Genomic DNA, 40459 nt, shown 5'->3' on the forward strand with positions numbered 1-40459 from the left:
GTGGCACCTCCCGCCTCCCCTGCCGGGTGGGCGGGGAGGCGGGAGGTGCCACCGGGCCGGAGAGCTCCGGGCAGCCTTGAAGGCTATACCCGGGCTATGTGCTCCGTCCAGCGGCCGCCGCGATCCGGCGGTTCCCCCCGCCTCCGCCGTCAGCGGACGCGGACCGAGAGGCAGGTGACGCAGCCCTCGAGCTTCTCGAACTCCGAGACGTCCACGGTGAGGACGCGGTAGCCCAGGCTCCGCAGCAGCTCGGCGCTCCGGGGAGCGGAGGCGGCCATCAGGAGGGTGTCGTCGTCGAGGACGACCACGTGGGCGCCCGCCTCCTCGGGCATCGGCAGGAAGGAGGGGAACAGGCGCGGCTCGTCGACGACCGGCTCCCAGCCGATGACCGTGCCGTCGGGCAGCGCGGTCACGGCGCTCTTGAGGTGCAGCACCTTCGTCAGCGGGACCGCGACGACGTCGTACCCGCGGGGGCGGAGGATCGCGCGCAGCTGGGCTACCCCCGCCGCGTCGGTCCGGCCTCCGCGGCCGACGTAGACCGTCGATCCCACCTTGAGGACGTCGCCGCCGTCGAGCGTGCCCGGCTCCTCGATGCGGTCGACCGTCAGGCCGAGGGCGCGGACGGCCTCCTCGGCGCCCGCCGTCTCTCCGTGGCGGGACTCCGCTCCGGACCGGGCGATCACGGCGTGGTCGCCGAAGACGACGACCGCGTCCTCGAGGAAGACGGAGTCGGCGAGTCCGGGCGCCGGTGCGGCCTCGACCGTCTCCCAGCCGGCCCGCTCGAGCAGGTCGACGTACGCCTCCCACTGCTGCTGGGCGCGCTGCTGGTCGACGGGGACGCGCTCGAGGTGGGTGAGCTCGCCCGCCGAGAGGTCGGCGGCCGGGGCCCGGACGATCGCGATGCGGCGGTCGGTGACGACGGCGGCCGGAGCGCCCGTGGTGCGGAGGCGGTACCAGAGTGCGCGGCCGACGCTCGCCGCCGAGACGGTGAACGCGAGCAGGAAGACGAGGTTGAGTCCGGCGAAGGTCTGGAAGATGGAGGCCCAGACGGCGCCCGTGACGGCCTCGCCGGTGGCGCTGGCCTGGACGAGCGTGCCGAACACGGCTCCGACCACACCCGCGACGAGTCCCGCGAGGGCGGCGCTCCAGGTGCGTCCGAGCATCCCCGCGACGGCGAGGACGAGGACGACCACGAAGCCGAGCACGCTCGAGAGCAGGAAGTAGGCGTTGACCTGCGGGATGGAGCCGGGCTGCAGCTGGTTGCCGATGAAGAAGGCCAGCAGGTTGGCGAGGTGCGCCACGAGCGCGGTCGCCGCGGCGGCGAGCAGCGCGACGAGGATCCGGCGGCCCGTCCCGGGCGCGCGGTCCCGGTTCGGGGCGGTCGTGGAGGCGGCGGTCGGGGTGTCGGGAGTGGACGCGGGCGTCGAGTCGGAAGGCACCCGGCGACCCTACGCGCCCCCGCCCGCGCCTCGCCTGTCGATCCCCTAGCAGCCCCCTAAGAGCCACTCACCGCACCGCAGAGCGGTTTCAGCGGGAATCGCGTGCCAAGCGATTCCCGTGACCGGCGACGCCCCCACTCCATGGAAAGCCTCACGTCGTGGCACCGACCACGCCCCGCCGCGCGAGGAGCGGCCGGGAAACCGCCCACCGCAAGGCAGAGCCGACTCAGCGGGAATCGCGTGCCAAGCGATTCCCGCGACCGGCGACGCACCCCGCTCTACGGAACGCACCCCGTCGCGAAGCCGACCGCGCCCCGCCGCGCAGGGAGCGGCGGGGAGATCGAACACCACTTCTTCCACCGAGTGACGGGCGCGGAGCGCCCGTCACTCAGTGGAAGAAGTGCCGCTCCCCCGTCGTGTACATCGTGACGCCGGCGCGGGCGGCCGCGTCGATGACCTCGGCGTCGCGGACGGACCCGCCGGGCTGGACGACGGCCTTCACGCCGGCGGCGAGGAGCACCTCGAGGCCGTCGGCGAAGGGGAAGAACGCGTCGGAGGCGGCGACGGAGCCGGGGGCGCGGTCGCCGGCGCGGGTGACGGCGAGGTGGCAGGAGTCGACGCGGTTGACCTGGCCCATGCCGACGCCGACGGAGGCGCCGCCCTTGGCGAGGAGGATCGCGTTCGACTTGACGGCGCGGCAGGCCTTCCACGCGAACTCGAGGTCGAGCATCGTGTCGGCGTCGGCGGGCTCGCCGGCGACGAGCTGCCAGCCGGAGCTGACCTCGCCGGGGCCGCCGGTGAAGCGGTCCGGCTCCTGCAGCAGCAGGCCGCCGGAGATCTGCTTGAACTCGCGCTCGACGGGGGCGTAGAAGTCGGGGAGCTGCAGCAGGCGCAGGTTCTTCTTGGTCTTCAGCACCTCGAGCGCCTCGGGCTCGTAGCCGGGGGCGACGAGCACCTCGGTGAAGATCTCCTTCACCGTCTCGGCCATGGCGAGGGTGACGGGCCGGTTCGCGGCGATGACGCCGCCGAAGGCCGACACCGGGTCGCACTCGTGGGCGCGGCGGTGGGCGGAGGCGATGGGGTCGATCGCCTTCGAGCTCGCGATCGCGATGCCGCACGGGTTCGCGTGCTTGATGATCGCGACGGCGGGCAGTACGAAGTCGTACGCCGCGCGGACGGCCGCGTCGGCGTCGACGTAGTTGTTGTAGGACATCTCCTTGCCGTGCAGCTGCGTCGCCTGCGCGATGCCGGTGCCGTCGGGCGAGACGTAGAGGGCCGCCTTCTGGTGCGAGTTCTCGCCGTAGCGGAGGACCTGCTGCAGGGTCCCGCGGATCTCGACCGAGCCCTCGACGCCCTCGGCCGCCTCCTGCCCGGCGAACCAGGCGGCGACGGCGGAGTCGTAGGAGGCGGTGTGCGCGAAGGCGCGGGCCGCCAGGGTGCGGCGCGCGGCGAGCGTCGTGCCGCCGTCGGCGAGGGCGGTCGCGATCCCGGAGTAGTCGGCCGGATCGACGACGATCGCGACGTTCGCGTGGTTCTTCGCGGAGGCGCGGACGAGGGCCGGGCCCCCGATGTCGATGTTCTCGACCACGGTCGCCGCGTCGGCGCCGCCGGCGACGGTCTCGCGGAACGGGTACAGGTTCACCACGACCAGCTCGAACGCGGCGATGTCGAGCTGCTCCAGCTGCTCGCGGTGCGAGGCGAGCCTCAGGTCGGCGAGGATGCCCGCGTGCACGGCCGGGTGCAGCGTCTTCACGCGGCCGTCGAGCGACTCCGGGAACCCGGTGACGGCCGAGACGTCGGTGACCTCGTGGCCGGCGCCGCGGAGGGTCGCTGCGGTCGAGCCGGTGGAGACGAGCTCGACGCCGGCCGCGGCGAGCGCCGCTCCGAGCTCGAGCAGGCCGGTCTTGTCGCTGACCGAGATCAGCGCCCGGCGGACGGGGACCCGGTCGCGGTCGTCGTAGCTGCTGGGGTCGTGGGCGGTGATGCTCATGCGCGGGCGAGCTCCTCGAGGTCGACGGTTCCGTGGGCGATGTCGAGCACCGTCTGCACCAGCAGGCGACGCTCGATGGTCTTGATGCGCTCGTGCAGCGCGTCCTCGCTCTCGCCGGGGAGCACGGCGAGGCTCTCCTGGGCGATGACGGGGCCCGTGTCGACGCCGGTGTCGATCACGTGCACGGTGACGCCGGTCTCGGTCGCGCCGGCGGCGAGGGCGTCGCGGACGGCGTGGGCGCCGGGGAAGAGGGGCAGCAGGGCGGGATGCGTGTTGATCATCCGCGGGCTGAGCGCGTCCACCACCACGGGCGGCAGGATGCGCATGAAGCCCGCGCAGACGACGAGGTCGGGCTCCCACTCCCGGATGCGCCCGAGCAGGGCGGCGCCCCACTCGTCGCGGGAGGAGAAGTCGCACGGCGCGACCGTGAAGGCGGGGACTCCGCGCTCCTCGGCGTGGCGGAAGCCCTCGGCGTCGGTGTCGCTGCCGACCGCGACGATGCGGGCGGGGAAGCCCTCGTCGCCGGCGGCGTCCAGCAGGGCGCGGAGGTTCGATCCGCCGCCGGAGAGGAGCACGACCAACTTCAGCACTGCGCAAGTCTAGGGGGACGCCTCCGCCGGCGTCAGCCGCGTCGGCTGCGGCCCGCGGCGAGGCCCAGGCCCGCGGCCAGCGCGAGCTCGAGGACGGCGACCGCCCCGACGACGAGCGGGTCCGGGCCCACCTGGGCGAGCCGCCCGGGCCCGGCGGCGCCCGCCGAGAACCAGGCGAGGAGCCCGAGCAGCAGGCCGCCGACCACGCCGATCCCGCCGGCCGCGGCCGCGCCCCAGTGCAGCAGCGAGCGTCCGTCGAGCGCCTCGATCACGCCGCGCCGCAGCCGCCATCCCGCGGTGAACCCGGCGAGCAGCGGCACGAGCAGTCCGAGGAATCCGAAGGCCGAGTCCCCTGCGGGCAGTGCGGCGAGGACCGGGATCGACGGGATCGGTCCGAGCAGCGTTCCGGCCGCGCTCACGGAGGAGCCGGTGCCGAGGGCGAAGCCCGGGCCGATCAGCCAGCTCGCCGCCCAGATCACCAGGTTCGGGAGGAACGCGAGCTGTCCGAGAGTGAGGGCCAGGCCGCCGAGCGCCTCGGCGCCGAGGCTCTCGTAGAGCGCGACGACCGAGGTGTAGTGCACGACCAGCAGCACGGCGACGAGCACCGCCGCGACTCCGACCACGCCGGCCGCGGCGAGCGCTCCCCCGCGCAGCGACGCGAGGACGAGCCCGGGCCCCGGCGCGGGGACGCGGTCGAGCGCGGAGGCGGCCAGCTCGCCGAGGGGGTCGGCCTCGTCGCTGCGGGCGGAGTGGAGTGCTGCTCCGACGAGCACCCCCAGCGCGAAGACGAGCGGCGGCAGCAGCGTCCCCTGCAGGGGATCGACGGTGGCGGCCGGGTCCGCGGATCCGAGCGAGACCAGGAGCGCGATCGCCAGGTAGGTCGCGATCGCGATGAGGACGCCGATGGCCCGGAACGGCGACTCCTGGGCGCGGCGGCCGGTGCGCGCGCCGAGCAGCACGGTGAGGAGCGCGAAGGCCAGCGGAGCGATCGTCACCGGGAAGGCGCCCGCGCCTCCGGGCAGCGCGACGGCGAGTGCGGAGTCGGGGGCCAGCGCCGCCTGCAGGTCGGCCCCGTGGCCGAGCAGCCAGGCGTCGGCGGCGACCCGCCAGAACACGCCGAAGTCGACCGTCGTGTCGTACTGCACGGCCCAGAGGACGGTCAGCGGGACGAGCGGGATCGCGATCCCGATCAGCGCCGACAGCGCGGCGTCGAAGGCGGCGAGGAGGGCGACGGTGATCCGGTTCATGGGCCTGACGAGCCTAGCGGCGGCGCGCTCGGAGGCGGGTCAGGGGCGCGCCGCCCGGCCCTCTAGTGTCGGAGCCATGACGGGGACCTCGGACGCACGGACGGAGCGCGGCCTGGACCGCCTCGTGAACTTCTCCGACGCCGTCGTCGCCATCGCCATCACGTTCCTCGTCCTCCCCCTGGTCGACGTGGTCGAGGAGGGCCGCGCGGCCGATCTGGGGTCCCTCCTCACCGGGCACTACGGCACCCTCTCCGCCTTCTTCATCACGTTTGCCGTGATCGGGCGGCTCTGGGCGGTCCACCACTCCGTCTTCGAGGGCGTGGCCCGGTACTCGCCCGCGCTCGTCGTCGCGAACTTCGTCTGGCTGGCCGCGGTCGTCCTGCTCCCCTTCGCGGCGAACCTGATCTCGAACGTGCTCGACACCGACGGCAGCGTCATCGCGCTCTACATCGGCACGATGATCGCGGCGAGCGCGGCGACCCTCGCGATGCAGCTCATCGTGCGCCGCGACCCGGATCTCCTGGCCCTGGGGGCGGAACCGCGGCGCTCCCTCTCGAGGTCGCTGATCGTGATCAGCGTCCTCCTCGCGGCCCTCGTGCTCGCCGTCGCCGTGCCGGCCGTCAACATGTTCGCGCTCCTGCTGCTCCTGCTCTCGGGTCCGATCGAGCGCCTGGTGCACCGCGGTCGCCCCGGAGGACGAGCGGCCCACCGCCGGACGGAGCGCGGGCTCGACCGGCTCGTCAACTTCTCGGACGCGACCGCCGCCATCGCCATCACCGTCCTCGTCCTGCCGCTGGTGCAGCTGGCTCCCGAGGTCGCCCGGGAGGGCGGCGGAGTCCCGGCGCTGCTCGCGGAGCACCTGGACTCGGTCCTCGCCTTCGCGCTCTCCTTCGCGGTCATCGCCGTCTTCTGGATCCCCCACCACCGCGTCTTCGAGATCGCCGGGGACTACGACGGCGCCCTGGTGTGGCTGGACCTGCTCTGGCTGGCCGCGCTGGCGTTCTTCCCGTTCTCGACGAGCGCGCTGGCGCTGTTCCCGGACTCCCGGGCGACGATCGGGCTCTACATCGGCACGATGGCCGCGATGAGCGGGGCGCTGGTCCTGATCGAGCTGCGCCTCTCCCGGCACCCGGAGCTCAGGCGGCCCGGCGCAGGGCCCCTGCCGCTCGCGCCCGCCCTGCTGCCCTTCGCGCTGCTCCTCGTCGCACTGGCGCTGGCGCTGCTGATCCCGTCGGTCGGGCTCTGGTGGCTGCTCCTGCTCCTGCTGCAGAGGCCCGTCCGGGCACTGCTCGCGCGGCGCTGATCCTCAAGCGCCGGGCGTCCAGCTGAGGGGCGATGCGCTCGGCGACGGCGCGCAGGATGCGCCGGTGCGACTCCACCCCGCCGACCGCCGGGAGCGTCACCGTGAGCGCGTCCGCCTCCGCGAGCGCCGGATCCGCGGCGAGCGACGCGACGATCCGCTCCGGGCTCCCGACGTGGAGGGGGCTGAAGCGCATCGGGGCGGCGATGATCGACCGGTCGGCCGTGCGGGGGCGGCCCTCGTCGTCCATCCGCGCGAGGTAGCCCTCGATGAAGGGGCGGTGCGCCTCCTCGTCGGCGGCGTCGAGCAGCGGCAGCACGATGCGGCCCGCCGTCACCCTCGACGTGCGCCCCGGGTGCGCGGCGGAGAAGGCCTTGCGGTAGGCGCGGATCTGCACCGCCTGCTGCTCGGCGAACGGCAGGCCCGTCTCCTCCGTGTTGAGCGTGGACACCTGCAGGTGCATGCCCTGCTCGCCTGCCCGGACCGCGGAGGACACCGTTCCCGCCCCGTACCAGAGCCGGTCGGCGAGGCCGGGCGCGTGCGGCTGCTGAACCAGCGGAGCGCCGACCGGGACCGACATCAGGGCCGACTCCGCGACGCCGAGCACGGCGCCCGAGAGCGCCTCGCGGAGTCGCGCGATGCGCTCCTGCGCCTCCTCGCGGAAGTCGCGCTCGGCCTGCCCGAACACCCCGTCGAAGACGGAGGCGAGATGCGCGAAGCCGCTGCTGACGCCGAGGTCGAGGCGTCCGCCCGAGAGCAGGTCCACGGTCGCGGCGTCCTCGGCGAGGCGCACGGGCGACTCGTAGCGGGCGCCGATGACCGCGGTCCCGAGGCGGAGGCGGCGGGTCCGCTGGGAGGCGGCCGCGAAGAAGGTCATCGGAGATGCGAGGTAGCGCTCGAAGTGCCGCACGCGGACCCAGCCGGTGCCGTAGCCGAGCTCCTCGGCGAGCTCGAGCAGAGCGAGCCCGTCCTCGAGGCTCCGCGCGGCGTCGCCGGGCTGCTCGGGGCCCTTCGGGTACGGCACGAAGGTCAGCAGGTCGAGTCCGAGGCGGCGGGTCACTCTGCGACGCTACTCCGGCCGGACCCGCCCCGACGACGGAACGGACGGCGCCGCCCGCCGGAGCAGGGGCACCGTCCGTTCCGACGGTGGTGCGGGGAGGACGGGCGCTAGAGCGCCGCGTAGACCTCGCGGAGCAGGGCGGCCGTCTCGGACGGCGTCTTGCCGACCTTCACGCCCGCGGCCTCGAGGGCCTCCTTCTTGGCCTGCGCGGTCCCGGCCGAGCCGGAGACGATGGCGCCGGCATGGCCCATCGTCTTGCCCTCGGGGGCGGTGAAGCCCGCGACGTAGCCGACGACGGGCTTCGTGACGTTCGCCTTGATGAAGTCCGCGGCGCGCTCCTCGGCGTCGCCGCCGATCTCGCCGATCATCACGATCGCCTTCGTCTCGGGGTCGGCCTCGAACGCGGCGAGCGCGTCGATGTGGGTCGTGCCGATGATCGGGTCGCCGCCGATGCCGATGGCGGTCGAGAAGCCCAGGTCGCGCAGCTCGTACATCATCTGGTAGGTCAGGGTGCCCGACTTCGAGACGAGGCCGATCGGGCCCTTGCCGGTGATCGTCGCGGGGGTGATGCCCACGAGCGACTCGCCCGGCGTGATGATGCCGGGGCAGTTGGGGCCGATGATCCGCGTCTTGTTCCCCTTCTCCTGCGCGTACGCCCAGAACTCCGCGGAGTCCTGCACCGGGATGCCCTCGGTGATGACGACGAGGAGGCCGATCTCGGCGTCGATCGCCTCGATGACGGCGTCCTTCGAGAAGGCGGGCGGCACGAACGCGATGGAGACGTCGGCGCCGGTGGCCTCCATCGCCTCCTTCACGGTGCCGAAGACGGGGAGCTCGACGTCGCCGTGGGTGACGGTCGTGCCGGCCTTGCGGGCGTTGACGCCGCCGACCACGTTCGTGCCGGCCTTGAGCATCAGCGCGGTGTGCTTGGTGCCCTCGCCGCCGGTGATGCCCTGGACGATGACCTTGGAGTCCTTGGTGAGGAAGATCGACATGCTTGTTCTCTGATTCCTTGAGTCGTCGGGTCCGTTACGCGGCGGCGAGTTCGGCGGCCTTGTCGGCGCCCTCGTCCATGGTCGCGGCGAGCGTGATGAGCGGGTTGGCGGCGGCCTGGAGGATCGCGCGGCCCTCCTCGACCTTGTTGCCGTCGAGGCGGACGACGAGCGGCTTCGTGGCCGAGTCGCCGAGGATCTCGAGCGCCTGGAGGATGCCGTTGGCGACCGCGTCGCACGCGGTGATGCCGCCGAAGACGTTGACGAAGACGCTCTTGACCTGCTCGTCGCCGAGGATCACGTCGAGGCCGTTCGCCATCACCTGGGCGGAGGCTCCGCCGCCGATGTCGAGGAAGTTGGCCGGCTTCACGCCGTTGTGCCTCTCTCCGGCGTAGGCGACGACGTCGAGGGTCGACATGACCAGGCCCGCGCCGTTGCCGATGATGCCGACCTCGCCGTCGAGCTTCACGTAGTTGAGGTCGTTCTCCTTGGCCTTCGCCTCGAGCGGGTCGGCGGCGTCCTTGTCCTCGAGCGCGGCGTGGTCCGCGTGGCGGAAGCCGGCGTTCTCGTCGAGCGAGACCTTGCCGTCGAGCGCGACGATGTCGCCCTCCTCGGTGAGCACGAGCGGGTTCACCTCGACGAGCGTGGCGTCCTCGCCGGTGTAGACGTCGTAGAGCTTCACCAGGACGGGCGCGACCTTGGCGATCAGCTCCTCCGGGAACTTCGCCGCGCGGGCGATCTCCTCGGCCTTGGCCTGGTCGATGCCCTGGCCGGGGACGACCTCGACGCGCGCGAGGGCGTCGGGGCGCTCGACGGCGAGCTGCTCGATCTCCATGCCGCCCTCGTAGGAGGTGAGCGAGAGGTAGGAGCGGTTGGCCCGGTCCAGCAGCACCGAGAAGTAGAACTCGCGGTCGATCCGCGCACCGCCGGCGACCATGACGCGCTTGACGACGTGGCCCTTGATGTCGAGGCCGAGGATCGACTGCGCCGCGGCGAAAGCGTCCTCGGGGGTCTTCGCGACCTTCACGCCGCCCGCCTTGCCGCGGCCGCCGATCTTGACCTGCGCCTTGACGACGGTGACGCCGCCCAGCTTCTCCGCCGCGGCGCGCACCTCCTCCGGCGTGTCGGCGACGATGCCCGGGAGCACGGGGACGCCGTACTTCTCGAACAGATCACGGGCCTGGTATTCGAAGAGATCCACGCTGCATTCCCATTCCGCGCCGAGCGCGCTTGCGTTTCGAGTTCGAGGTGGCCCGGACGACGCCGGAGTCTCGGCACTGTCCCTGGGCCGCGCCGAGTCTACTCCGCACCCGCCGGGGGCTTCCCGTGCGGTCGCTCCGCGCCCGCCGGACGCCCGCCGGGGGCACCGGCTCCTCCTCCGCCCGCCGCTCCCGCGTAGCGTGGAGCCATGTCGTCGGCCTCCCGCACCCCGGACGTCTTCCGCGAGGGCGTGTTCCTGCTGGCGGGCGCGCGCGCGATCCTCCTCCAGATCGCGCACCCGGCGGTCGGGCAGGGCGTCGCCGACCACTCCGACTTCGTGCACCGGGCCGTGAACCGCCTGCACGGGACGCTCTCCTACCTCTACGTCCTGCACTACGGCACTCCCGAGGACGTGCGCGCCGTCCGCCGCCGCGTGAACAGGGCGCACGTGCCCGTGCGCGGCCCCGGCTACACGGCCTTCGACCCGGACCTGCAGCGCTGGGTCGCGGCGACGCTCACCCAGTCGATGCTGCAGCTCTACGAGGGCGCCTTCGGTGCGCTGAGCGAGGAGGAGGCGGACGACATCGTGCGCCGCTCCGTCGTCGTCGGCGCGGCCCTGCAGATGCCCGCGGACCTCTGGCCCGACTCCCGCACCGCGTTCGACGCCTACTGGGAGCGGGAGGTGGAGCGCCTCGACGTCACGCCCGCCGCCCGCCGCGTCGCCCACGACCTGCTGGGCCCGAGCATCGCCGCCTGGTACCTGCGCCCGCTCGGCCCCTACCTCCGCCTGATCACCGCCGGCCTGCTCCCGGCGGCGCTCCGCGAGCCCTTCGGCTTCCACTGGACCGCGCGGCAGGAGGCGCGGTTCGAGCGGGCGCTCTCGCGCACCTTCGCCGTCTACCGCCTCCTGCCCGCGATCGTGAGGACGGCGCCCAGCCGCTACTACCTCGCCCGGGTCCGTCGCGACGCTCAGAAGCCGGCCACGACCTCCCAGCCCGCGTAGGCGGCGAGCTCCAGCCCGAGCGCCTGCGCGGCCGCGCGCGCCTCGTCGATCCCGCGCTCGTCGCGCACGTCGACGGTGACCGGCACGCTGTCGCCGAACCCCGCGATCTCGACCCGCGCGCTCGTCGGACCGCTGTAGAGCGGAACGTGCGCGTCCGCGGTCCGCGCGCCGACCACTCGCGAGCCGGTCGCCTCCGCGATCACCGCGAGGGCGAACGGAGCCGTCACCACCGCGTCCGTGTAGAGCGTCGCCTCGCCGCGCATCGCGCCTCCCGTCGTCCGACCCGCGGGACCGGGCCGCAGCAGTCCGACTGTAGGCAGCCGCCCGCGCCTCCCGCACCCCCTTCCGCTCGGCGCCGGGATGCGCACTCCCCGCCCGTCCGTGCTGAACATCCGATGCGGATCGCTCGACGCGGCCTCTCGGCGGATCTACGGTGAAGCACCCGGCATCCGCCGCGGCGGTCAACGACGACTGGAGCCTTGATGAGCATCACCGAACCCCGCACGGCCGAGGCCCCCGCCGCTCCCCCGCCCGCCGCCGGCTTCGGCACCCTCTCCGTCGCGGCCATCCTGGCGGAGGCGGCGCGGCGCACCCCTGACACGATCGCCATCCGCGTCGGCGAGCAGGCCGTCGACTACGCGACCCTCTGGCGGCAGACCCGTGCCTACGCCGGAGCCCTGCGCGCCCAGGGGATCCGACCGGGCGACCGCGTGGCCCTGCTCGTCCCGAACGTCCCCGACTTCCCCCGCGGCTACTTCGCCGTCCTCGCGCTCGGCGCCGTGGTGGTCCCCGTGCACGCCCTGCTCAAGCACGACGAGATCGCCTACGTCCTCCGCGACTCCGGAGCCGTCGCGCTCGTGTGCGCCGCTCCGCTGCTCGCCGAGGGGGCCGCCGGAGCGGACCTCGCCGACGTTCCCGTGCTCAGCGTGATGGTGCCCGACGGCACCGCCTCGCCCCTCCCGCGCCTGGAGGACCTCGCCGCGGAGGCGACCCCGATCGACGGCTACGTGCCCCGCTCCCCCTCCGACACGGCGACGATCCTCTACACCAGCGGCACCACCGGCCGCCCGAAGGGGGCGGAGGGGACGCACTTCGCGATCGTCTCGCAGTCGGACGTCCTGCTGATGAACACCTTCGACCTGCACCGCGGCGACGTGGTGCTCGGGGCGCTGCCGCTCTTCCACACCTTCGGGCAGGTCTGCGCGATGAACACGGCCTTCCGCACCGCCGCGACGGTCGTCCTGGTGCCGAAGTTCGACGGCGACGCCGCGCTCGAGGCGATGATCGCCCACGGCTGCACGGTCTTCGAGGGCGTGCCCACGATGTACGTCGCCCTGCTCGACGCCGCGACCCGGCGCGAGGACCGGCCGCCGCTGCGCTACGCGGTCTCGGGAGGCGCCGCGCTGCCCGTCGCCGTGATCGAGCGCTTCCGCGAGGTGTTCGGCGTCGAGATCTACGAGGGCTACGGGCTCACCGAGACCTCCCCGGTCGCCACCTTCAACCACGTCGGAGTCCCGCCGCGGCCGGGCACGGTCGGCACGCCGATCTGGGGCGTCGAGGTCGAGGTCGCCCGCCCCGACGTGACCGACCGCGTCGAGCTGCTCCCCCGGGGCGAGCTCGGCGAGATCGTGGTGCGCGGGCACAACCTGATGAAGGGGTACCTCGGCAATCCGGCGGCGACCTCGGAGGCGGTGATCGACGGCTGGTTCCGCACCGGCGACCTGGGCACGAAGGACGAGGAGGACTACGTCCGCATCCTCGACCGCACGAAGGACATGATCATCCGCAACGGCTACAACGTGTACCCGCGCGAGGTCGAGGAGGTGCTGATCGGGCACCCGGCCGTGCAGAACGCAGCGGTCTTCGGGATCCCGGACGAGCGCCACGGCCAGGAGGTGATGGCCGCGGTGATCCTCGCCCCGTCGGCGACCGCCACCGCGGAGGAGCTGATCGCCTACGCGAACGAGCACCTCGCCGCCTTCAAGTTCCCCCGCCGCGTCGAGTTCGTCGACGCCCTCCCGCTCGGGCCCAGCGGCAAGATCCTCAAGCGGGAGCTCGTCGCGCGCTACGCCGGCTGACCACTTCCGCGAGATGCCGCTCGGGTGAGCCCGCCACGGCGTACCTCCCACTCGAGTGGAATCTCGCGGACGGCGACCAGAGGGCACACGGGAAGGGACGGACGTCAGCCGAGCAGGGACCAGACGGTCCCGGCGAGGACGGTGCCGACGGCGGCGCCCGCGAGGACCTGGGCGGGGGTGTGCGCGCCGAGGCGCACCCGCGACCAGAGCACCCAGAGGACGATGGGCACGCTGATCAGCAGGGAGAGCGGTCCGTAGGCGATCAGCACGACGACGGCGCAGGTGGCGACCACCGCCGCGTGCCCGGACAGCTTCCAGACCAGGTTGACCACGCCGACGGCGAGCACCACGGCCACCGTCACCACGCCGAACGTGGTCACCGCGGCAGGAGCGCCGAGCACGGCGAGCAGTACCAGGCCGGCCGCTATCGACACCAGCGCCAGCGCGATCGGCAGCGCCCGCTCGCGCCGGTCGGGCACGTGATGGTCGCCGTGGATCCGGCCGGTGCGCATCAGCAGACGGATGACGAGGTAGGGCACCACGCCGACGAAGAGCGCCGCGAGCGCTCCCCAGGCGACGCCCAGCAGGGGCGGATCCGCGACGCGCGCGCCGACCACGACCGGCACGAGCACCGCGAGGACCGCCGGGGAGAACGCCTCCGTCGCGAGCCGCGCGGCCGCCGATCCGGCCGCCACCGGACTAGATCTTCTCGATCGGCGCGACCTTGATCAGCAGCTTCTTCGCGCCCACCTGGTCGAAGAGCACGTGCGCGACGCGCTTCGAGCCCTCGCCCGTCACCGCGTTCACGCGCCCCTCACCGAAGTCGGTGTGCCGGATGCGGTCGCCCGGGATCAGCTCGAGGTCGCCGTTGTCGCGCACCATGCCGGTGATCCGGTTCGGGAACTCGCCCTTGGCCTTCGGCGCCGCGGCGAGCGCCTCCCGGAACTCGGTGTTCGATCGCGACTTGCCGAAGCCGGGCCGCTGAGCGTTCAGGGCCCGGGGCTGCGTGCCGCCGCGCGAGGTCGCCGCGCCGGGCGACTGGCGCCACTGGATCAGCTCTCCCGGGATCTCCTGCAGGAACCGGCTCGGCATCGCGACCGACGTCTCGCCGTACTGCGCGCGGGTCATCGCGAGCGAGAGGTAGAGGCGCTTGCGGGCCCGGGTGATCCCCACGTAGAACAGCCGCCGCTCCTCGGCCGGGCCGCCGGGCTCGTTCGCCGAGATGCGGTGCGGGAGCAGGTCCTCCTCGATGCCGGTGAGGAACACGGCGTCGTACTCGAGGCCCTTCGCCGTGTGCAGCGTCATCAGCGAGACGGTGCCGGAGTCGTCGTCGAGGTCGTCGGCCGCGGCGACCAGCGAGACCTCGGTGAGGAAGTCCACGAGCCCGCCGTCCGGGTTGTTGCGCGCGAACTCCTTGGTGACGGCGATGAGCTCGTCGACGTTCTCGGCGCGGGCCTCGTCCTGCGGGTCGCGGCTGGCGCGGAGCATGTCGAGGTAGCCGCTGCGGGTGAGGAGCGCCGTCAGCACCTCGTGCACCTTCGCCTCGCCGCCCTCCCGTGCGGGGTCGAGCATCAGCGCGCACTCGTCGAGGAGGGTCGCGAGGTCGACGATCGCCTTCGTCACCTTCGGGCCCATCCCGAGCGAGCCGGCGTTGCGCATCGCCTCCCGCAGGGTCACCGCGTTGGTGTCGGCGAACGACTGCAGCTGCGCCTCCGTCGCGGGGCCGATGCCCCGCTTCGGAGTGTTCATGATGCGCCGCAGCGCCAGCACGTCGGCCGGATTCGCCACCGTGATCAGGTACGCCAGGGCGTCCTTGATCTCGGCGCGCTCGTAGAACTTCGTGCCGCCCAGGATCCGGTAGGGCAGCGCGGAGCGGATGAAGATCTCCTCCAGCGCGCGGGTCTGCGCGTTGGTGCGGTAGAAGACCGCGATCTCGTCGTAGCCCGTGCCCGCCGCGTGCAGGCGGGCGATCTCGTCGACCACGAACTGCGCCTCGTCGTGACCCGAGTAACCGGTGTAGCCGACGATCTTCTCCCCGTCGCCGCTGGAGGACCAGAGGTTCTTCGCGCGACGGTCGAAGTTGTTCGAGATGACGGCGTTGGCCGCCGAGAGGATGTTCTGCGTCGAGCGGTAGTTCTGCTCGAGCAGGATCACGCGGCAGCCCGGGAAGTCGCGCTCGAACTCGACGATGTTGCGGATGTCGGCGCCGCGGAACGCGTAGATGGACTGGTCCGAGTCGCCGACGACGGTGAGCGAGGCCCCCGGGATGGAGCCGTCGGCCGTGACCGGTCCGCGGTAGGGGCGGTCGAACTGCGCCGCGGCCATCGTCGCCGGCGGCACGGGCCGGGTCAGCTCGTGGATCAGCGAGTACTGGGCGTGGTTCGTGTCCTGGTACTCGTCGACCAGCACGTGGCGGAAGCGCCGCTGGTACTTCGCGGCGACGTGCGGGAAGGCGCGGAAGAGGTAGACGGTCTGCGCGATCAGGTCGTCGAAGTCGAACGCGTTCGCCCCCTCGAGCGCCCGCGAGTAGGCCCGGAAGACCTGGAGGAACATCTCCTCGTTCGGGTCGCTGAGGTTCGCGGTGCGGGCGTAGGAGTCGACGTCGGCGAGCTCGTTCTTGAGCTTGGAGATCTTCGCGGAGGCGCTCGCGACGGTGATCCCGAGCGAGTCGGCCTCGAGGTCCTTCACGATGCGCTTGAGCAGGGCCCGCTGATCGCCCGAGTCGTAGATCGTGAACGACTTGGTCATGCCGAAGTTCTCGGCCTCGCGGCGCAGGATCCGCACGCACGCGGAGTGGAACGTCGAGATCCACATCCCCTCGGCGCTCTGCCCCACCAGCTTCTCGACGCGCTCGCGCATCTCGGCCGCGGCCTTGTTGGTGAACGTGATCGCGAGGATCTGGCTCGGCCAGGCCTCGCCGTTGCCCAGGAGGCTCGCGATGCGCCGGGTGAGGACGCTGGTCTTGCCCGAGCCCGCACCCGCGACGATGAGCAGCGCGTCTCCGCGGTACTCGACCGCCTCGCGCTGCTGGGGGTTCAGCCCCGCGACGAGCTGCTCGTGCGCCGGGTCGGTGCGGGGCGCGTCCCCGGGGCCGCCGGGGGGACCGACGATGACCGGGGTGGCGCGGGAGTCGCTCGGATCGAAGAGGAAGCTCATGTCCCTCCGAGTGTAGATCGCCCCTCCGACACCGGGAGCGGTCAGGCGGTCCGCTGACGCGGCGCGGGCGAGGTGAGCGCCCCACCGACGTCCAGTCCGCGCCACGCGAGGGAGAAGCCGAGCACGGCGAGCGCCGACGTCGACACCGCCAGGAGCTGCAGGAGCGCGAAGGCGGTGAGGTCCTTCGTGTCGTCGGGGTAGTACTGGATGCCCTGGACGGCGAGAGCCGCGAGCAGCACCACCACGATCACCGAGCACACCAGGAGCAGCCGGTTCACCCCGCGCCGCGCGGGCCTCTTCGGCGCTCGGCCCACCTGGGCCCTGGTGGTCAGCCACGCGCAGGCGGCGGAGGCGGAGGCGAGCGCGACGAGGTCGGCCCCGAGGACGTCGCTCGCCCGGTGCCAGGAGGCGGCCATCGTCAGGTTGCCGACCAGCACCACGACCGCGCCGCCCAGCGCGAGCACGACGGTCCGCGCGCGCCCGGGGACGACCATCGCCAGGGCGAACACCACCGAGACGGCCGCCGCGGTGTGCCCGCTCGGGAAGCTGCCGCCGGTGTACCAGGAGTCGGTGTCGACCAGCTCGGGCCGCTCGAGGACCACGTTCTTGAGCAGCTGGGTGAGCCCGGCCGTGACGACGATCGAGCCGACGGAGGCGACGGCCAGCGCCGGGCGCCTCCGGATCAGTGCGATCGCCGCGACGAGCAGGGCGCCGACGACCATGGAGAGCGGGGTGACGTCCGCGAGCGCCCCCGCGGCGGCGCCGGTGGCGCGGCCGAAGACGAGGTCGGCGCCCCGGAGCCCCGAGTTCTCGACGCCCTGGCCCTGAGGGGTGAGCACGGCGAGCCAGTACACGACGGCGACGCCGATCACGGCGAGGACGGCGGTGGTGATCCAGCGGCGGGTGATGCGCTCTCGGGTGGACACGGGGCCTCCTCTCGAGGGTCGGGCGGGCGGTGGTGAGCCGATGATGCCAGCGCAGCCTCCGCGTCCGCTCGGCACGCGCCGGAGGAGCGCCCGATCACGATCCGGGTTCAGCCGCGGAGCAGACGCTCCTGCTCGGCCGCCCGCGCCTCGATCGCCAGATCGGGCTGGTCGGCGAAGACGCCGTCCACTCCCGAGCGGAGGATCATCGCGAACTCCTCCTGCCAGCCGCCGTACTCCGCCGGGTCCTTCCCGCGGCGGTGCACCTTCTCGAGGAACCGGTTCTCGGCGCGCAGCGTCCAGCAGTAGACCTCGAGCCCGGCCGCGTGCGCGTCCTCGACGAGCGGACCGGTCCCCGTCGCCCGGCCGGCCGCGTCCCGCGAGAAGAGCATGCTCTTGTCGACGCTGATCCCGTCGACGGCTCCGGCGAGGTTCCGCAGTCCCGCCGGCGTGGTGAAGGCGGAGTAGGGGGCCGCGTCGGCGCCGTGGGCGGCCACGAGGTCGGGCGGGGCGCCGCGCGACTCGAGCAGGTAGATCCGGCGGGTGCCGACTCCGCTCACCGCGAGCCGCTCCAGCACGGTCTTCTCGAAGCTCTCGATCGTGAGCCGCGGGTCGCGCGGACCCCAGCCCGCGGCGGCGAGCTCCTCGCGCAGCAGCACGTCCAGCGGCAGCCCGATCCCGGCGAAGTACGTCGCGTGCTTGATCTCGGCGACGAGCCCCGGCGGAGCGAGCGGATCGTCCTCCGCCGCCCGGTCCAGCAGCGCCAGCAGCTCGCTGAAGCGCAGCAGCGGGAACTGGCCGTCGAACGTGGCGCTGGAGCTGCGCACCGCCGGCAGCCGCTCGCGGGCCCGCAGCTCCGACAGCTCGTCCCAGGTGAAGTCCTCGGTGAACCAGCCGGTGATCTCGCGGCCGTCGATCCGCTTGGTGGTGCGGCGTGCAGCGAACTCCGGGCGCTTCTCGACGTCCGTCGTGCCGGAGATCTCGTTCTCGTGGCGAAGGACGAGCACGCCGTCGCGGGTCGCCACCAGATCGGGCTCGAGCGCATCGGCGCCCAGCGCGATCGCCAGCTCGTAGGCGGAGCGGGTGTGCTCCGGTCGGTAGCCGCTCGCTCCGCGGTGGCCGATGACGAGCGGTGACTGGCGCGCGGGCATGCCGCGATCCTACGGGCGGCTCTGCACGGCTCGCAGCGGAGTCGAGGTCCGCTCGAAGAGAACAGCCAGACTCTGAGAGGTGCTCTCAGATAAGGTGGTGTCCATCGTCGCAGTCCTCTCGGATCCGCGGCGCACCCCGCACCCACAGCGACTCAGATCCGCGAGTTCCCTCGGAGACCAGCGCACCTGAGAGAAGAGGAACCATGGCAAGCAACAATCCGGCCTTCGGACGCCCGGAGTTCAGCAACCGCGGCTACGCCGGCCGCGTGCAGGACCTCCCGGACGTCTCCCCCGGCACGCTCGACCAGATGTACTCCCGTCCGGCCGCCGGCTCCGTCGAGACCGACCGGATGACCGTCGAGGACACCCTCGCCAAGACCGCCCTCGCCTTCGTCGTGCTCCTCGCGGGTGCGGCCGTCGGCTGGTTCGTCCCGGGCCTGATGCTCCCCGCCGTGCTCGTCGCGCTGGTGCTGGGCATCGTCAACGCCTTCAAGAAGCAGCCGTCGCCCGCCCTGATCCTCGGCTACGCCGCGACCCAGGGCATCGCGGTCGGCGCGATCTCGAAGTTCTTCGAGAGCGCGTACGCCGGAGCGGTCGTCCAGGCCCTCATGGCGACCGTCATCGTGATCGGCGTCACCCTGGCGCTGTTCATGAACGGCAAGATCCGCACCTCGCCGAAGCTCAACAAGATCTTCTTCATCGGCATGATCAGCTACGCGGTGTTCTCGCTGGTGAACCTGGGCCTCGGCCTCTTCGGCGTCGGCGGCGGCTTCGGTCTCCGCACCGGCTTCATCGGCATCGTGATCGGCCTCATCGCCGTCGCGCTCGCCACGTACTCGCTCGTGATGGACTTCGAGTTCATCCAGCAGGGCGTGCGCAACCGCCTCCCCCGCATCTACGGCTGGACCGGCGCCTACGGCATCCTGGTCACCGTCGTCTGGATGTACCTGGAGATCCTGCGCCTCGTCGCGATCTTCCGCGAGTAGCACGGCGCACCACGTCCGACGGGCGCTCGACCTCCGGGTCGGGCGCCCGTCGTCGTTCCCGGCCCCAGCGTCGTTCCCGGTGCACTGCCGGGAGCGCCTGGCACGATGGAGGGATGAGCGCCGCAGACTCCCGGATCGTCGGCCTCGACGTCGCTCGCGGCCTGGCCGTCCTCGGCATGTTCGCCGCCCACCTCGCCCCGGTCGAGAGCGAGATGCTCTGGAACGGCCGCAGCTCCGTCCTCTTCGCCGTGCTGGCGGGAGTGTCGATCGGGCTGATGACGGGCGGATCACAGCGCTCCTCGCGGCCCTGGCACGACACGGGATCGATCCTGCTCCGCGGGCTGTACCTGCTCGTCATCGGCGTCGCCCTCACCCTGCTAGGGACGCCGATCGCGGTGATCCTGCCGCACTACGGGGTGATGTTCCTCGTCGCGGCGCTGCTGCTCTTCCTGCCGCGGGGGGTCCTCGCCGTGCTGGTCGCGGTCGCGGCGATCGCCGGGCCCCTCGCGGTCGACGCGCTGACGAGCGCCGGCGGCTCCTGGCTCTCGACCCTGTCGCCCGACGAGGCGCTCCTGGCCGCGCAGCCCCTCATCTGGCTCACCCAGTACTACCCGGTGCCGTCGTGGCTGGCGTACGTGGTGCTCGGCCTCCTGATCGCGCGCTGCGACGTCCGGTCCGCGACCACCCAGCGCTGGGTCGTCGTCGGCGGCGCCGTCTCGGCCGTGCTCGGCTACGGCGGCGGGCTGCTGCTCGGGGGTCCGGAGGCGGTGGAGGCGCACGCCAGCACCACCGCCGAGCTCCTCGGGGCGGGCGGGGTCGCCTGCGTGGTCCTCGGCGCGCTGACGGCTCTGCTGCAGCGGCTGCCGCTCCTGGCACGGGCGGCGACTCCGATCGCGGCCGTCGGTGCGATGCCGCTGACGATCTACTCGCTGCAGCTCGTGGCGCTGGCGGTGTACCTGGTCCCGTACGAGCCGTTCGACTTCGAGGCGTGGCGCAGCTGGACGCTGCTCGGCGTCTTCGTGGTCGGCTCGATCGTCGCCGCTCTCCTCTGGAGGCGGCTCGTGGGGCAGGGCCCGCTGGAGTGGCTGCTCGCGCGCGCGTCGCTGCGACCTCGGGGACCGCGCGCGGCGCTGGGTTAGGGTGGCCGGATGATCACGCGTCGCGAGGCCGCTCAGCGCCTCGACATCCCCCTCGAGATGGCGACGCGGCACGGCATCCCCACCCGTCTGTCGGAGGAGGAGCTCGCCGCCCTCGAGCAGGATCCGCCCGCCTGGCTCGTCCAGTCGCGCGCGAACCGCACCGGCAGGCGTCCCGTGTGGGTGACCCTGGACTGCGCCGTCTGCGGCCGCTCCGAGGCCGCCCGCCCGAAGAAGTGGTGGCCCGAGTTCACGTTCCTCGTCTGCGAGGACCACTCCCCCGCCTCCTGGCCGCACCACCCCGAGGGCCACCGCCGCGACGAGTACGACGGCATCGGCACCCGCTTCATCGGCGTGCTCGACACCCCCGCCTGACCCGCGCTCGCGCGCCTGCCGCCTGCACCTCGGCCCCCGGACCAGCGCCGACCCGCGTTCCCCGACCGCTCGGCAGGAGCTCGCTTCTCCGCCGGCACCCCAGGAACGTCCCCGCAGGGCCTCGTCCCGCTGACCGCCACTCGGAACGCCTCGCCAGGCACCGGTCAACCCCGACCGATCCCCCGGCCGAACCGCGGCCACCCGTTCCCTGAACAGCCACCTGAGCTCGTTCCCCGACCTGCACTCCGGGAACGGCCCCCTCGGGGCTCGTTCCTCTCCACCTGCACCCGGGAACGGCCCCGCAGGGGCTCGTTCCCCCACACTCTCCCCTCAACAAGAAACGGCCCCCTCGAAGGGAGCCGTTCCTGACGTTCCGCGGGTCTCCGCGCGGTCAGCTGCAAGGCGGAGAAGGGCGCGATACCGGAGGTATCGCAACCGCCGACAACGCCGCAGATGACCGTGCGGAGACCCGCGGAATCACTCCCACTCGATGGTGCCGGGGGGCTTGGACGTCACATCCAGCACCACCCGGTTCACGCCGCTCACCTCGTTGGTGATGCGGTTGGAGATTCTGGCGAGGAGGTCGTAGGGCAGGCGGGTCCAGTCGGCGGTCATCGCGTCTTCCGAGGAGACGGGGCGCAGGACGATGGGGTGGCCGTAGGTGCGGCCGTCGCCCTGGACTCCGACGGAGCGGACGTCGGCGAGGAGGACGACGGGGCACTGCCAGATCTCGGTGTCGAGGCCGGCGGCGGTGAGCTCGGCGCGGACGATGGCGTCGGCGTCCTGGAGGAGGTCGAGCCGCTCCTGGGTGACCTCGCCGACGATGCGGATGCCGAGGCCGGGTCCGGGGAAGGGCTGGCGGCCGACGATGACCTCGGGGAGGCCGAGCTCGCGGCCGATCGCGCGGACCTCGTCCTTGAAGAGGGTGCGGAGCGGCTCGACGAGCGCGAACTGCAGGTCCTCGGGGAGTCCGCCGACGTTGTGGTGGGACTTGATGTTGGCGGTGCCGGTGCCGCCGCCGGATTCGACGACGTCGGGGTAGAGCGTGCCCTGGACGAGGAAGTCGATCGTCTCGCCCTCGCCCTGCGCTTCGAGCACGAGCGCTTCGGCGGCGGCCTCGAAGGTGCGGATGAACTCGCGGCCGATGATCTTGCGCTTCTGCTCCGGGTCGCTGACGCCGGCGAGCGCGTCGAGGAACTGCTCGCGCGCGTCGACGGTGACCAGGCGGACGCCGGTCGCGGCGACGTAGTCCTCCTCGACCTGGCGGCGCTCGTCCTTGCGGAGGAGTCCGTGGTCGACGAAGACGCAGGTGAGCTGATCGCCGATGGCGCGGTGCACGATCGCAGCGGCGACGGCGGAGTCGACTCCGCCGGACAGGCCGCAGATGACGCGTCCGGTGCCGACCTGCTCGCGGATCACGGCGACCTGGTCGTCGATCACGTTGGAGGAGTTCCAGTCGGCCGGGATGCCCGCGGCGCGGTGGAGGAAGTTCTCGATGACGGCCTGGCCGTAGGCGGAGTGCTTGACCTCCGGGTGCCACTGCACGCCGTAGAGGCGGCGCTCGTCGTTGCCGAAGGCGGCGACCGGGGTGGAGCTCGTGGAGGCGAGGACCTCGAAGCCCTCGGGTGCCTGTGCGACCGAGTCGCCGTGGCTCATCCACACCGTCTGGTCGGCGGGCTGCTCGCCGAGGAGCACGCCACCGTCGGTCGAGAGGGCGGCGTCCGTCGCTCCGTACTCGCGCAGCCCCGTGTTGGCGACCTCGCCGCCGAGCGTCTTCGCCATCACCTGGAAGCCGTAGCAGATGCCCAGGACCGGGACCCCGAGGTCGAAGATCGCGGGGTCGAGCTGCGGGGCGCCCTCCTCGTACACGCTGGAGGGGCCGCCCGAGAGGATGATGCCGACGGGCGACTTCGCGGCGATCTCGGCGGCCGTGGCGTTGGAGGGCACGATCTCGGAGTAGACGTTCGCCTCGCGGACCCGGCGGGCGATCAGCTGCGCGTACTGCGCGCCGAAGTCGACGACGAGGACGGGCTGCGCGGCCAGGTGCGGCTGGGGAGCGGTGGGCTGCTCGCTAATGGGGGGCCTCCACGGAGTCGGTCGGGGTCTTCGGGTCGGTGCCGGCGGTCCGGCGCTCGAGGTACTGCTCGACCTCGCGGGCGATGCGGGTCTCGACGAAGAAGGAGAGGGTGGGCACCACGCCGCCGAGCGCGATGAGCACGAAGCGCGTGAACGGCCAGCGCATGAGGCTCCACAGGCGGAAGTCGGCGAAGAGGTAGACGACGTAGAACCAGCCGTGCGCGATCAGGATGCCGGTGGACAGGTTCGCGCCGGTGCCGCTCGACGTGAACTCGCCTCCGGGCACCTCGTACATCGGGGCGAAGTGCAGGACGCCCTGCTGGCCGAAGGCGAACAGCTCGAGGTGGAAGACGTACTTGAGGAGCATCTCCGCGCAGAGCAGGAGCAGCATCACGCCGGTGATGATCGAGGTCACCCGGTAGAAGCGCAGCGCGCTCCGGATCGCAGGGAACTGCGCGGGCTTGGGCTCGAGGGGCATGACGACCAGTTTACGGTGCGGGGGCGGGGGCCTCGGCCCGGTCGCCCAGGTCGGCGCGGGCGCGCTCCTCGGCGTCGAGCGCCTCCTCGGCCTCGCGCTCCCACGCGTCCTTGACGAGGCGGAACCAGAGGTAGAGGGCGAAGCCGGCGAAGACGACCCACTCGATCGCGTAGAAGACGTTGAGCCAGTTCAGCGAGACGTCGCTCACGCGCGCCGGGGAGTCGATGGCCTCGAGGCCGGCGACCGGCTCCTCGACGACGACGTAGCCCTGGTAGACGTCCTGGGGCGGGTCCGGCCAGCGGTTGATCAGCGCGGGGACGGAGAGCGCGGTGAGGGTGGCGGGGTCCAGGCCCTCCGCCGGCGCCTCCGCGGCCTCGTTCGCCACGAGGCGGCCGGTGAAGGAGGACGGTGCCTGCTCGCTCCCGCTGTTCAGCGCGTCCGCGACGGACTGCGCCTGCGTTTCGTCCTGCGTCCAGCCGTAGGCGAGCACCAGGTCGGCGTCGGCGGTGCGGGTGCGGGCGATGACCCACCAGCCCGGCTGCTCGCCGTTCAGGCGTCCGCCGAGGATCTCGGCACCGCCCGGCACGAAGACGGACGAGCCGTCCACGCGCTGTCCGTCGGCGGTCGCCGTGATCGAGCGGGAGGGGGTCGCGACCTCGGCGAGCGGGAGCGTCGTCTCCGACACTCCGGAGTCGGGCGCGGCGGCTTCGACCGCGCGGCCGACCTGCCACTGCCCGAGCGCGGCGAAGAGCCCGGCGATCAGGAGTGCGAGCGCCAGCGCGGCGATCCAGCGCGGGCGCCGGGCCACCTGCCCGACCGTGCTCTGCGTCATTCGTCCCTCGTCCGCCCTCGATCCGTGCGGTGTCCCGCGGGCCGGATCGAGCCTAACCCGTGAGTGTGGGAGCTCCGTGGGATCAGTAGTCGGGCTCCCTCGGGCGGCGGGGCCGGGCGTCGTCGGCGCCGTCGGACTGCTGCATCGCCTGGTCGATGAGCGCCTGGCGCATCGGATCGGGGAACTCGTCGTCGAGCTCGTCCGGCTCCGCGGGGCGCCTCGGAGCAGCGGGGGCCTCCTCCGCGGAGACGGCGGGCGCGGCCATCGCCGCCTCCACGAGCGCGAAGTCCTCCTCGTCCATGGCCGTGGCCGCTGCGGGTGCCGGGCGGTGCCGCCGCCGCGAGAGGAACGCGCCGATGCTCTCGGAGCGCGAGGCGAGGATCGGCCCGACGATCGCCATGATCAGCACGTAGAGGCCGGCGAAGGGCTGGATCCGCTCGTCGAGCCCCGCCGAGAGCGAGAGCGTCGCCAGGATGAGCGCGAACTCGCCGCGGTTGTGCAGGATGAACGCCGCGTTCAGGCCCGCGCGCGGTCCGAGCTTGTTGAGCCACGCGACGAACTGCCCCGCGCCGAGGTTCAGGACGATGGTCATCACCGCGGCGATCAGCACCGGGACCACGACGCTCGGGAACGCACCGGGATCCAGCCCGAGACCGAAGTTGACGAAGAAGAAGGCTCCGAACACGTCGCGCAGCGGGATCGCGATGTGCTCGACCCTCGACCGGAACCGCGTCGCTCCGATGACCAGTCCGATCAGGAACGCGCCGATCGCGTCCGTCACTCCGAGGACCTCGCCGATGCCGCCGAACAGGATGGCGAGACCGAAGAACAGGATCGTGAACAGCTCGTCGTCGCGGGTGCGGAAGAAGCGGGAGACGACCTTCCCGCCCCAGCGGGCGATCGCGAACATCACCACGAGGAACGCGAACGCGATGACGAGCTTGAGCACCACCGGCCACGGCTCCGTCTCGCCCGAGAGCACCACGGACACGATCGCCAGGTAGACCGCGATGAAGATGTCCTCGACGACCGTGACGCCCAGGATCATCGGCGTCTCGGGGTTCGCCAGGCGCTTGAGCTCGATCAGCAGCTTGGTGACGATCGCGCTCGAGCTCGTCGCCGTGATGCCGGCGATGATCAGCGCCTCGCGGCTCCCCCAGCCCAGCGCGAAGCCGAAGCCGAGGCCGACGGCCATGTTGACCGCGATGTAGGAGCCGCCGGAGAGGATCAGGCGGCCGGCGTTCCCGAAGAACTCGTCCTGGTCGAACTCCAGGCCGAGGTTGAACAGCAGGAGTATCAGCCCGAAGACCGCGGTCAGCTCGATGTAGCTCGACTCGAAGTCGAGCGGGAAGAGGTGGAAGTTCGGGCTCGCGAGGAGCCCGACGACCATGTAGATCGGGATGGCCGGGAGCCCGATCGTCCTCCCCAGCCGGCCGAGGACGTAGGCGACGACGAACAGGACGCCGAGGACGATGAGGTCTTCGCCGTGGTGCATCCTCAGGCTCCGGGCGGGGCGTCGACCGTCTTGGCGAAGCTGCCGGTGCGGAAGAACGCGAACGCCTTGGCGACCTTCTCGGGGCTGCCGGCGACCACGAGGGTGTCGCCGGGGAAGACGCGGAAGTCGGGGGCCGGCGCCGGATTGGCGGCGTCGCCCCGGACCACGGCGACGACGGTCAGCCCGACGATCCCTCGGTCGGCGGGCTTGCCGAGCTGCTGTCCGGCGATGTGGTCGTCGTAGTCGACGGTGAACCAGTCGATCGAGAGGCCCGGGATCTGATCGAGCGCGGTCAGCGACTCCGTGATCTGCGTGCCGCCGAGGAGCTCGGCGAGGGTGTGCGCCTCGTCGTCGCTCAGGCGGAGGGACACCTTGGCGCCGTCCTGGTCGCCCTCGGCGAACGTGATCAGGTCGCTGTGGCCGGAGCGGTGGGCGATGACCCCGACCTTGCCGCCGTCGGCCGTCAGGAACGTGTGCAGAACGCCGACACCGGGCAGTTTGACCCTGCGGACCTCGACCATGCGTGCTCCCTCCGCGCCGTGCGGCGCTCCCACTCGGGACTTCCAGCTTAGGCGCGTGCGGAGCCCTCCTGCCGAGGGAACCCCGACCCGTCGAGGGATCCCGCAGTTCCCGGCGGGCTCGGCGGTCCTGCGTCCCTCGCTGTCCACAGGGGGTGGGGGGAGTCTCCACAGGAGGAGCGGAGGGAGGGAAAGGGGGGCGGAAGCGTGCAGTGGGGATCTGTCGAGACGGAGCGTGCCGCCGGTCGGACGAGTCCGTGCGGCTTCGCCGCGGTACGCGCGGACCGGCGAGTGGGCGAGGGCCTCCGCGGACGAGCGGCAGCGGGCGCGGATCGACGCCGTGGCCGCGACCTGGAGCGCGCCCTTCGTCCTCCGCGAGTCGGCGGCGGCGGTCCGGGACCCCCTGGTCGAGCCGCTCGCGGTGACCGTGCATGTCGAGGGGCGACGGACCCGGGCAGCCGGATGCGGAACGGCGTCGCGGAGCGCGCGTCCGCCCTCACCCGCACTGATCGACGGACTCGCCGTCTCGGATCTCGCGCAGACCGCCGTCGATCCGAACCGACCCGGCGTTCCTCGGGGGCCGCTCGCCCGAGCACGTGCTTCTCGCCCAGAAGCGCCGGGAAGACCGTATTCGCGCGCGCGGGTCCGCAGTGTCGTCCGCCGGGCTGGCGCGAGGCCTACGACGCCAGCACGTCCGGCCGGCCCGCGCCGGCGTCCGCCGCGTCCAGGGACTCCCGGGCCGTCGAGGGAGCCCGCTGTTCGCGGTGGCCTCGACGGTCAGGATCGCCTCGGTCGGTGAGCGTCAGCTGGGCTGGTACGGCGCGACGACGACCTCGACCCGCTGGAACTCCTTGAGGTCGGAGTAGCCGGTCGTCGCCATCGAGCGGCGCAGGGCGCCGATGAGGTTCGCCGTGCCGTCGGCGCCGGTCGCCGGGCCGTAGAGGACCTGCTCGAGGGTGCCGACGGTGCCGACCTCGACGCGGCGGCCTCGCGGCAGCTGCGGGTGGTGCGCCTCCGCGCCCCAGTGCCAGCCGCCGCCCGGAGCGTCGGTCGCGCGCGCCAGCGCCGAGCCGAGCATCACGGCGTCCGCGCCCACCGCGACGGCCTTCACGATGTCGCCGGAGGTGCCGAGGCCGCCGTCCGCGATGACGTGCACGTAGCGTCCGCCCGACTCGTCGAGGTAGTCGCGGCGAGCGCCGGCGACATCGGCGACCGCGGTCGCCATCGGAGCCTGGATGCCGAGCGTCGTGCGAGTGGTGGAGGCGGCACCGCCGCCGAACCCGACGAGGACGCCCGCGGCGCCCGTGCGCATGAGGTGCAGGGCCGCGGTGTAGGTGGAGGCGCCGCCGACGATGACGGGCACATCGAGCTCGTAGATGAACTTCTTGAGGTTCAGCGGCTCGGTATCGCGCGAGACGTGCTCGGCCGAGACGGTCGTGCCGCGGATGACGAACACGTCGACCCCGGCGTCGACGACGGTCTGGTACAGCTCCGCGGTCCGCTGGGGCGACAGGGCCCCGGCGACGGTCACGCCCGCGGCGCGGATCTCGGCCAGGCGCGCGGTCACCAGCTCGGGGCGGATCGGAGCGGAGTAGATCTCCTGCATCCGCTGCGTCGCGGTCTCGGCCGGAAGCCGGCGGATCTCCTCGAGCAGCGGCTCCGGGTCCTCGTACCGCGTCCACAGACCCTCGAGGTCGAGGACGCCCAGCGCCCCCAGATGCCCGAGCCGGATCGCCGTCGCCGGCGACACCACCGAGTCCATCGGCGCGGCGAGGATCGGCGTCGCGAACTGGTACGCGTCGATCGACCACTTCACCGACACGACCTCGGGGTCGCGCGTCCGGCGGCTCGGGACGACGGCGATGTCGTCGAAGGCGTACGCGCGGCGGGCGCGCTTGGCGCGCCCGATCTCGATCTCCATGACGCTGAGTTTACTGTGGCTCGCTCCTCGCTCCTCGCTCCGCTCGTCGCTCGCCCGCGGTCGGCCCGAGCGGGCGGTCGCGTTCCGCAGAGCGGGTCGCGTCCGCGCTACGCCGATCCGCTCGCACGCGGATCGCCGGTTACCGCTGAGCGGTGTCAGCTGTGGCTCGCTCCTCGCTCCGCTCGTCGCTCGCCCGCGGTCGGCCCGAGCGGGCGGTCGCGTTCCGCAGAGCGGGTCGCGTCCGCGCTACGACGATCCGCTGGAACGCGGATCACCGGCTACCGCTCCTACCGGGCTCCTCACCGGGCCGCGATCGACGCGAGCGGGCGCACTCCACCAACAGGTGAAGCCTGCGCGGCCGCCACCACCATTCGCTGCAAGGCGGGAAGCCCGTCCCCACTCCGTCGCGCTCGCGCGCGGCGCACGACCACTCCCCCGTCGGCACAGGCGGAAGCCTCCCCCCGCAGTCGCGGCGGCGCATCGCGCCGCTCGCGCTGCGTACCCCGCCCCTCAGCCGAGGACCGGTGCTCGTCTCCCGGAGGGAGGCGGCGGATCGGGATCGCGGCCCCTCCGGCGTGGTGGGCGTATGGGCCGCAGGCCCATCGGGCAGAGGGGCCGCGATCCCGATCCGCCGCCGGCCCCACCAGACCTCTCAGCGCCGGTAGTTCGGCGCCTCCACCACCATCTGCACATCGTGCGGGTGCGACTCCTTCAGCCCGGCCGCCGTGATGCGCACGAACTTCCCGCGCTCCTTCAGCTCGGGGATGGTGCGCGCTCCGACGTAGAACATCGACTGGCGGAGCCCGCCGGCGAGCTGGTACGCCACGTTCGCGAGCGGGCCGCGATAGGGCACCTGGCCCTCGATGCCCTCGGCGATCAGCTTGTCGTCGGTGGGCACGTCGGACTGGAAGTAGCGGTCCTTCGAGTAGGAGGTCCGCTCGCCGCGGGTCTGCAGGGCGCCGAGGGAGCCCATGCCGCGGTAGGTCTTGAACTGCTTGCCGTTCTGGAACACGAGGTCGCCGGGGCTCTCCTCGCAGCCCGCGAGGAGAGAGCCGAGCATCACGGTGTCGGCGCCGGCGACGAGCGCCTTGGCGATGTCGCCGGAGTACTGGAGGCCGCCGTCGGCGATGACGGGGACGCCGGACTCGCGCGCGGCGAGGGACGCCTCGTAGACCGCGGTGACCTGCGGGACTCCGACGCCGGCGACGACGCGGGTGGTGCAGATCGAGCCGGGGCCGACGCCGACCTTGATGGCGTCGGCGCCCGCGTCGACGAGGGCCTGCGCCCCGGAGCGGGTCGCGACGTTGCCGCCGATGACGTCGACGCCGGCGAACGCGGAGTCGGACTTCAGGCGGCGGATGATGTCGAGCACGCCGGCGGAGTCGCCGTTGGCGGTGTCGACGACGATCACGTCGACGCCCGCGTCGAGCAGGGCGGTGGCGCGCTGCCAGGCGTCGCCGAAGAAGCCGATCGCGGCGCCGACCCGGAGGCGGCCCTCGTCGTCCTTCGTGGCGTTGGGGTACTGCTCCGACTTGTCGAAGTCCTTGACCGTGATGAGGCCGGCGAGCTTGCCCTGCGCGTCGACGAGCGGCAGCTTCTCGATCTTGTGCTGCGCGAAGAGGGCGATGACCTCGCTGTCGGGGATGCCGACGCGGCCCGTGATCAGGCCGGTGCTGGTCATCACGTCGCGGACGAGCGTGGTCGCCTTCTCGAACGGCGAGACGAAGCGCATGTCGCGGTTGGTGATGATGCCCACGAGCACGCCGGTGGAGTCGACGACGGGGAGGCCGCTGATCCGGTACTGGCCGCAGAGGTCGTCGACCTGGGCGACGGTGGCGTCCGGGGTGGTGGTGACGGGGTTCGAGACCATGCCCGACTCGCTCCGCTTCACCCGGTCGACCTGGTCGGCCTGGTCGGCGATGGAGAGGTTGCGGTGCAGGACGCCGAGGCCGCCCTGGCGGGCCATCGCGATCGCCATGCGCGCCTCGGTGACGGTGTCCATCGCCGCGGAGAGCAACGGGGTCGCCACGCTGATGCGCTTGGTGAGACGGGAGGCCGTGTCGGCCTCGCTCGGGATGACGTCGGTGTGCCCTGGGAGGAGCATGACGTCGTCGTAGGTGAGTCCGAGGAATCCGAAGGGATCCGGCTGGTCCATCAATGCCCCTTAGCAGGTCGAGTGCGGGAGCCCGGAGAGGACGGGAGGAGTCCGCTCACGAGCGCCACGGTTGTTCGATCTTAAGCGCCGTGAGGCTCGCGGTATTCCTCGACGGCGCGGCCGCCGGGCCGCGGATGGGCGCTGGAGCGCTCTCCTCTCCCTCATAATGTCGTCACGCGTAAGTGCGGACGGTGAAACACCGCCGACACATGCGGAACGTATGGTCAACCAACGTTGTTTGACGACGGCGACTCGGGCGTGCCCGGAGACCCCATCCGTCTGTGCACCCTGACGAGAGGTAGACGTCTTGCTCACAGCCAGCCGTTCGATGCGCCGCCAGCGCTCGACGACCCTGCATCCGACGGACCGGGAGGCGCCCCGTGGATAGGAGACGCCCGAGGCTCCGAGACCGGCTCCTGGCCCTGGGTCTGCTCGCCGCGACCCTCACCGGGATCGCCGCGGCGGCCCCCGCCGCACTCGCCGCCACCACCGCCGACCAGTCGATCATCGCCTGGGTCCGCGTGCAGGGGACGAACGAGAACCTGACGGGGGTGACCGTCGAGATCGGCGGCGACGCCTCCGCGACCGTGACCACCGGCGAGGACGGCCGGGCCACGTTCCCCCTCGACGCCGCGGGCACCTACACGGTGACCGTCGATGAGGAGTCCCTGCCCGCCGACAAGGGCTACCCCGCCGCGGGTCAGAACCCGAAGCAGGTGAAGATCGTCGCCTCGCAGAACCAGATCGTGAACTTCATCGTCTCGACGGCCAACCCGAAGGGCTCCGGAGCGACCGTCCCGGTCCCGACGGACTCCGCGGCTCCGACGAGCCCCGCGACCGAGGGCACGACCGGCAACGACGCGACGAACCCCGACGGGACGTCCAACGCGGTGAACCAGCCGGTGTCGGCCGACACGTTCTGGATCATCTTCTGGCCGAAGGTCGTCACCGGCCTGATCTTCGGGCTCCTGATCGCCCTCGCGGCGATCGGCGCCTCGCTGATCTACGGCGTGACCGGCCTGAACAACTTCGCCCACGGCGAGCTGGTCACCTTCGGGGCGCTGATGGCGTACCTCTTCTCCGGGGTCTTCGGACTCCCGGCGCTGCTGGCCATCCCGATCGCGGTGATCCTCGGCGGGGCCTTCGGCTTCGTCCAGGACGGGCTGCTCTGGAAGCCGCTGCGGAAGAAGGGCATCCAGCTCATCCCGCTGATGATCGTGACGATCGGCCTCTCGCTGGCCCTGCGCTACGTGTTCGTCTTCTTCTTCGGAGCCGACCGCCTCTCGCTCCCCAACAGCACCGCTCCGTTCTTCACGGTGCCGGAGCTCGGGATCAGCCTGAAGTTCACCGACATCGTCGGCGCCGTCGTCGGCGTCGTCTGCATCGTCGCCGTGGCCTACGTCCTCACGAAGACGAAGATCGGCAAGGCGATGCGGGCGGTCTCGGACAACCGGGCCCTCGCCTCCGCCTCGGGCATCAACGTCGAGCGCGTCATCCGCGTCGTCTGGGTGATGTCGGGCGCTCTCGCCGCGCTGGCGGGCGTCTACATCGGCTACTACCAGTCGCTGCGCTGGGACACGGGAGCGTCGATCCTGCTGCTGATCTTCGCGGCGATCACGCTCGGCGGACTCGGCTCCGCCTACGGCGCGCTGGTCGGCTCGCTCATCATCGGACTGATGATGAACATCTCGACGATCTGGATCCCGGAGAACCTCAAGTACGTGGCTCCGCTCGTTCTCATGATCATCATCCTCCTGGTCAGGCCGCAGGGAATCCTGGGCCGCAAGGAACGGATCGGCTAGGACACCATGAACCTCAACTTCATCTGGCTGGCGATCGGGCAGATCGTCGATCCCACTGTCGCCGCGTACGCGCTGGCGACCATCGGCCTGGTCATCCACTTCGGATTCACGGGGCTGCTCAACTTCGGACAGGCCGGCTTCATGGCGGTGGGCGGCTACGCCTTCGCCATCACCTCGGTCAAGTTCGAGTGGCCCGTCTGGGGCTCCTTCCTCGCGACGATCGTCGCGGCGACCGTCTTCGCGCTCATCCTGGGCATCCCGACGCTCCGGCTGCGGGCCGACTACCTCTCGATCGTGACGATCGCGGCGGCGGAGATCATCCGGCTCTCGGTCAAGACCCCCGAGTTCTCGGCGATCACCGGCGGCTCGGAGGGCATCAACGGCGCGGCGAAGGCGTTCAACGACCTCAACCCGCTCCCCGAGGGCCGCTGGGGCATCGGCGTCCTCACCTACAGCCAGGACCAGTGGTGGGTGCGGATCGTCGGCTGGGGCCTCGTGCTCCTGGCCTGCCTCCTGGTGTTCCTCCTGATGCGCAGCCCCTGGGGCCGCGTCATCAAGGGCATCCGCGAGGACGAGGACGCCGTGCGCTCGCTCGGCAAGAACGTCTTCTCGTACAAGATCCAGGCGCTCATCCTGGGCGGCGTGCTCGGAGGCCTCGCAGGAGCGCTGTTCATCCTCCCCCGCTCGCTCCAGCCCGACAACTACGGCACCCAGCTCACGTTCTTCCTCTACACGATCATGCTGCTGGGCGGCGCCGCGACGGTCTTCGGACCCGTCGTCGGCTCGATCATCTTCTGGGTCGTCCTCGGTCTGACCGACGGACTGCTCACGCTCGGGATCGACACCGGGGTCCTCAACAACGACCTCATCCGCCTCACCACCGTGCAGACCGGACCCATCCGGTTCATCGTGGTGGGGGTAGCCCTCATGCTCCTGGTGATCTTCAGACCTCAGGGGATCTTCGGCAAGAAGAAGGATCTGCACTTTGCCTAAGACGCCGGTCTCGGACATCACCGAGGAAGCAATCGTCCCCGGGGTCAGGAAGAAGGACCCCATCGTCGTCGCCGACAACGTCAGCCGCCGCTTCGGCGGCCTGACCGCGGTCGACGTCGAGCACCTCGAGATCCCCCGCGGATCCATCACCGCCCTGATCGGCCCGAACGGGGCCGGCAAGACCACGTTCTTCAACCTGCTGACGGGCTTCGACAAGCCCAACACCGGCAAGTGGAACTTCAAGGGCAAGAACCTCGCCAACGTCCCGGCCTACCGGGTGTCGCGGATGGGCATGGTGCGCACGTTCCAGCTCACCAAGGCGCTCGGCGGCATGACGGTGCTCGAGAACATGCTGCTCGGCGCGAAGGGGCAGAAGGGCGAGAACATCTTCACCTCGCTCATCCGCCCGCTGTGGTCGAAGGAGGAGGACTCGATCGAGCAGCGCGCGATCCGCCTGCTCGAGAAGTTCAAGCTGGACACCAAGCGGGACGACTATGCGTCGAGCCTGTCGGGCGGCCAGAAGAAGCTGCTCGAGATGGCGCGGGCGCTGATGTCGGAGCCCGAGCTCGTCATGCTCGACGAGCCGATGGCCGGCGTGAACCCGGCGCTGACGCAGTCGCTCCTGGGTCACATCGTGAACCTGAAGGACGAGGGCATGACCGTGCTCTTCGTCGAGCACGACATGCACATGGTCAACACGATCGCCGACTGGGTGATCGTGATGGCCGAGGGCAAGGTCGTCGCCGAGGGCCCGCCCTCGACCGTGATGAACGACCCGGCCGTCATCGACGCGTACCTCGGCGCGCACCACGACACCGACCTGGGCACGATCGAGGGCCAGCTCGAGATCGCCGAGGAGATGGACTCCGACCTCGTCCGCGAGGACGTGGAGCGGCAGGCGGAGCAGGCCGGCATCCCGACGCCCGGCCACGACGCTCCGGCGGCCGGAACGGCGTCCCCGTCGGCCTCCGCGCCGACGAGCGTCGCCCCGACGACCGACGCCCCGGCCGTCGAATTCGAGAAGGACGAGAGATGACCGCCGACACGACGACTCCGAACACCCTCGAGACGCACGATCTGCACGCGGGCTACGTGCCGGGGGTCAACATCCTCAACGGCTCGAACGTCTACGTGAAGCGCGGCGAGCTCGTCGGGATCATCGGCCCGAACGGTGCAGGCAAGTCGACGCTGCTGAAGGCGATGTTCGGCCTGGTCAACATCCGCCAGGGCACCGTCCTGCTGAACGGCGAGGACATCACCGGCCTCAAGGCCGACAAGCTGGTGTCCAAGGGCGTGGGCTTCGTGCCGCAGAACAACAACGTCTTCCCGTCGCTCACCATCGAGGAGAACCTCGAGATGGGCATGTACCAGAAGCCGAAGCTGTACAAGGAGCGGCTCGAGTTCGTCACCGAGCTCTTCCCGGAGCTCAGCAAGCGGCTCAAGCAGCGCTCGGGGTCGCTCTCGGGCGGTGAGCGCCAGATGGTGGCGATGTCGCGGGCTCTGATGATGGACCCGTCGATGCTGCTGCTCGACGAGCCCAGCGCCGGCCTGTCCCCGATGCGGCAGGACGAGACCTTCGTCAACGTGCAGCGGATCAACCGCGCGGGCGTCTCGATCATGATCGTCGAGCAGAACGCGCGGCGGGCGCTGCAGATCTGCGACCGCGGCTACGTCCTCGACCAGGGCCGCGACGCCTACGAGGGCGCGGGCCGGGAGCTGATGAACGATCCGAAGGTCATCGAGCTCTACCTGGGCACGCTCGCGACGACCAACGAGGTCACCACGAGCACCCCGACCGTCGGCGGCTGACCCCCGCTGCGAAGGGCCCGTCGTCTCCGGACGGCGGGCCCTTCGTCGTTGCCGGGGCGCGGAGCGGGCGCGAGCGGGCCGAGGGGCCGGTGCGGCTCCGGGGCGGAGGCGGGGCCGCTCGCGCAGGGCGCCGGGCGGCTCGGAGACCACTCCGAGCAGGGCGGGAAGGCAGGCGGCTCGGTGCCCGGAGACGCGCCGGCAAGGGGTGCCGCAGAAGGGAGGCGGGGGGGCCGCTCTCCCGGCGCGGACAGGCCTTCACCGGTCTCTCCGCGATGCCCGCCGAACCCCCGGGAAGTCGGCGGAACGGCGGGCCAGACCCTCGGTCTCCTGTCCGCGGGACGAGGGCAGGACAGCGAGAGTCTCTCCGCACCAGCGACCCCCACGAGGGGGACAGGATATCGCCCTGCCTGCCGTAGTTTTGGGGACACGGGACAGCCCTGCAGGGGGACGTCCCGCTCCCCTCTCCCCCGGTAGGGACCGCGATCGGCCGCCGATCTCCTCCCCTCCCCGCAGCGCCTCGAGCGCCGCGTCGTCCGCCTCGAAGGAGCCGACCATGAAGAGATACACCCCCGCCCCTGTGGAACTCGGAGCCGGCTTCGGCACCGGTGCGATCGGCGACTACGAGCGCTGGCGCGTCGTCGGCGTCTACGCCCAGGTCGTCATCGCCGAGACCACCGGCGGCAAGCGCCGCAACTACAGCCGTTCCTTCGTCACGTACCGCCTGGCGCAGGAGGCGGAGCTGCTCCGCGCCTCCTAGGCCCTCCGCACTCCACGAGCGCGCGTCCTCCCACTGGAGGGCGCGCGCTTCTGCGTTCCCGCTCGACGTCGTCGCTCCCGCCCGCGGTTCGGCAGGGCGCCCCCTCGAGGCCGGGAGAGGCGCTCGGAGGCGCGTACAGGCCGTCAGAGCCGCTCCTCCTCCCGGGTGGCTCCTCGACGCCACGCCGGGCCCTGGACGCCGCGGAGCCGTCCGCCCGCACCCGACAGCGGCCACCCTCCCGGACGACCGCCGCGCCTCGCTGCGTCCGCACGACCGGCGCGTCTCCTGCTCTCCGCTCCGGGAACGGCGGAGGGGCCCGGTCCGAAGACCGAGCCCCTCAGGGATGCGGCAGGAGCCGCGTCACCGCGTCGTCAGTTCAGCGAACCCTCGACGGTCTCCTCGAAGGAGGTGGTGTTGCCCGTGCCGTACTTGTAGATCGAGACCGAGGCCTCGCTGGTGTCGCCGTTCTCGTCGAACGAGATCGGGCCGGAGAGGCCGTCGTAGTCGACGTCCTCGCCGTCGGCGATGAGCTTCGCGCAGTCGGCGAAGGTCGTGCACTTGGTGCCGCCCTCCGAGACCGACATGAGGTTGTCGCGGATGGTCGCACCGTCCGTCGCCTTGCCCTGGAGCGCGGCGAGAGCGGTCAGGACCGTGGCGTCGTACGACTCCGGCGCGTAGCTGAACACGGTCAGCGCGTCGTTGCCCTGCGACTCGACGAGCGACTGCAGCTTGCCCTGGAAGTCCTCGGACGCCTGGACGCCCGGGTTGGTGAACTGGGCGCCGGCGATGTCGACGTTGGTGTCGGACTCGCCGATGACGCCGTAGTTGCCGTCCGTGCCGTAGAGCTTCGAGAAGTCGAAGCCCTTGGCCGAGAGCTGCTCCGCGATGGTCTTGATCTCGTCGAACGAGATGACGACCAGCGCGTCGGGGTTCGGGGCGAGGACCGAGGTCAGCGCCGAGTTGAAGTCGGTCGAGGCCGGCTCGAAGATCTCCTCGGCCGCGACGGATGCTCCGCCCGCCTCGAGGGTCTCCTTGATGTTCTTCTCGAGGCCGGTGCCGTACGCGTCGTTCATGTACAGGATCGAGACGTTGGTCTTGCCGTCGCCGAGGATCTTGTTGCCGAGGATTCGGCCCTGGAGCACGTCCGAGGGAGCGGTGCGCCAGTAGTAGCCGTCGTCGTCGTAGGTCGTGAAGTCCGGCGAGGTGTTGGCCGGCGAGATCTGGACGACGCCCGCCTGGGTCACCTGGTCGATGAAGGTCTTCGAGACGCCCGAGGACGCCGCGCCGATGATGGCGGAGACGTTGTCGGCGATGAGGGACGTGGCCGACTGCGTCGCGATGTCGGTCGTGGTGTCGCCCGAGTCCTTCTGCTCCACGTCGATCGTGATGCCGGCCTTGGCGTCGTTGATGTCGACGACCGCCTGGTCGACGCCCGCGATCTCGGGCGGGCCGAGGACGGCGAGGGTGCCGGTCTGCGGGAGGATCGTGCCGATCTTGAGGGACAGGTCGCCCGAGCCGCTGTCGCCGCTCGATCCGCTGTCGCCGCCGCCGGCGCAGCCGGCGAGGACGAGAGCGCTGGCGCCCAGAATGGCGACGCCGCCGAGGGTTGCCCGGAGGGACCGCGCGCGGGCCGAGCCGGCCTTCGCGTAAACGCCCATGTTGCTCCTTGAGAGGTGTGTGTCAGTGGGAGCGGCGCCGGTGGCAACCGCTCGGCCAACCTAACCTTCGAAGCAGCCGTGAACAATACAGGGGTGTTACCAATACGTTTCGCGACCGGATCGTTACCATTCCGCTGTCGCGCCGCGCCAGGACGACGCGTTCCGCAGATCAGACGGAGGATCGGCGCCGTCTGCGCTCCGCGGCGACGAGGTCGCCTGAGAAGATCGCCAGGGCGGCCCACACCAGCGCGAAGCCGATCCAGCGCTCGAGCGGCATCTCCTCGTGCAGGACGAAGGCCCCGACGAGGAACTGCAGGAACGGCGTCAGGTACTGCACGAAGCCGACGATCGACAGCGGGAGGCGCCGGGCGGCGCCCGCGAACAGGAGCAGCGGGACGGCCGTGACGATCCCGGCCGAGGCGAGGATGAGGGCGTGCCCCGTCCCCTCCGTCGTCAGGGTCAGCCCCACCGTGGAGCCGACGACCGCCAGCTGCACGACGGCGAGCGGCGTCAGCCAGAGCGTCTCGAGCGTCAGCCCGCCGACCGCGTCCACCGTGCCGCCGACGCGGCTCTTCACCAGGCCGTAGAGGCCGAACGAGAAGGCGAGGGCGAGCGAGATCCACGGGAAGGATCCGTAGCCCACCGCGATGACCAGCACCGCGACCGCGCTGACGCCCATCGCGGCCCACTGCAGGGGCCGGAGGCGCTCGCGCAGCACCAGGACGCCCAGCAGCACCGTGACCAGCGGGTTCATGAAGTAGCCCAGGGCCGCCTCGATGACGTGGCCCGTGGTCGTGGCGATCACGTAGACCTGCCAGTTGACGTAGATGAGCACGCCCGCGATCGCCATCACGCCGAGCAGGCGGGGGCGGCGCAGCAGCGCGCCGAAGGAGCGCCAGCCGCGGAGGACCGTGAGCAGGATCACGCAGAAGACGAGCGAGAAGAGCACCCGGAACGCGACGATCTCGAACGGCGAGGCCGGCGCCATCGCGATGAAGTAGAGGGGCATCGCACCCCAGAGCAGGTAGGCCGAGAACGCGAACAGCAGCCCCGTGCCGGACATCCCGCCCGGGCGTCCCGCCGCTCCGAGCGCCTCCACTCCTTCGCCGACGGGCACGTCCGAAGGGGACGGCGAGACGGACTCGGCAGGGGTGCGGGAGCTGGTCACTCCCCCGATGCTACGCAGCCGCGGGGTGGGGAGACGGCCCCGTAGCGGGCGGATCAGGCCACTGGCCGCGAGGAGGACCGGGAACGACGGAAGGGCCCGCCGACCGAGGTCGACGGGCCCTTCCGAGGGATGCTGCCTAGCGGACGACGACCGCGAGGACGTCGCGAGCGGAGAGGACCAGCAGGTCCTCGCCACCGAACTTGACCTCGGTTCCGCCGTACTTGGAGTAGATCACCTTGTCGCCGACGGCGACGTCGAGCGGCACGCGGTTGCCGTTGTCGTCGATGCGACCGGGTCCGACGGCGACGACCTCGCCCTCCTGCGGCTTCTCCTTGGCGGTATCGGGGATGACGAGACCGGAAGCGGTCACCTGCTCCGCCTCGACCTGCTTGATGACGATGCGATCTTCGAGCGGCTTGATGGACACCGACACGGTTGACCTCTTTCTTGACGACGATGTGGGCGGAACGCGGTTCTGGCACACACGCTCCGAGAGTGCTAGATCCATCGTAGGGGCTCCGCTGGCACTCGTGCAATCAGAGTGCCAAGCGGGGCGGCGGACCCGCCGGGAGGCCGTGGCCTACCATGGCCGGATGCGACGCGACGAGCTGGTCGAGCTCCTCTCCCCCGAGGGCCTCCGGCTCCTCGATTCCCTCGACGGCTACCGGTCCGACGACCTGGTGCGGGCCGTGGCACGCCTCCGGGCCGCCGGCCACTCCCCCGTCCTCGTCGCCGCGGTGCTCACCCAGGCGAGGCTCCGGCAGAAGGCGGAGGCGAAGTTCGGCGAGTTCGCCCGCTCGATGCTCTTCACGGACGCGGGACTCGAGCAGGCGACGCGGCTGCGCGTCGCCGCCCTGCACGCCGGCCGGTTCGCTGCGGCGGGAGCGGCGCGCGTCGCCGACCTCGGCAGCGGGATCGGCGGCGACGCCCTCGCGATGGCCGCGATCGACCTGGCGGTCACCGCCGTCGAGGCCGACGAGGTCACCGCGACCCTGGCCAGCTTCAACCTCGCCCCGTTCCCCGCGGCGAGCGCCGTGCACTCGACGGCCGAGGGCTTCGACCTCGACGGCTTCGACGCCGTCTACCTGGACCCGGCACGCCGCACGGCCGGCCACCGCGAGACCCGCCGGCTCGACGATCCGGACGACTACTCCCCCTCCCTCGACTTCGCGTTCGGCCTGGCCGAGCACCGTCCCGTGGGCGTGAAGGTGGGTCCCGGCTTCGACCGCGAGCGCCTGCCGCGGGACGCCGAGGCGCAGTGGGTCTCGGTCGACGGGGAGCTGGTCGAGACCGGGATCTGGTTCGGTTCTCTGGCTCGCCCGGGCGTGCGCCGCTCCGCTCTGCTGCTCGGCGCGGACGGCTCCTCCGAGCTCACCGCGGCGGGCGACAGCGAGGACGAGGAGGTCGGCCCCCTCGGCGCGTTCGTGCACGAGCCGGACGGCTCCGCGATCCGCGCGCGCCTCCTGGGCGAGCTCGCGCGCTCCAGCGGCTCGCGGATGCTCTCGCCCGGCATCGCCTACCTGACCGGCGACCAAGAGGCCGCCTCGCCCTTCCTCCGCAGCTTCCGGGTCCTCGCCGAGCTGCCGCTGGACGAGCGCACGCTGGCGAAGGAGCTGCGCACCCGCGGCATCGGCGTGCTCGAGATCAAGAAGCGCGGGGTGGACGTCGACCCCGCCCGCTTCCGCAAGCGGCTGGGCCTCTCCGGCGCCGGCAGCGCGGTGCTGATCCTGACGCGGATCGCCGGGCGCCACCGCGCGCTGCTCGCGGAGCGCGTCGAGCGGCCCGCGCCGGCTCAGTAGCCGGAGGTGCCGGCGGCGAGGGCCACCACGACGAAGACGAGGAAGACCGCCAGGTAGATCAGCGAGACGGCGATGCCGGCGAACCCGGTGATGATCGCGGTCAGCGCGAAGCCGCGCGCGGCCGGCTCGCGCCGGCGTCCGAGGAAGCCGAGCACGACGGCCGGAGCCGACAGCAGGAAGCCGAAGCCGGCGGCGAAGAGCGTGATGACCAGGCCGACGATGCCGAGGATCATCCCGACGAGGCTCAGCGTGCGGGGGACGACGGGCGCCGGTGCGGCCGCGTAGGCGGCGGGGTGGCCGGGCACGGAGGAGTAGGCGCACGCGCGTGATCCCCCGCGCCTCCGCGGCCGCCCGGGCCGGGCCGTGCAGCGC

At 71.9% G+C, this 40459-nt stretch carries 33 protein-coding genes and 2 pseudogenes; 12 read left to right on the forward strand and 23 right to left on the reverse strand.

Going from position 1 to position 40459, the window contains the following annotated elements:
* Nucleotides 1-149: 149 nt before the first annotated feature.
* The 4 genes from ddaH to C5C54_RS15745 all read right to left on the reverse strand — a co-directional run bounded on the left by ddaH (nucleotide 150) and on the right by C5C54_RS15745 (nucleotide 5266).
* A complete protein-coding gene (gene ddaH / locus C5C54_RS18470; protein ID WP_104288759.1) occupies nucleotides 150-1439 on the reverse strand; it encodes a dimethylargininase in 1290 nt (429 codons plus the stop codon).
* A gap of 388 nt (nucleotides 1440-1827) precedes the next feature.
* On the reverse strand, nucleotides 1828-3429 hold the full coding sequence (purH, locus tag C5C54_RS15735) for a bifunctional phosphoribosylaminoimidazolecarboxamide formyltransferase/IMP cyclohydrolase (RefSeq protein ID WP_104288760.1): 1602 nt from the start codon (nucleotides 3427-3429) through the stop codon (nucleotides 1828-1830).
* Nucleotides 3426-4019 (reverse strand): phosphoribosylglycinamide formyltransferase, encoded by a 594-nt coding sequence (gene purN / locus C5C54_RS15740; protein ID WP_104288761.1) that lies wholly within the window; start codon nucleotides 4017-4019, stop codon nucleotides 3426-3428. The genes purH and purN overlap by 4 nt, the downstream gene beginning before the upstream one ends.
* A gap of 32 nt (nucleotides 4020-4051) precedes the next feature.
* The gene (locus C5C54_RS15745) at nucleotides 4052-5266 is read right to left on the reverse strand and encodes a DUF6350 family protein (protein WP_104288762.1); all 1215 of its coding nucleotides are present in this window, start codon (nucleotides 5264-5266) and stop codon (nucleotides 4052-4054) included.
* A 76-nt stretch (nucleotides 5267-5342) separates the two neighbouring features.
* Between C5C54_RS15745 and C5C54_RS15750 the strand changes: the two genes are divergently transcribed.
* Entirely contained in the window at nucleotides 5343-6569 is a 1227-nt protein-coding gene (locus C5C54_RS15750) for a TMEM175 family protein (RefSeq protein ID WP_181127917.1), read from the forward strand.
* Nucleotides 6570-6624: 55 nt separating this feature from the next.
* On the opposite strand, the pseudogene C5C54_RS18410 reads toward C5C54_RS15750, so the two are convergent.
* The 3 genes and pseudogenes from C5C54_RS18410 to sucC all read right to left on the reverse strand — a co-directional run.
* Nucleotides 6625-7626, reverse strand: a pseudogene (locus C5C54_RS18410) (LLM class flavin-dependent oxidoreductase); the annotation flags it as partial.
* Nucleotides 7627-7733: 107 nt separating this feature from the next.
* Complete coding sequence (gene sucD / locus C5C54_RS15760; protein ID WP_104224929.1) at nucleotides 7734-8621, reverse strand: succinate--CoA ligase subunit alpha; 888 nt, start codon at nucleotides 8619-8621, stop codon at nucleotides 7734-7736.
* A gap of 34 nt (nucleotides 8622-8655) precedes the next feature.
* Entirely contained in the window at nucleotides 8656-9819 is a 1164-nt protein-coding gene (gene sucC, locus C5C54_RS15765) for an ADP-forming succinate--CoA ligase subunit beta (protein WP_104224928.1), read from the reverse strand.
* 207 nt (nucleotides 9820-10026) lie between these two features.
* On the opposite strand from sucC, the gene C5C54_RS15770 reads away from it, so the two are divergent.
* Nucleotides 10027-10821 carry an oxygenase MpaB family protein gene (locus C5C54_RS15770; protein WP_104288765.1) on the forward strand — a complete coding sequence of 265 codons (795 nt, stop codon included), beginning with the start codon at nucleotides 10027-10029 and terminating at the stop codon, nucleotides 10819-10821.
* Here the strand turns inward: C5C54_RS15770 and C5C54_RS15775 are convergent.
* Nucleotides 10788-11084: a hypothetical protein gene (locus C5C54_RS15775; protein ID WP_104224926.1), complete on the reverse strand. Its 297-nt coding sequence runs from the start codon at nucleotides 11082-11084 to the stop codon at nucleotides 10788-10790. The two genes, C5C54_RS15770 and C5C54_RS15775, sit on opposite strands and share 34 nt — an antisense overlap.
* 219 nt (nucleotides 11085-11303) lie before the next feature.
* On the opposite strand from C5C54_RS15775, the gene C5C54_RS15780 reads away from it, so the two are divergent.
* Nucleotides 11304-12899, forward strand: a complete 1596-nt coding sequence (locus C5C54_RS15780; protein ID WP_104288766.1) for a long-chain fatty acid--CoA ligase — start codon at nucleotides 11304-11306, stop codon at nucleotides 12897-12899.
* A 104-nt stretch (nucleotides 12900-13003) separates the two neighbouring features.
* Here C5C54_RS15780 and C5C54_RS15785 read toward each other — a convergent pair whose 3' ends face one another.
* From C5C54_RS15785 to C5C54_RS15800, 4 genes are all read right to left on the reverse strand, one after another.
* On the reverse strand, nucleotides 13004-13594 hold the full coding sequence (locus C5C54_RS15785) for a phosphatase PAP2 family protein (protein ID WP_104267785.1): 591 nt from the start codon (nucleotides 13592-13594) through the stop codon (nucleotides 13004-13006).
* Nucleotides 13595-13598: 4 nt separating this feature from the next.
* A complete protein-coding gene (locus C5C54_RS15790) occupies nucleotides 13599-16055 on the reverse strand; it encodes an ATP-dependent helicase (protein WP_104227300.1) in 2457 nt (818 codons plus the stop codon).
* Nucleotides 16056-16096: 41 nt separating this feature from the next.
* A complete protein-coding gene (locus C5C54_RS15795; RefSeq protein ID WP_104224743.1) occupies nucleotides 16097-16981 on the reverse strand; it encodes a phosphatase PAP2 family protein in 885 nt (294 codons plus the stop codon).
* A 107-nt stretch (nucleotides 16982-17088) separates the two neighbouring features.
* Nucleotides 17089-18129, reverse strand: a complete 1041-nt coding sequence (locus C5C54_RS15800; RefSeq protein ID WP_104224742.1) for a glycerophosphodiester phosphodiesterase family protein — start codon at nucleotides 18127-18129, stop codon at nucleotides 17089-17091.
* 203 nt (nucleotides 18130-18332) lie between these two features.
* Here C5C54_RS15800 and C5C54_RS15805 point away from each other — a divergent pair, with 203 nt between their 5' ends.
* The 3 genes from C5C54_RS15805 to C5C54_RS15815 all read left to right on the forward strand — a co-directional run bounded on the left by C5C54_RS15805 (nucleotide 18333) and on the right by C5C54_RS15815 (nucleotide 20626).
* Nucleotides 18333-19115: a Bax inhibitor-1/YccA family protein gene (locus C5C54_RS15805; protein WP_104224741.1), complete on the forward strand. Its 783-nt coding sequence runs from the start codon at nucleotides 18333-18335 to the stop codon at nucleotides 19113-19115.
* Between the two features lie 113 nt (nucleotides 19116-19228).
* Complete coding sequence (locus C5C54_RS15810) at nucleotides 19229-20254, forward strand: DUF418 domain-containing protein (RefSeq protein ID WP_104288767.1); 1026 nt, start codon at nucleotides 19229-19231, stop codon at nucleotides 20252-20254.
* 9 nt (nucleotides 20255-20263) lie between these two features.
* A complete protein-coding gene (locus C5C54_RS15815) occupies nucleotides 20264-20626 on the forward strand; it encodes a DUF5997 family protein (protein WP_104224739.1) in 363 nt (120 codons plus the stop codon).
* 477 nt (nucleotides 20627-21103) lie between these two features.
* On the opposite strand, the gene guaA is transcribed toward C5C54_RS15815, so the two are convergent.
* From guaA to guaB, 7 genes are all read right to left on the reverse strand, one after another.
* Nucleotides 21104-22669: a glutamine-hydrolyzing GMP synthase gene (guaA, locus tag C5C54_RS15820; RefSeq protein WP_104227304.1), complete on the reverse strand. Its 1566-nt coding sequence runs from the start codon at nucleotides 22667-22669 to the stop codon at nucleotides 21104-21106.
* Between the two features lie 28 nt (nucleotides 22670-22697).
* On the reverse strand, nucleotides 22698-23180 hold the full coding sequence (locus tag C5C54_RS15825; protein WP_104234169.1) for a DUF3817 domain-containing protein: 483 nt from the start codon (nucleotides 23178-23180) through the stop codon (nucleotides 22698-22700).
* 10 nt (nucleotides 23181-23190) lie between these two features.
* A complete protein-coding gene (locus C5C54_RS15830; RefSeq protein WP_104288768.1) occupies nucleotides 23191-24012 on the reverse strand; it encodes an SURF1 family cytochrome oxidase biogenesis protein in 822 nt (273 codons plus the stop codon).
* An 82-nt stretch (nucleotides 24013-24094) separates the two neighbouring features.
* Nucleotides 24095-25507, reverse strand: coding sequence for a cation:proton antiporter (locus tag C5C54_RS15835; protein ID WP_104288769.1), 1413 nt, complete (start codon nucleotides 25505-25507; stop codon nucleotides 24095-24097).
* 2 nt (nucleotides 25508-25509) lie between these two features.
* Complete coding sequence (locus C5C54_RS15840; protein ID WP_068256939.1) at nucleotides 25510-26028, reverse strand: cation:proton antiporter regulatory subunit; 519 nt, start codon at nucleotides 26026-26028, stop codon at nucleotides 25510-25512.
* Nucleotides 26029-26827: 799 nt separating this feature from the next.
* The gene (locus tag C5C54_RS15845; protein ID WP_104224734.1) at nucleotides 26828-27946 is read right to left on the reverse strand and encodes a GuaB3 family IMP dehydrogenase-related protein; all 1119 of its coding nucleotides are present in this window, start codon (nucleotides 27944-27946) and stop codon (nucleotides 26828-26830) included.
* Between the two features lie 652 nt (nucleotides 27947-28598).
* A complete protein-coding gene (guaB, locus tag C5C54_RS15850; RefSeq protein ID WP_104224733.1) occupies nucleotides 28599-30101 on the reverse strand; it encodes an IMP dehydrogenase in 1503 nt (500 codons plus the stop codon).
* 380 nt (nucleotides 30102-30481) lie between these two features.
* Here guaB and C5C54_RS15855 point away from each other — a divergent pair, with 380 nt between their 5' ends.
* The 5 genes from C5C54_RS15855 (at nucleotide 30482) to C5C54_RS15875 (ending at nucleotide 35462) form a co-directional block, all read left to right on the forward strand.
* Nucleotides 30482-31903, forward strand: a complete 1422-nt coding sequence (locus tag C5C54_RS15855) for a branched-chain amino acid ABC transporter permease (protein ID WP_104224732.1) — start codon at nucleotides 30482-30484, stop codon at nucleotides 31901-31903.
* A 6-nt stretch (nucleotides 31904-31909) separates the two neighbouring features.
* Nucleotides 31910-32896, forward strand: a complete 987-nt coding sequence (locus tag C5C54_RS15860) for a branched-chain amino acid ABC transporter permease (RefSeq protein ID WP_104224731.1) — start codon at nucleotides 31910-31912, stop codon at nucleotides 32894-32896.
* Nucleotides 32889-33932, forward strand: a complete 1044-nt coding sequence (locus C5C54_RS15865; protein ID WP_104251056.1) for an ABC transporter ATP-binding protein — start codon at nucleotides 32889-32891, stop codon at nucleotides 33930-33932. The genes C5C54_RS15860 and C5C54_RS15865 overlap by 8 nt, the downstream gene beginning before the upstream one ends.
* Nucleotides 33929-34705, forward strand: coding sequence for an ABC transporter ATP-binding protein (locus C5C54_RS15870; protein WP_104224729.1), 777 nt, complete (start codon nucleotides 33929-33931; stop codon nucleotides 34703-34705). Before C5C54_RS15865 ends, C5C54_RS15870 begins: the two co-directional genes overlap by 4 nt.
* A 553-nt stretch (nucleotides 34706-35258) precedes the next feature.
* A complete protein-coding gene (locus C5C54_RS15875; protein WP_146076626.1) occupies nucleotides 35259-35462 on the forward strand; it encodes a hypothetical protein in 204 nt (67 codons plus the stop codon).
* A 371-nt stretch (nucleotides 35463-35833) separates the two neighbouring features.
* Here the strand turns inward: C5C54_RS15875 and C5C54_RS15880 are convergent, their stop codons facing one another.
* From C5C54_RS15880 to groES, 3 genes are all read right to left on the reverse strand, one after another.
* Nucleotides 35834-37120, reverse strand: coding sequence for an ABC transporter substrate-binding protein (locus C5C54_RS15880; RefSeq protein ID WP_104234163.1), 1287 nt, complete (start codon nucleotides 37118-37120; stop codon nucleotides 35834-35836).
* Nucleotides 37121-37289: 169 nt separating this feature from the next.
* Complete coding sequence (gene rarD / locus C5C54_RS15885; protein ID WP_104224726.1) at nucleotides 37290-38183, reverse strand: EamA family transporter RarD; 894 nt, start codon at nucleotides 38181-38183, stop codon at nucleotides 37290-37292.
* A gap of 241 nt (nucleotides 38184-38424) precedes the next feature.
* The gene (gene groES, locus C5C54_RS15890) at nucleotides 38425-38721 is read right to left on the reverse strand and encodes a co-chaperone GroES (protein WP_097167691.1); all 297 of its coding nucleotides are present in this window, start codon (nucleotides 38719-38721) and stop codon (nucleotides 38425-38427) included.
* Nucleotides 38722-38881: 160 nt separating this feature from the next.
* Between groES and C5C54_RS15895 the strand changes: the two genes are divergently transcribed.
* On the forward strand, nucleotides 38882-40087 hold the full coding sequence (locus tag C5C54_RS15895; RefSeq protein ID WP_104288770.1) for an SAM-dependent methyltransferase: 1206 nt from the start codon (nucleotides 38882-38884) through the stop codon (nucleotides 40085-40087).
* Here the strand turns inward: C5C54_RS15895 and C5C54_RS15900 are convergent.
* Nucleotides 40081-40459 (reverse strand): annotated as a pseudogene (locus C5C54_RS15900) (hypothetical protein); the annotation flags it as partial. The gene C5C54_RS15895 and the pseudogene C5C54_RS15900 sit on opposite strands and share 7 nt — an antisense overlap.

The organism is Rathayibacter sp. AY1F2, assembly GCF_002930885.1.
In the GTDB taxonomy this organism is placed as follows: Bacteria; Actinomycetota; Actinomycetes; order Actinomycetales; family Microbacteriaceae; genus Rathayibacter.

What these genes read in the sequence shown, in the direction of transcription:
- purH (WP_104288760.1), bottom strand. Translation starts at nt 3,429, where the DNA reads ATGAGCATCACCGCCCACGACCCCAGCAGCTACGACGACCGCGACCGG.
- C5C54_RS15745 (WP_104288762.1), bottom strand. Translation starts at nt 5,266, where the DNA reads ATGAACCGGATCACCGTCGCCCTCCTCGCCGCCTTCGACGCCGCGCTG.
- C5C54_RS15750 (WP_181127917.1), top strand. Translation starts at nt 5,343, where the DNA reads ATGACGGGGACCTCGGACGCACGGACGGAGCGCGGCCTGGACCGCCTC.
- sucD (WP_104224929.1), bottom strand. Translation starts at nt 8,621, where the DNA reads ATGTCGATCTTCCTCACCAAGGACTCCAAGGTCATCGTCCAGGGCATC.
- C5C54_RS15770 (WP_104288765.1), top strand. Translation starts at nt 10,027, where the DNA reads ATGTCGTCGGCCTCCCGCACCCCGGACGTCTTCCGCGAGGGCGTGTTC.
- C5C54_RS15775 (WP_104224926.1), bottom strand. Translation starts at nt 11,084, where the DNA reads ATGCGCGGCGAGGCGACGCTCTACACGGACGCGGTGGTGACGGCTCCG.
- C5C54_RS15780 (WP_104288766.1), top strand. Translation starts at nt 11,304, where the DNA reads ATGAGCATCACCGAACCCCGCACGGCCGAGGCCCCCGCCGCTCCCCCG.
- C5C54_RS15790 (WP_104227300.1), bottom strand. Translation starts at nt 16,055, where the DNA reads ATGAGCTTCCTCTTCGATCCGAGCGACTCCCGCGCCACCCCGGTCATC.
- C5C54_RS15800 (WP_104224742.1), bottom strand. Translation starts at nt 18,129, where the DNA reads ATGCCCGCGCGCCAGTCACCGCTCGTCATCGGCCACCGCGGAGCGAGC.
- C5C54_RS15805 (WP_104224741.1), top strand. Translation starts at nt 18,333, where the DNA reads ATGGCAAGCAACAATCCGGCCTTCGGACGCCCGGAGTTCAGCAACCGC.
- C5C54_RS15810 (WP_104288767.1), top strand. Translation starts at nt 19,229, where the DNA reads ATGAGCGCCGCAGACTCCCGGATCGTCGGCCTCGACGTCGCTCGCGGC.
- C5C54_RS15815 (WP_104224739.1), top strand. Translation starts at nt 20,264, where the DNA reads ATGATCACGCGTCGCGAGGCCGCTCAGCGCCTCGACATCCCCCTCGAG.
- C5C54_RS15825 (WP_104234169.1), bottom strand. Translation starts at nt 23,180, where the DNA reads ATGCCCCTCGAGCCCAAGCCCGCGCAGTTCCCTGCGATCCGGAGCGCG.
- C5C54_RS15830 (WP_104288768.1), bottom strand. Translation starts at nt 24,012, where the DNA reads ATGACGCAGAGCACGGTCGGGCAGGTGGCCCGGCGCCCGCGCTGGATC.
- C5C54_RS15835 (WP_104288769.1), bottom strand. Translation starts at nt 25,507, where the DNA reads ATGCACCACGGCGAAGACCTCATCGTCCTCGGCGTCCTGTTCGTCGTC.
- C5C54_RS15840 (WP_068256939.1), bottom strand. Translation starts at nt 26,028, where the DNA reads ATGGTCGAGGTCCGCAGGGTCAAACTGCCCGGTGTCGGCGTTCTGCAC.
- C5C54_RS15845 (WP_104224734.1), bottom strand. Translation starts at nt 27,946, where the DNA reads ATGGAGATCGAGATCGGGCGCGCCAAGCGCGCCCGCCGCGCGTACGCC.
- guaB (WP_104224733.1), bottom strand. Translation starts at nt 30,101, where the DNA reads ATGGACCAGCCGGATCCCTTCGGATTCCTCGGACTCACCTACGACGAC.
- C5C54_RS15860 (WP_104224731.1), top strand. Translation starts at nt 31,910, where the DNA reads ATGAACCTCAACTTCATCTGGCTGGCGATCGGGCAGATCGTCGATCCC.
- C5C54_RS15870 (WP_104224729.1), top strand. Translation starts at nt 33,929, where the DNA reads ATGACCGCCGACACGACGACTCCGAACACCCTCGAGACGCACGATCTG.
- C5C54_RS15875 (WP_146076626.1), top strand. Translation starts at nt 35,259, where the DNA reads ATGAAGAGATACACCCCCGCCCCTGTGGAACTCGGAGCCGGCTTCGGC.
- C5C54_RS15880 (WP_104234163.1), bottom strand. Translation starts at nt 37,120, where the DNA reads ATGGGCGTTTACGCGAAGGCCGGCTCGGCCCGCGCGCGGTCCCTCCGG.
- rarD (WP_104224726.1), bottom strand. Translation starts at nt 38,183, where the DNA reads ATGTCCGGCACGGGGCTGCTGTTCGCGTTCTCGGCCTACCTGCTCTGG.
- C5C54_RS15895 (WP_104288770.1), top strand. Translation starts at nt 38,882, where the DNA reads ATGCGACGCGACGAGCTGGTCGAGCTCCTCTCCCCCGAGGGCCTCCGG.